This is a genomic window from Mesorhizobium sp. M0040 (assembly GCF_040323505.1).
Taxonomy (GTDB): domain Bacteria; phylum Pseudomonadota; class Alphaproteobacteria; order Rhizobiales; family Rhizobiaceae; genus Mesorhizobium.
In genome coordinates this window covers 1-56,823 of the sequence record NZ_JAMYVA010000014.1, presented here as the reverse complement: position 1 = coordinate 56,823, position 56,823 = coordinate 1, and the positions used below count along the sequence as shown (strand labels likewise).

General features: G+C 63.0%; 52 protein-coding genes, 1 other RNA gene and 1 pseudogene (1 of these 54 only partly in view). 39 read left to right on the top strand and 15 right to left on the bottom strand.

The window, feature by feature from the left end:
• Positions 1-575, top strand: partial view of a hypothetical protein gene (locus NKJ91_RS14930; RefSeq protein ID WP_352456201.1) — the 3' portion only. It extends 40 nt beyond the left edge of the window; only the last 575 of its 615 coding nucleotides appear in the window; its start codon lies off the left edge, out of view; its stop codon occupies positions 573-575.
• A gap of 27 nt (positions 576-602) precedes the next feature.
• Here the strand turns inward: NKJ91_RS14930 and NKJ91_RS14925 are convergent, their stop codons facing one another.
• Positions 603-1,898, bottom strand: a complete 1,296-nt coding sequence (locus tag NKJ91_RS14925) for a GGDEF domain-containing protein (RefSeq protein ID WP_352456200.1) — start codon at positions 1,896-1,898, stop codon at positions 603-605.
• A gap of 344 nt (positions 1,899-2,242) precedes the next feature.
• On the opposite strand from NKJ91_RS14925, the gene ettA reads away from it, so the two are divergent.
• The 4 genes from ettA to NKJ91_RS14905 all read left to right on the top strand — a co-directional run bounded on the left by ettA (position 2,243) and on the right by NKJ91_RS14905 (position 6,401).
• Positions 2,243-3,892, top strand: coding sequence for an energy-dependent translational throttle protein EttA (ettA, locus tag NKJ91_RS14920; protein ID WP_292659428.1), 1,650 nt, complete (start codon positions 2,243-2,245; stop codon positions 3,890-3,892).
• A 45-nt stretch (positions 3,893-3,937) separates the two neighbouring features.
• Positions 3,938-4,708, top strand: coding sequence for a trans-aconitate 2-methyltransferase (tam, locus tag NKJ91_RS14915; RefSeq protein WP_352456199.1), 771 nt, complete (start codon positions 3,938-3,940; stop codon positions 4,706-4,708).
• Positions 4,709-4,822: 114 nt separating this feature from the next.
• On the top strand, positions 4,823-5,158 hold the full coding sequence (locus NKJ91_RS14910; protein WP_352456198.1) for a hypothetical protein: 336 nt from the start codon (positions 4,823-4,825) through the stop codon (positions 5,156-5,158).
• Positions 5,159-5,279: 121 nt separating this feature from the next.
• Positions 5,280-6,401, top strand: a complete 1,122-nt coding sequence (locus NKJ91_RS14905) for a beta-ketoacyl-ACP synthase III (protein ID WP_352456197.1) — start codon at positions 5,280-5,282, stop codon at positions 6,399-6,401.
• An 85-nt stretch (positions 6,402-6,486) separates the two neighbouring features.
• On the opposite strand, the gene NKJ91_RS14900 is transcribed toward NKJ91_RS14905, so the two are convergent.
• Positions 6,487-6,705 (bottom strand): methyltransferase family protein, encoded by a 219-nt coding sequence (locus tag NKJ91_RS14900; RefSeq protein ID WP_352456265.1) that lies wholly within the window; start codon positions 6,703-6,705, stop codon positions 6,487-6,489.
• 57 nt (positions 6,706-6,762) lie between these two features.
• Positions 6,763-7,053 carry a hypothetical protein gene (locus NKJ91_RS14895; RefSeq protein WP_352456196.1) on the bottom strand — a complete coding sequence of 97 codons (291 nt, stop codon included), beginning with the start codon at positions 7,051-7,053 and terminating at the stop codon, positions 6,763-6,765.
• Positions 7,054-7,260: 207 nt separating this feature from the next.
• Here NKJ91_RS14895 and NKJ91_RS14890 point away from each other — a divergent pair, with 207 nt between their 5' ends.
• The gene (locus NKJ91_RS14890) at positions 7,261-7,878 is read left to right on the top strand and encodes an MOSC domain-containing protein (RefSeq protein WP_352456195.1); all 618 of its coding nucleotides are present in this window, start codon (positions 7,261-7,263) and stop codon (positions 7,876-7,878) included.
• A gap of 576 nt (positions 7,879-8,454) precedes the next feature.
• On the opposite strand, the gene NKJ91_RS14885 is transcribed toward NKJ91_RS14890, so the two are convergent.
• Entirely contained in the window at positions 8,455-8,766 is a 312-nt protein-coding gene (locus NKJ91_RS14885) for a DUF2293 domain-containing protein (protein ID WP_352456194.1), read from the bottom strand.
• The gene (gene tsaA / locus NKJ91_RS14880) at positions 8,766-9,284 is read right to left on the bottom strand and encodes a tRNA (N6-threonylcarbamoyladenosine(37)-N6)-methyltransferase TrmO (protein ID WP_352456193.1); all 519 of its coding nucleotides are present in this window, start codon (positions 9,282-9,284) and stop codon (positions 8,766-8,768) included. Before tsaA ends, NKJ91_RS14885 begins: the two co-directional genes overlap by 1 nt.
• Before the next feature lie 142 nt (positions 9,285-9,426).
• Here tsaA and NKJ91_RS14875 point away from each other — a divergent pair, with 142 nt between their 5' ends.
• The 4 genes from NKJ91_RS14875 (at position 9,427) to NKJ91_RS14860 (ending at position 13,086) form a co-directional block, all read left to right on the top strand.
• Complete coding sequence (locus tag NKJ91_RS14875; protein WP_352456192.1) at positions 9,427-10,449, top strand: ArsR/SmtB family transcription factor; 1,023 nt, start codon at positions 9,427-9,429, stop codon at positions 10,447-10,449.
• Positions 10,449-11,366 (top strand): methylenetetrahydrofolate reductase [NAD(P)H], encoded by a 918-nt coding sequence (metF, locus tag NKJ91_RS14870; RefSeq protein WP_023676795.1) that lies wholly within the window; start codon positions 10,449-10,451, stop codon positions 11,364-11,366. The genes NKJ91_RS14875 and metF overlap by 1 nt, the downstream gene beginning before the upstream one ends.
• A 592-nt stretch (positions 11,367-11,958) precedes the next feature.
• Positions 11,959-12,396: an antitoxin Xre/MbcA/ParS toxin-binding domain-containing protein gene (locus NKJ91_RS14865; protein WP_352456191.1), complete on the top strand. Its 438-nt coding sequence runs from the start codon at positions 11,959-11,961 to the stop codon at positions 12,394-12,396.
• 111 nt (positions 12,397-12,507) lie between these two features.
• A complete protein-coding gene (locus tag NKJ91_RS14860) occupies positions 12,508-13,086 on the top strand; it encodes an RES family NAD+ phosphorylase (protein WP_352456190.1) in 579 nt (192 codons plus the stop codon).
• Between the two features lie 111 nt (positions 13,087-13,197).
• On the opposite strand, the gene NKJ91_RS14855 is transcribed toward NKJ91_RS14860, so the two are convergent.
• Positions 13,198-14,115 carry a DMT family transporter gene (locus NKJ91_RS14855; RefSeq protein ID WP_352456189.1) on the bottom strand — a complete coding sequence of 306 codons (918 nt, stop codon included), beginning with the start codon at positions 14,113-14,115 and terminating at the stop codon, positions 13,198-13,200.
• 225 nt (positions 14,116-14,340) lie between these two features.
• On the opposite strand from NKJ91_RS14855, the gene NKJ91_RS14850 reads away from it, so the two are divergent.
• A complete protein-coding gene (locus tag NKJ91_RS14850; protein ID WP_352456188.1) occupies positions 14,341-15,561 on the top strand; it encodes an alanine racemase in 1,221 nt (406 codons plus the stop codon).
• Between the two features lie 118 nt (positions 15,562-15,679).
• Here the strand turns inward: NKJ91_RS14850 and NKJ91_RS14845 are convergent, their stop codons facing one another.
• The gene (locus NKJ91_RS14845) at positions 15,680-16,411 is read right to left on the bottom strand and encodes an SDR family oxidoreductase (RefSeq protein WP_352456187.1); all 732 of its coding nucleotides are present in this window, start codon (positions 16,409-16,411) and stop codon (positions 15,680-15,682) included.
• Positions 16,412-16,534: 123 nt separating this feature from the next.
• Between NKJ91_RS14845 and NKJ91_RS14840 the strand changes: the two genes are divergently transcribed.
• Positions 16,535-17,428: a LysR family transcriptional regulator gene (locus NKJ91_RS14840; protein ID WP_352456186.1), complete on the top strand. Its 894-nt coding sequence runs from the start codon at positions 16,535-16,537 to the stop codon at positions 17,426-17,428.
• A 101-nt stretch (positions 17,429-17,529) separates the two neighbouring features.
• On the opposite strand, the gene NKJ91_RS14835 is transcribed toward NKJ91_RS14840, so the two are convergent.
• Both NKJ91_RS14835 and NKJ91_RS14830 read right to left on the bottom strand, forming a co-directional pair.
• On the bottom strand, positions 17,530-18,702 hold the full coding sequence (locus tag NKJ91_RS14835; RefSeq protein ID WP_352456185.1) for a lytic murein transglycosylase: 1,173 nt from the start codon (positions 18,700-18,702) through the stop codon (positions 17,530-17,532).
• An 80-nt stretch (positions 18,703-18,782) separates the two neighbouring features.
• A complete protein-coding gene (locus NKJ91_RS14830; RefSeq protein WP_502903591.1) occupies positions 18,783-19,580 on the bottom strand; it encodes a glycoside hydrolase family 25 protein in 798 nt (265 codons plus the stop codon).
• Between the two features lie 407 nt (positions 19,581-19,987).
• On the opposite strand from NKJ91_RS14830, the pseudogene NKJ91_RS14825 reads away from it, so the two are divergent.
• Positions 19,988-21,366 (top strand): annotated as a pseudogene (locus NKJ91_RS14825) (serine hydrolase domain-containing protein).
• A 24-nt stretch (positions 21,367-21,390) separates the two neighbouring features.
• Here the strand turns inward: NKJ91_RS14825 and NKJ91_RS14820 are convergent.
• The 5 genes from NKJ91_RS14820 to NKJ91_RS14800 all read right to left on the bottom strand — a co-directional run bounded on the left by NKJ91_RS14820 (position 21,391) and on the right by NKJ91_RS14800 (position 28,005).
• Positions 21,391-21,699, bottom strand: a complete 309-nt coding sequence (locus tag NKJ91_RS14820) for a HigA family addiction module antitoxin (RefSeq protein WP_352453138.1) — start codon at positions 21,697-21,699, stop codon at positions 21,391-21,393.
• Between the two features lie 12 nt (positions 21,700-21,711).
• The gene (locus NKJ91_RS14815; RefSeq protein WP_352456184.1) at positions 21,712-22,008 is read right to left on the bottom strand and encodes a type II toxin-antitoxin system RelE/ParE family toxin; all 297 of its coding nucleotides are present in this window, start codon (positions 22,006-22,008) and stop codon (positions 21,712-21,714) included.
• 135 nt (positions 22,009-22,143) lie between these two features.
• Positions 22,144-22,809, bottom strand: coding sequence for a class I SAM-dependent methyltransferase (locus NKJ91_RS14810; RefSeq protein WP_352456183.1), 666 nt, complete (start codon positions 22,807-22,809; stop codon positions 22,144-22,146).
• Positions 22,806-24,053: a BtaA family protein gene (locus NKJ91_RS14805; protein ID WP_352456182.1), complete on the bottom strand. Its 1,248-nt coding sequence runs from the start codon at positions 24,051-24,053 to the stop codon at positions 22,806-22,808. The genes NKJ91_RS14810 and NKJ91_RS14805 overlap by 4 nt, the downstream gene beginning before the upstream one ends.
• Before the next feature lie 82 nt (positions 24,054-24,135).
• Positions 24,136-28,005 carry a hydantoinase B/oxoprolinase family protein gene (locus NKJ91_RS14800; protein ID WP_352456181.1) on the bottom strand — a complete coding sequence of 1,290 codons (3,870 nt, stop codon included), beginning with the start codon at positions 28,003-28,005 and terminating at the stop codon, positions 24,136-24,138.
• Between the two features lie 182 nt (positions 28,006-28,187).
• Here NKJ91_RS14800 and NKJ91_RS14795 point away from each other — a divergent pair, with 182 nt between their 5' ends.
• The 7 genes from NKJ91_RS14795 to NKJ91_RS14765 all read left to right on the top strand — a co-directional run bounded on the left by NKJ91_RS14795 (position 28,188) and on the right by NKJ91_RS14765 (position 32,193).
• Positions 28,188-28,400, top strand: a complete 213-nt coding sequence (locus NKJ91_RS14795) for a hypothetical protein (protein WP_352453143.1) — start codon at positions 28,188-28,190, stop codon at positions 28,398-28,400.
• 197 nt (positions 28,401-28,597) lie between these two features.
• Positions 28,598-29,317, top strand: coding sequence for a TerB family tellurite resistance protein (locus NKJ91_RS14790; protein WP_352456180.1), 720 nt, complete (start codon positions 28,598-28,600; stop codon positions 29,315-29,317).
• The gene (locus NKJ91_RS14785; protein WP_352456179.1) at positions 29,314-30,081 is read left to right on the top strand and encodes an N-acetylmuramoyl-L-alanine amidase; all 768 of its coding nucleotides are present in this window, start codon (positions 29,314-29,316) and stop codon (positions 30,079-30,081) included. The genes NKJ91_RS14790 and NKJ91_RS14785 overlap by 4 nt, the downstream gene beginning before the upstream one ends.
• 184 nt (positions 30,082-30,265) lie before the next feature.
• A complete protein-coding gene (locus NKJ91_RS14780; RefSeq protein ID WP_352456178.1) occupies positions 30,266-31,009 on the top strand; it encodes a lytic transglycosylase domain-containing protein in 744 nt (247 codons plus the stop codon).
• Between the two features lie 59 nt (positions 31,010-31,068).
• Positions 31,069-31,467: RNase P RNA component class A (gene rnpB, locus NKJ91_RS14775), an RNA gene on the top strand.
• A gap of 151 nt (positions 31,468-31,618) precedes the next feature.
• Positions 31,619-31,903, top strand: coding sequence for a type II toxin-antitoxin system ParD family antitoxin (locus tag NKJ91_RS14770; protein ID WP_352456177.1), 285 nt, complete (start codon positions 31,619-31,621; stop codon positions 31,901-31,903).
• Positions 31,900-32,193, top strand: coding sequence for a type II toxin-antitoxin system RelE/ParE family toxin (locus tag NKJ91_RS14765; protein ID WP_352456175.1), 294 nt, complete (start codon positions 31,900-31,902; stop codon positions 32,191-32,193). Before NKJ91_RS14770 ends, NKJ91_RS14765 begins: the two co-directional genes overlap by 4 nt.
• An 8-nt stretch (positions 32,194-32,201) precedes the next feature.
• Here the strand turns inward: NKJ91_RS14765 and NKJ91_RS14760 are convergent, their stop codons facing one another.
• Positions 32,202-33,317, bottom strand: coding sequence for a cystathionine gamma-lyase (locus NKJ91_RS14760; RefSeq protein WP_352456174.1), 1,116 nt, complete (start codon positions 33,315-33,317; stop codon positions 32,202-32,204).
• Positions 33,318-33,722: 405 nt separating this feature from the next.
• Here NKJ91_RS14760 and mraZ point away from each other — a divergent pair, with 405 nt between their 5' ends.
• The 19 genes from mraZ to recN all read left to right on the top strand — a co-directional run bounded on the left by mraZ (position 33,723) and on the right by recN (position 56,631).
• Positions 33,723-34,181, top strand: a complete 459-nt coding sequence (gene mraZ / locus NKJ91_RS14755) for a division/cell wall cluster transcriptional repressor MraZ (protein ID WP_352456172.1) — start codon at positions 33,723-33,725, stop codon at positions 34,179-34,181.
• Positions 34,178-35,209: a 16S rRNA (cytosine(1402)-N(4))-methyltransferase RsmH gene (gene rsmH, locus NKJ91_RS14750; protein ID WP_352456171.1), complete on the top strand. Its 1,032-nt coding sequence runs from the start codon at positions 34,178-34,180 to the stop codon at positions 35,207-35,209. The genes mraZ and rsmH overlap by 4 nt, the downstream gene beginning before the upstream one ends.
• 4 nt (positions 35,210-35,213) lie before the next feature.
• Positions 35,214-35,591 carry a cell division protein FtsL gene (gene ftsL, locus NKJ91_RS14745; protein ID WP_023676771.1) on the top strand — a complete coding sequence of 126 codons (378 nt, stop codon included), beginning with the start codon at positions 35,214-35,216 and terminating at the stop codon, positions 35,589-35,591.
• A complete protein-coding gene (locus tag NKJ91_RS14740) occupies positions 35,588-37,333 on the top strand; it encodes a peptidoglycan D,D-transpeptidase FtsI family protein (RefSeq protein ID WP_023676770.1) in 1,746 nt (581 codons plus the stop codon). The genes ftsL and NKJ91_RS14740 overlap by 4 nt, the downstream gene beginning before the upstream one ends.
• 54 nt (positions 37,334-37,387) lie before the next feature.
• Positions 37,388-38,842: a UDP-N-acetylmuramoyl-L-alanyl-D-glutamate--2,6-diaminopimelate ligase gene (locus NKJ91_RS14735; protein ID WP_023676769.1), complete on the top strand. Its 1,455-nt coding sequence runs from the start codon at positions 37,388-37,390 to the stop codon at positions 38,840-38,842.
• A complete protein-coding gene (locus tag NKJ91_RS14730; RefSeq protein WP_352456170.1) occupies positions 38,839-40,272 on the top strand; it encodes a UDP-N-acetylmuramoylalanyl-D-glutamyl-2,6-diaminopimelate--D-alanyl-D-alanine ligase in 1,434 nt (477 codons plus the stop codon). The genes NKJ91_RS14735 and NKJ91_RS14730 overlap by 4 nt, the downstream gene beginning before the upstream one ends.
• A 24-nt stretch (positions 40,273-40,296) precedes the next feature.
• Positions 40,297-41,379 carry a phospho-N-acetylmuramoyl-pentapeptide-transferase gene (mraY, locus tag NKJ91_RS14725; protein ID WP_023676767.1) on the top strand — a complete coding sequence of 361 codons (1,083 nt, stop codon included), beginning with the start codon at positions 40,297-40,299 and terminating at the stop codon, positions 41,377-41,379.
• Positions 41,380-41,387: 8 nt separating this feature from the next.
• Entirely contained in the window at positions 41,388-42,788 is a 1,401-nt protein-coding gene (murD, locus tag NKJ91_RS14720; protein ID WP_352456169.1) for a UDP-N-acetylmuramoyl-L-alanine--D-glutamate ligase, read from the top strand.
• Positions 42,788-43,939, top strand: coding sequence for a putative lipid II flippase FtsW (gene ftsW, locus NKJ91_RS14715; protein ID WP_352456168.1), 1,152 nt, complete (start codon positions 42,788-42,790; stop codon positions 43,937-43,939). The genes murD and ftsW overlap by 1 nt, the downstream gene beginning before the upstream one ends.
• Position 43,940: 1 nt before the next feature.
• Positions 43,941-45,065: an undecaprenyldiphospho-muramoylpentapeptide beta-N-acetylglucosaminyltransferase gene (gene murG, locus NKJ91_RS14710; protein WP_352456167.1), complete on the top strand. Its 1,125-nt coding sequence runs from the start codon at positions 43,941-43,943 to the stop codon at positions 45,063-45,065.
• Complete coding sequence (murC, locus tag NKJ91_RS14705) at positions 45,062-46,468, top strand: UDP-N-acetylmuramate--L-alanine ligase (RefSeq protein WP_352456166.1); 1,407 nt, start codon at positions 45,062-45,064, stop codon at positions 46,466-46,468. The genes murG and murC overlap by 4 nt, the downstream gene beginning before the upstream one ends.
• Entirely contained in the window at positions 46,465-47,430 is a 966-nt protein-coding gene (murB, locus tag NKJ91_RS14700) for a UDP-N-acetylmuramate dehydrogenase (RefSeq protein WP_352456165.1), read from the top strand. Before murC ends, murB begins: the two co-directional genes overlap by 4 nt.
• A gap of 314 nt (positions 47,431-47,744) precedes the next feature.
• The gene (locus NKJ91_RS14695; protein WP_352456164.1) at positions 47,745-48,671 is read left to right on the top strand and encodes a D-alanine--D-alanine ligase; all 927 of its coding nucleotides are present in this window, start codon (positions 47,745-47,747) and stop codon (positions 48,669-48,671) included.
• Positions 48,659-49,600 (top strand): cell division protein FtsQ/DivIB, encoded by a 942-nt coding sequence (locus tag NKJ91_RS14690; protein ID WP_352456163.1) that lies wholly within the window; start codon positions 48,659-48,661, stop codon positions 49,598-49,600. Before NKJ91_RS14695 ends, NKJ91_RS14690 begins: the two co-directional genes overlap by 13 nt.
• Positions 49,597-50,904, top strand: a complete 1,308-nt coding sequence (gene ftsA, locus NKJ91_RS14685; protein ID WP_352456162.1) for a cell division protein FtsA — start codon at positions 49,597-49,599, stop codon at positions 50,902-50,904. Before NKJ91_RS14690 ends, ftsA begins: the two co-directional genes overlap by 4 nt.
• Positions 50,905-50,972: 68 nt before the next feature.
• Complete coding sequence (gene ftsZ, locus NKJ91_RS14680) at positions 50,973-52,643, top strand: cell division protein FtsZ (protein ID WP_352456161.1); 1,671 nt, start codon at positions 50,973-50,975, stop codon at positions 52,641-52,643.
• Positions 52,644-52,922: 279 nt separating this feature from the next.
• On the top strand, positions 52,923-53,870 hold the full coding sequence (gene lpxC, locus NKJ91_RS14675) for a UDP-3-O-acyl-N-acetylglucosamine deacetylase (RefSeq protein ID WP_254818982.1): 948 nt from the start codon (positions 52,923-52,925) through the stop codon (positions 53,868-53,870).
• A gap of 204 nt (positions 53,871-54,074) precedes the next feature.
• The gene (locus tag NKJ91_RS14670) at positions 54,075-54,944 is read left to right on the top strand and encodes an outer membrane protein assembly factor BamD (RefSeq protein WP_352456160.1); all 870 of its coding nucleotides are present in this window, start codon (positions 54,075-54,077) and stop codon (positions 54,942-54,944) included.
• Positions 54,945-54,957: 13 nt separating this feature from the next.
• Positions 54,958-56,631: a DNA repair protein RecN gene (gene recN, locus NKJ91_RS14665; RefSeq protein WP_352456159.1), complete on the top strand. Its 1,674-nt coding sequence runs from the start codon at positions 54,958-54,960 to the stop codon at positions 56,629-56,631.
• Positions 56,632-56,823 lie beyond the last annotated feature (192 nt).

The following is a 56,823-nucleotide window of genomic DNA, read 5'->3' as shown; positions in this document are numbered from 1 at the left end:
TCTGGGCCAAGGGCATGACGGCGATCCGCGACGGCCATATGGAGTGGCCGGGCTTTTCCTACACCGAAGTGGAGTGGGTGCGCATGACCACGCTCGCCAAACCCATCGGCGGCAGCACCTACCAATTGTTCACACTGGTCAACGCGGCGATCTTCATCGCCATCGCCGCGCTCGGGATCTTCTGTGTCTTCCTGCCGCTGGCCGCGCTGCTGTTCCCGGTACCGGCCGAAACCAGTGCGATCAAGTTTTCGCTGCTCCTGGCGGCATGCGCCTTCCTGATCATCGGCATCGGCCTGCCGATTTCGCTGCGTCTTTCGACCACGCTGGTGGCGCCGAAGGCAATGCGGGCCGCGCTTGTCGCCGTGCCCGGCGACCAGGCGCTTGCGGCAAAAGTGTCATGGCAGATCAACCGGATCACGCTCGTGCTCTGCGGCCTGCTGGTACCGGGCATTCTTCTGTTCATTGCCTACGACATCGAAGCCGGCCCGATTATTACCGCGTTGAAATGGCTGGCGATCGCGCTGATCGCGGTTTCGGTTGCGATCGGCGGATGGCAGCGGCGCAAACAATCCTGATTGAGCCAATCGCAGGCCTGGGTAGCGTTACGCGCCGGCGCTGCGCTCCGGCCTGGTCCATGTGTTGCGGGCGTCTGCTTCGTTGCCGCCCGGTTCGCCGACAACGCGATCGCGTCCCGTGGATTTGGCCTTGTAGAGACGCTGGTCGGCCAGCGCAAAGAGATCGGCAAGGCAACGGGTCGTCTCGCTGACCGTCGAGATGCCGGCGCTGACGGTAATGTCGAACCGGCTGGTGCTCGCGGACGTCTTGACCGCTTGCCTGACGGTTTCGCCCAGCAGCCTGGCGAGCGGCTGCGGACGCCAGCCGAGGATGGCGAATTCCTCACCGCCGATCCTGAACAATCGATCTTCGGTCCCGACAAGTTCGCCAAGCAAAATCGCCAGGGCTTTCAGCACCTTGTCTCCCTCGGCGTGGCCGAAGCGGTCGTTGATCGATTTGAAGTGGTCGACATCGATGATCAGCAGGCTGAGCGGCCTGGCGGTCCGCAGGCTGGCGGCGACGGCGGCCTCGCCATCGCTGTCGAAGCGCCCCCTGTGCAGGAGGCCGGTGAGGCCGTCGCGACCGACATGCTCGACCAGCGCCTCATAGCGCTCGCGATAGGTCAGCGTATCGAAAATGTCGGAAAGCCCGCGCGGCGCCGGCACCTGCCGCGCCTCGAACCACCTGATATAGGCGACCAGCATGATGCTGTAGACCAGGGCCGCTGCCATCTTGGCGAACCAGCCGCCGAAGAACACCGCGACCGGCGCACCGGTGACGAAATGCAGCGCCGTGAAAAAGCCTGCCTGGTCGAAGGTGAGCACGCAGGCGACGGAGACCAGGATGCGGGTGAAAAGCGCCTTGCGCAGATATTTGCCGAGCTTTTCATAGAGCAGAATGATCAGGATGGCGTCGACGAACAGCAGCGTCGTGCCCCACACCATCAGCCAGCCCATCTCGTCGATGAAGCCGATGTCGGGAAGCTTGCCGTCGGGCAGCGGTGCAATGTCGTGCAGGCGCAGGATCAGCACGAGCCCGATCATCAGGGCATTGCCGAGCAGCAGGCCGTAAATCGGCTGCCGGACCGTTGCCGCATCCTCCTTGATGTAGAGCAGGAGCAGCATGACCAGCTTGCCGGAAAACAGCACGGCCGAACCCGGCGATACCATGCCGAACGGCAGCGCGACGTAGAAGACGCTGGCGAGATAGGTTTCCAGGAAATGCATGACGCCAAGGGCGCAAACAAAGACGCCGAGGCCGATGCGGCCCCTGAACAGGAAAAGCGTGACCATGATGCCGAAATAGAGAACCGCTTCGGCAAAAAGCAGGAAACTGTTCAACACGGCCCGATCTCTCTCCCCGAAATCGCGGCTGCCAGCGATTTCCCATCCAACATTGTTTGACGCGGAATGGTTAACCGGAGCTTTCGCCTGGGCGCCGGCACGAAATGAAGCGGCTAAGCGTTTGTGGGTGCGACCAAATCCGCCTGGAGCGGGTCATCGTTTCACGGAACCGCTGAACCGCTCCATCTTTTTTGTTTTGACGCAATTCCGGACGGAAAACCGTTTCACGCTTTTCCTGGAATTGCTTTAGGGCCAAAACTGTTTGCCGTTCGCGGCCGCATCGCTTACATAGCCCCCAACTTCCATTCAATCCGACATCAGTCGACTTTTCAGGGAAAGCGCGCGTGGCACGCCAGTTCATCTATCACATGGCCGGCCTCAACAAGGCCTACGGCACCAAGAAGGTGCTCGAGAACATTCATCTGTCCTTCTATCCGGACGCCAAGATCGGCATCCTCGGTCCCAACGGCGCCGGCAAGTCGACGATCCTCAAGATCATGGCCGGCATCGACAAGGAGTGGAGCGGCGAGGCCTGGCTGGCCGAGGGTGCTACCGTCGGTTACCTGGCGCAGGAGCCGGCGCTCGATCCGAACAAGAACGTGTTCGAAAACGTCATGGAAGGCGTCGCCGCCAAGACCGCCATCATCGAGCGCTACAACGAATTGATGATGAACTATTCCGACGAGACGGCGGACGAGTCGGCCAAGCTGCAGGACGAGATGGACCGGCTCAACCTCTGGGATCTCGAACAGCAGGTCGAGATGGCGATGGAGGCACTCGGCTGCCCGCCCAAGGAGGCCGATGTCACCAAGCTGTCGGGCGGCGAACGCCGTCGCGTCGCGCTTTGCCAGCTCTTGCTGCGCCAGCCCGACCTTCTGCTGCTCGACGAGCCGACCAACCATCTCGACGCCGAGACGACGGCGTGGCTGGAAAAGCATCTGCGCGCCTATCCGGGCGCGGTGATGATCATCACCCACGATCGTTACTTCCTCGACAATGTCACCGGCTGGATTCTCGAGCTCGATCGCGGCCGCGGTATCCCCTACGAAGGCAACTACACCAAATACCTCGAAGCCAAGGCCAAGCGGCTCAAACAGGAAGGCCGCGAGGACGATGCGCGCCAGCGGGCGATCGGCCGCGAGCGCGAGTGGATCCAGTCCAGCCCGAAAGCCCGGCAGACCAAGTCGAAAGCCCGTATCCAGGCCTTCCAGGATCTGCTGGATGCAGCCGACAAGCGGCGTCCGAGCGACACCCAGATCGTCATTCCGCATGGCGAGCGGCTCGGCAATGTGGTGATCGAGGTCGAGGGCCTGTCGAAGGGCTTTGGCGACACGCTTTTGATCGACGATCTCGAATTCAAGCTGCCGCCGGGCGGCATCGTCGGCGTCATCGGCCCGAACGGCGCCGGCAAGACGACGCTGTTCCGCATGATCACCGGCCAGGAAAAGCCCGATGCCGGCACCATCCGCGTCGGCGAGACGGTCAAGCTCGGTTATGTCGACCAGAGCCGCGACGCGCTCGACCCGACCAAGACGGTCTGGGAAGAGATCTCGGGCGGCGCCGAAGTGGTCAAGCTCGGCAAGTTCGAAGCCAACACCCGCGCCTATTGCGCGTCGTTCAATTTCCGCGGCGGCGACCAGCAGCAGAAGGTCGGCAACCTGTCCGGCGGCCAGCGCAACCGCGTGCATCTGGCCAAGATGCTGAAGACCGGCGGCAATGTGCTGCTGCTCGACGAACCGACCAACGATCTCGATACCGAAACGCTGGCTGCACTTGAAGACGCGCTCGAGAGCTTCGCCGGCTGCGCCGTCATCATCTCGCACGATCGCATGTTCCTCGATCGCCTGGCGACGCACATCCTCGCCTTCGAGGGCGACAGCCACGTCGAATGGTTCGAAGGCAATTTCGAGGATTACGAGCAGGACAAGATCCGCCGCCTTGGCCCGGACGCGGTCAACCCGCACAGGATGACGTATAAGCGGCTGACGCGGTAAGACATTTACAGGGCGGCGAATTCTCAAATGATCTGAGGAACCAAGATGGCCGACTGGTCCGCCGCCCTCTACCTGAAATTCGAGGACGAGCGCACGCGGCCGGCGCGCGATCTCGTTGCGCAGGTGCCGGTGCCAGAACCGCGCCGGGTGGTCGACATCGGCTGCGGGCCGGGCAATTCGACCGAATTGCTGGTCGAGCGCTGGCCGCGGGCGCAGATCAGCGGCTTCGATACCTCCCTCGACATGATCGAGAAGGCGAAGGCGCGCCTGCCCGGCGTCACCCTTGCGCTGGCGGATGCGGCGGCGTGGCAGCCGAACGAACCGGTCGACGTGATCTTTGCCAATGCGGTGTTTCAGTGGCTGCCGGAGCACCCGGCAGTCTTCCAGCGGCTGATGGGATTTTTGGCGCCCGGCGGCGCGCTTGCCGTGCAGATGCCGGACAATATGGCCGAGCCTTCGCACCGGCTGATGCGGGAGACCGCGGCCGAGATGCCGTTTGCCGAAAAGCTCGAGCGCGCGGCCCGCGCGCCGCTGCCGCCGGTCGCGTTCTACTACGACCTTTTGTCGCCATTCTCGGATCGGCTCGATATCTGGCACACGATCTACAACCATCCGCTGGCCGATGCCGAGGCGATCGTCGAATGGGTGAAGTCGACGGGGCTGAAGCCGTTCCTCGATCCGCTCGACGAGAACGAGCGGCAGCTTTTCCTGAAGCGCTACACGGCCAGGATCAGCGAAGCCTATCCGAAAACGGCAAGCGGCAAGGTATTGCTGCGCTTTCCCCGTCTCTTCATCGTGGCGCGGCGTTCTGCTTAGAAACTCTTAGCTACACCCAAAAACAGCCAGCAGCGGATGCTTGACCGGCTTTCGCCGTCATGCGCATCTCGCTGGGGCAGGGATAAGGCCCTTCATGGGCCATGGGGGTGGATGATGACACTGAAAAAGATGGGTTTCGGCGGCAGCGTTTGTGCGGCCGCTGTGCTTGCCTTGTCTATATCGGCGGAGGCCAAGCGAGCACGCTGCTTCACCAGCGACGACGGCTATTTCTCGTGCAACTACCGGGCGCTGGACGATGCCGGCAGCTTTCGCATCTCGGCGCCGGGTTATCCGACCTACGTCCTGGAAATCGACGGACCGGGTTTTGCCTATGGCTATGTCAATCTCGGCCGCCGCAACGTGCCGCTGCCCGGGCAATTCGTGCGCAGCCGCGATGACGGTGCCTGCTGGAACAACCCGCAGACCAATACCAAGCTCTGCGCCTGGTAAAGACCCGTCCCAGGGACTTGATTTAAGCCGGCATAAACTGGCTAGGTGCAAAAGAGGTTGCGCCGAGCTTTTTGCGGCGTCGACATGAAGCCGCAACGCCTGCGCACGGGACGAACTGGAAATGCATCGCGTCATCATCAGCGGCATCGGCGTTGAAATTCCCGAAGCTTCGATCACCAATGAGGAACTCGTCGCCAGCTTCAACAGCTGGGTGGACATGGAGAACGTCCGGCGCGAGGTCTCGGGCGAGCCGCTGCTGCAGAAATCGGACAGTGCCTTCATCGTCCATGCCTCGGGCGTCCAGACCCGCCATGTCATCGAACGGGAAGGCATCCTAGACCCGACCCGCATGGCGCCGCGCTTCCCGGCGCGGCCCGACGATGCGCTGTCGCTGGAGGCCGAGTTCGGCATCGCCTCGGCCGGCAAGGCGCTCGATCATGCCGGGCTGAAGCCGGGGGATATCGACCTGGTGATCTGCTCGGCCTCGCACCATCAGCGGCCCTATCCGGCGATCGCCATCGAAATGCAGCAGGCGCTGGGCACGAAAGGCGCCGGCTTCGATATGGGGCTTGGCTGCTCTTCGGCAGCGGCGGCGTTGCACATCGCGGTCAATCTGGTGCGGGCAGGGGCGCATAAACGCGTGCTGGTGACGACGCCGGAGATCATCACCGGGCATCTCAATTTTCGCGACCGGCAGACGCATTTCATCTTCGGCGACGCTTCCGTGTCGATGATCGTCGAAGGGCTTGCGCAGGGCGAGAAGCGGCCGGGGCGCTTCGAGGTGCTCGACACGCGCGCCTGGACGCAGATGTCGAACAGCATCCGCACCAATCTCGGTTATTATACCCGCGCTGCCCAGGACGATCCGTACATGATCGATCTGGAAGGCAATCTGATCAAGCAGATCGGCAACAAGGTGTTCAAGGAAGTCACCGTCGCCGGCCACAAGTTCATCGTCGAATTCCTGGCCGAGCACGGGCTGACGCCGCAAGCGATCCGGCGCTTCTGGCTGCATCAGGCCAATGCGCGGATGAACGCCATGATCCTGAAACTGTCGTTCGGCCATGACGTCGACCACGACCGCGCGCCGATGGTGCTGGAGCGCCTCGGCAACACCGCCGCCGCCGGCGCCATCATCGCCCTGTCGGAGAACCATGCCGACATGAAGGCCGGCGACTACGGCCTGCTCTGCGCCTTCGGCGCCGGCTACTCGATCGGCGGCGCGCTATTGCGCATGCTTTAGATTTTTGTTTTACGCATGTCGTTGTCCCCAAAACCGCTGCACACCCTCGGTTCAAGCCCGAGGGCATGCTTTTGGGCGACATGCATCAGCTCGGCGCGAACGGCACCAGCATCGGAACGCGCCTGGCATAGTCGTCGTAAGCGCTACCCAGTTCGCCGCGCAGAAAACGCTCCTCCAGCCTTGCCTTCATGACGATGCCGACGGTGATGAGGATGGCGCCGGCAACGCCCCAGACCGTGCCTTTCGCCGCCATGGTGGCGAGGATCGCCAGAAGCAGCCCGGTATAGATCGGGTGGCGGACCAGCCGGTAAGGGCCGGTGTCGACGACGCGATGCGCGGCCTTGGCGGTGACCGTGGCCGATCACAGGCGGCCAAGATGCAGCCGCGCCCACCAGGCAAATGCCAGGCCGGCGGCAATCAGCGCCACGCAGATCCACGCTTCGGCAAGGTTTGGCAGCCAGAGTCTCAGCCGGCCGGCATAACCGTGCGCCGGGATGAGGAGAAGGATCGTGCCGAGCACCATGACTGCGCGGGATGGAAGCTCCACCCCGAAGCCGGCGCGTTTTTCGGCCCGGTCGGCCCAGAAGGCGGCCGCGGCCCATGAAACTACCCAGAGCAGCCACAGCAGCGCGATTGCCGATGCGGGATGCATGATAAACCTCCGCAGCCTTGACCTGATCGATATTATCAACCGATACAGCGCGGCAGCAATGCGGCACGCTTTTGCATGAGGCTGATTCAACCAGAACGCTGGTGGTGCCGACCCGTATCAGCCGTCTTGATTGGAGCATCAACGCTTTCGACTGGACCCTATGAATCGACTTCGGCTAACTGCATCCGGTAGCTAGGAATGAAACCAATGCCGGATATGTTTCCCGCAACCGAAACTCCGGTCGAGATCGTCCCGTCGCGAAAACTCGCCGCCAGGGTGGCGGCGCTCTGTCTCGCATCATTCGATCGTTTTGAGACACGAGCGGTGGATACGCTGCAACTCGGTTTCGACGGCATCGACGGCGATTTCCATGCCGGCACGACGCGGCGCTCCGGCGGGCGGGAACCCTGGTATCCGCGCGGCACCGAGATGCGCAACGAACGGCAATTGTCGATCGTGGCGGCGGACGAGCTGGCGATCGTCGCCGAACGGATGGGCATCGCCGAGATCAAGCCGGAATGGATCGGCGCCAATCTCCTGATCGAAGGCCTGCCGCGCCTCTCGATGCTGCCGTCCGGCACGTTGCTGTTCTTCAAAGGCGGCGCGACCGTCAAGGTCGATGCGCAGAACGGGCCTTGCCGCTTCGCCGGGCGATCGGTCGCCGAGAATGCCGGGATGGCCGACCATGAGGCCGGCGCGCTGCTGTTCCCGAAGTCGGCGAAGCGCTTGCGTGGGCTCGTCGCCTGGGTCGAGAAGCCCGGCACGATCGCGGCCGGCGAGGAGATTTCGGTGCGCGTGCCGGAGCAGTGGATTTACCGGGCCTAGTTGTTTTCCAGGCAAGGCGGCATTGCCAGTCAAAGCCGCGTTCCTTCGCGCCCCCCTCTGTCCTGCCGGACATCTCCCCCACACGGGGGGAGATTGGCCGTCATCTCGGCTTTCGCCAATCTGCAACGTTGCTGACCGAGCGAGGCGCCGAAGCTGCCAATCTCCCCCCTCGTGGGGGAGATGTCCGGCAGGACAGAGGGGGCGCGAAGGAACGCGACCTCTAGTCACGGCGTATTTTGTTCTTGCTTTGTGCCGGCAGCTATGCTACTAATTTGGGTATAGTGCTGATTCGCACCGAGGACCCGCCCACCGAGGCGGGTTTTTATTTCAGGCTTTGAAAGTTCCGATGTTGCCGACCTGAGGTCGGCGGGACAGCGCCCAGGACAGCGCCCCCCTCTGTCCTGCCGGACATCTCCCCCTCAAGTGGGGAGATTGGCAGCTTCGGGGACCGCGCCTTTCCTGCATCCTTCGAAAATTGGCGAAAGCGACGATGACGGCCAATCTCCCCTTGAGGGGGAGATGTCCGGCAGGACCGAGGGGGGCGCCGCAGAACTCGACGCGTGTGCCTGCCATTCTCTACGCCTCATCCTCATCGTCGAGCAGACGGGTGGCGCGCCAGCGGGTGAGCACATTGTTGGTCTGCTCGATGACGAAGAAGCGCGCGGAATCGCGGTCATATCCTTCGGCCAGCAGCTTTTCGTAGTCGGTGTGGGCGTGGCGAATATGCGCTATCGTCGCCAGCCAAACGGCAATGCTCGGTGGCAAGGTCTTCATGTGCACGGCGCCGGCATCGGCACGGATCTTTTCCATGTCGGCATAGGGCGCCAGCGGCAGCAGCGCTGTTAGCGCCTTGGCGATGGCGCGGCGGCGGCCGGTCGGCGCGCTCATCACTCCACCGGCCCTGGCTCGTCCCGCCCGGACATGGTCGCCTCGGCGAAGGCATCGGTCGAGGCGAAATAGGGCTTGATGTCGATGACCGGCGTGCCGTCGAGCACGTCGATGGCGTCAAGCTCGACGCGGCCGGTGTCGATGTCGACGGCAACCAGCTTGGCGACATGCAGCCCAATTGGGTTCGGCCGGGCAGGGGAGCGCAGCGAAAAGACGCCTTTCGGCTCTGTGGCATGGCGGGGTTTCTGGACAATCAGTTGCCGCGGCGCATGGTGCAGCCAGGACAGGATGATCACATGGCTGGCGCGTTCCAGCCCAAGCAGGCCGTCCCGATAGAGCGGATCGATCGTGAGAACCGCCGGCTGTCCCGTCTCCCGCGCTGCCTTCATGTTCTTGGGGCAGGTCTCCCGCGTGACCCAAGGCGAAGCGATGCGGCCGATGAAGACGACATGGCCATCCGGCGGCATCGTTGCCGGGTCGGTTTCCAGAAGCTTTTCGCCGCTGCGCGTTTCGAACATGGGTCTCGCCTCGATCATGCTTGCGGCCTTGCGCGGTCCGCCACGCATGCGTCATTTTCTTGTCCGGAAGCGACATAGCGCTTGCAAGCCCATCAAAACCGACATAAACATATGTTTATATCTTTTCAAAGAGAATGCTCGCATGCATGTCGCTCTCGACACGATGGTAGATACATTGAAGGCGGCTGCCGAATCCAGCCGGCTGCGCATATTGGCGCTGCTGTCGCGCGGCGATCTGACCGTGTCCGATCTCACCGAAATCCTCGGCCAGTCGCAGCCGCGCGTCTCGCGCCACTTGAAATTGCTGCTGGAGGCAGGGCTGATCGGCCGCTACCAGGAGGGCTCGTGGGCGTTCTTCCGGCTATCGGATTCCGACTCCTCGCGCGATTTCGTGCTCAGGCTGGTCTCCGGCATCCGCGGCGCCGATCCGCAGGTCGAGCGTGATCTCGAACGGCTGGCCGCGGTCAAGCGCAAGCGGCAGGACCGGGCTGCCGAATATTTCTCGGTAAACGCCGCAAGCTGGGACCATATCCGGTCGCTGCACGTGCCGGATCGCGCGGTCGAAGCAGCCCTCATCAAGCTCGTCGGCAAGCGGCCGTTCCAGTCGATGCTCGATCTCGGCACCGGCACCGGGCGGTTGCTCGAGATCTTTTCGCCGCTCTATCGGCGCGGTATCGGCATCGACATGTCGCGCGAAATGCTGACGGTGGCGCGCGCCAATCTCGACAAGGCCGGCGTTTCGAATGCGCAGGTGCGCCAGGGCGACATTTTCGCGCCGCCGGTCGAACGCGACGCCTTCGATCTCGTTACCATCCATCAGGTGCTGCACTATCTCGACGATCCCGCCCGCGCCATCCGCGAGGCGGCGCGTCTGCTGCGCCCGGCCGGCCGCCTGGTGATCGTCGATTTCGCGCCGCACGCGCTGGAGTTCTTGCGCGAGGAGCACGCGCATATGCGTCTCGGCTTTTCCGACCGGCAAATTGGCGACTGGTTTTCCGAGGCCGGCCTCGACCTCGAGGACAGCCAGGAATTCGAGCCGCGCGGCGGCAACGAGGCCAAGCTCACCGTCAAACTCTGGCTCGGCCGCGATCGGCGCATGCTGATTGCCGAGCCTTCCAACGACAGACAACCGGCCAATGCGTATCCGATAGGGGAAACCGCCTGATGAACCAGTTCCGCTTCTCCCGCCGCCCCGACATCGGCGACAAGGTCAGGGTTTCGTTCGAGTTCTTTCCGCCGAAAAACGATGAGATGGAAGCAAGGCTGTGGGACACGGTCACCCGGCTTGAGCCGCTCAAGCCGAAATTCGTTTCGGTCACCTATGGCGCCGGTGGTTCGACCCGCGAGCGGACGGCCCGCACGGTCAAGCGCATCCTCAATGAAACGACGTTGACGCCGGCGGCGCACATGACTTGCGTCGATGCGGCGCGTCACGAGGTCGATGCGGTGATCCGGGAGTTCGCCGATATGGGCGTCAAGCGTTTCGTCGCCCTGCGCGGCGATCCGGCCGAGGGCGTCGGCGCGGCTTACCGGCCGCATCCGGAAGGCTATGCCAATGGCGCCGAACTGGTCGATGCGCTGAAGGGCGCCGGCGATTTCGACATATCGGTCTCGGCCTATCCGGAAAAACATCCGGAAAGCCCGGATTTCGCCACCGACTTCGACATGCTGAAGCGCAAGGCCGACAACGGAGCGACGCGGGCGATCACCCAGTTCTTCTTCGACAACGATCTCTATGAGCGCTATGTCGAGCGGGCACGGCGGGCCGGCATCTACATACCGATCGTGCCGGGCATATTGCCGGTGCACAATTTCACCCAGGTCGCCAACTTTTCGGCGCGGTGCGGCGCCTTGGTGCCGGCATGGCTGGCCGAGCGTTTCGATGGGCTGCAGAACGATCCGCAAACGCATGCGCTGGTGGCATCTGCCGTGGCCGCCGAGCAGGTGCTGGACCTTGTCGAGCGCGGCGTCGGCGATTTCCACTTCTACACGATGAACCGGGCCGATCTGGTCTTCGCCATCTGCCACATGATCGGCATCAGGTCGCACGAAGTCGAGGCGGCGGGATCCGCCGCGGCGTAAGGCGGCAAGCTCCTTTTTGAAATGTCAAAGATCGGGGGAATGCAAAAGGCCGGGCAAAATGCCCGGCCTTTTCAATGGTTTGGAATATTCGGTGCTGGTCTTCCCCCGCTCAGCGGCCTTATGGAAGGACGCCCATAATGAGGGCGCCGATGAATGCAAACGCAGCACAAATCATCAATGCGTTGATCGGCCTCGTCAGTCCCATGTCATAGCCTCCTCTTAAAGAGCTATGGCGAGAGTCTAGGGTCATTTGTGCCACAGGCAAGCAGAAACTTTGCTGCAATGCGACGAGATTGTGGAATTTGCGACCTGCCGTTTGCCGTTAGGCATTGAAACTCTTTGTCAAAAGCCGGCTCGGGACCTGTGAATAATTTGTGGCAAAGCCGGGGCAGTAACGAGAATGGCAGCGCTACCGCGCCAGAAATCGGAAATCGATTTTCGGACCGACTGAAGATTCGAAGCGTCCTTTGCACGTCCAGCCGGATGCTGAACACTCCATGAAGCGAAGGGCAACCAGCAGCGCGTTGGATAGCCACGACTTGAAAATGCTGCCAATTGGCAGTATATTGCCTGCCAAGTGATGGAGGTCGGAATGAGTGTCGTTTATGCGGTTCGCGATCCTGCAAATCAGGCTTTGCCGGCAAATCTGGCGGATGCCTCGGCACGGGCGCGGATCACGCCAGCTGCTGTTGCCGGCATCGTCAGGCTCGCAGACATCTGGCATCTGACCAGCACCGAGATCTGTACCTTGATCGGCGACGTGTCGGAGAGAACCTGGTTCCGCATGAAGAAAGGCGAGTGGGAGGGCGTTCTCTCCCAGGATTCGCTGACACGCATCAGCGCCCTGATCGGCATCTTCAAGGGACTGCGGCTTCTGTTCTCCGAAGCGCTTGCCGATGAATGGGTGCGGTTGCCGAACAAAGGGCCTCTTTATGGTGGCCGGCGCCCCCTGGACGTGATGATCGAGGGCGGCATTCCGAAGCTGCTGCAGGTTCGCCAACATATCGACGCTTTGCGCGGCGGACTTTGAATGCAGATCCCACCGCGCGCTGACATTTCCCAGCGCGACACGATCCGGCTGATTTCGACAGGCAGGCTCAAGGAACCGGTCCTGATGCCATTGGCCAGGAATCATGGAGATTTGGAGGACCTTGCGGAGCTCGAAGGAGCCACCAGCGGCCGCCTTCAGGCGCAGCAGGGGGGATTGCCCGACCTCGATCCGCGCGAACTGGTTTTCGGGAGGCCGGGCTACACCTTCATCAATGCGGCGTTCGCTTACACCCGTCCGGGCGGCAATCGTTTCAACGATGATGCCAGGGGCGTCTGGTACTGTGGGTTCGATGCGGAAACCGCGCTCGGCGAGGTCTCGTTTCATCTGACGCGCGAGCTTGCCGCGATCGAACGGTTCGAAAACGTCACCGACTACGCGGAGCTCGTTGCCGACTTCATAGGCTCGTTTCACGATCTGCGCGGTGCTGAGTTCAGCAAGGACCCGGTGCTCGATCCGGATACCGCCTTAGCCTATCCTGCCGGTCAGGCGCTGGCGAAGCAACTTCGCAAGCAAGACGCCGCGACCGGTTTTGTGTATCCTTCCGTGAGACATGTCGGCGGGACCTGCCTTGCCGCCTTCCTTCCCGATCTCGTTCAGAATCTCCGGCAAGGCGGTATCTGGCGTCTGGAATGGCAGGGTTCATCTGTTCCCGCGATCACGCCCATATAGCGCCATCTCTAAAGCGCGTCGCGTTCGACCGGCCTCGTGCGACGCGCTTTAGGTTCTTGTTCTATGCATGTCGTTATCGCAAAACCGCTGCACACCTTTGCGCGACATGCATTAGCGCCGCCCGAACAGGCGACCATCGATGGTGACGAGGCCGAGGGCGATCAGCGCCATGCCGCCGAGTTCGAACAGTTCGAGCCGCTCGCCCAGGAACAGGAAACCGAGCAGGACGGCACTGGCCGGCACGATGAGCGTGACCAGCGAGGCGTTGGTGGCGCCGGCCGAGGCGACGAGATTGAAATAGAGGATGTAGGCGAAGGCCGTCGACAGCAGCGCCAGTGCCAGCACCGCCGCCCAGACCGGCGGCGAGGCCGAAAACAGATTGGCGGCATCATAGGTGAACAGAACGACCGGGATCATGATGATGGTCGAGCAGGTCAATTGTCCGGCGGCAATGACCGGTGACGGCACGCCCTTGAGGCGGCGGGCAATCATCAGTGCAGCCGCATAGGATAGCGACGCTCCGATGAGCGCGAATTTCGCCCAGACCGGACCGCCGAGCCCGGCGACGAGGCCGGGGCCGATCATCACCGCCGTTCCCGCGATACCAAGGGCGATGCCGGCAAGCTTGTTCCACGACAGCTTTTCGTCGCTGGTCAGGGCGTTGGCGAGGATCAGCGTCCAGAACGGCGTCGTCGAATTGAGCACCGAGGCGACACCGGCGCCAAGCTCGGTCTGGCCGGCAAAGATCAGCGAGAAAGGAATGACATTGTTGGCGAGCGCCAGCAGGAAGAACAGGCCGGCATGCGGCAAGGCGAGGCGAAACGACGGGCCGCGGACCGCAAGATAGAGCTGCAACGCGATCGCAGCGATGGTGACGCGGAACAGCACCAGCACCAGCGGCGGAAGTTCCGCCACCGCAATGCGGGCAAAGAAGAACGAACCGCCCCAGACGGCGCCGAGCAGCAGAAGCTGCGCCCAGTCCTTGAGCACCATCGGACCGCGCATCGTGGTGGTGGCAGCTATCGCCATTGGTCGTCCTCCCAGACGAGATGCCTTGCTCTTCAGGCGTCTGTTCACGCCATACCCGATCCGGCCGCAAGGGCCACCCGAAACCTGAGCGATGGCCTAGCTCGCTCATAACCGGCCTGCAGCACCGGCGTAGCGCCGCGAAGCCAGGGCGGCGAGACATAGAATTGTTTTCATTAGCCGCTAGCTTGGATTAATTGTGCGCAGCCTCAGTCAAGGGATTCGTCCATGCAGCGATTCGAAAATGCCCGCGAGGCAGCGCTGGCGCTTCGCCCGGACGATCCGATCTATTGCTTCCGCCCGCAGGTGCTGAAGGCGGACGCCAAACAGTTCATGGGCATGTTTCCCGGCAAGACCGCCTATGCGGTCAAGACCAATGGCGAGCGGATCGTGCTCAACGCCCTGGTCGAGGCCGGCGTCGGTGCCTTCGATGTGGCCTCGCCCGGCGAATTCGCCGCCGTGCGCGCCGTCTCGCCGGACGCCGAGATGCTCTACATGCACCCGGTGAAGGCGCAGTCGGACATCAGGCTGGCGCTGGAAAAATACGCCATCCGCGTCATTTCGCTCGACCATGAGGACGAGGTCACCAAGCTGACCAGGGTGGTGCGGGCGCTCGACATCGATCCGGGCGCCATCACCGTGTTCGTGCGCATCCAGACGAAAGGCTCGGCGGCCTACGAACTGTCGAAGAAGTTCGGCGCCGGACCGGCCAATGCGGTCGAACTGGCCGAACGGCTGAACCGGACGGGCTACAAGGTCGGGCTGTGCTTTCACGTCGGCAGCCAGATCGAGGATCCCGACACCTATGAGCGGGCGCTGGCCTCCGCCGACTGGGTGCGCAACCGCGTCGGTTTCGACATTGCCGGGCTCGATGTCGGCGGCGGCTTTCCCGCCGAATACGGTCATGATCCGAACAGCCGCAAGCCGGAAATGCCGTCGCTCGGCCAGATCATGTCGCGGCTGTCGGGCGACCTCCAGGAGTATCAGTTCGACCAGATGCCGCTGGTGGCCGAGCCGGGCCGGGTGATCGTGGCGCGCTGCCTGTCGCTGATCGTGCGCGTGCTGCTGCGCAAGGGCAAAAGGCTCTACATCAATGACGGCATCTGGGCGTCGCTGTCGGATTCATGGACCGGCAAGATCACGCTGCCGGCACGCTTCATCCCCGATCCGGCGATCCGCTCGCGCAATGGCGAGGACAAGACCATCGTGCCATTCAAGGTCTGTGGCGCGACCTGCGATTCCGTCGACATATTGTCGCGGCCGTTCTGGCTGCCCGAAACCGTCGATACCGGCGACTGGATCGAGATCGGCCATATCGGCGCCTATTCGCTGTCGCTCCGAACACGGTTCAACGGCTTCTATCCCGATACTTTCGTCGAGGTGGCAACGCCATTCGACGAAGGCGATGCGCCGCAGGGGTTTGCCAGCCTGGAGACGATGGCGGATTAGTGAATGAGTGAAATAGTGAATAGTGAATAGAAGTAGTTCTTGCGTTCCCCCGCTCCCGTGAATCGTCACCATTCACCATTCACCATTCACCATTCACCATTCACCATTCACCATTCAGTCAGGCCACGCCACCGCCAGCCTGGATGTTCTCGCCGGTTAGCCAGCGAGCTTCGTCGGAAGCCAGGAAAACCGCGACATCGGCGACGTCGCGCGGTGCTCCGATCCGGCCGAAGGGCGACATGCCGGCGGCCACGGCGCGGTCCCGTTCGGGAAGCAGGTCGGTGTCGGTGAAGCCTGGTGAAAGCGCATTCACGGTAACGGAGCGCGGGCCGAGTTCGCGCGCGAGGACGCGGACGAACTGCTCGACGGCTCCCTTGCTGCCGAGGTAGAGCGCCGTGTGCGTGAAGAACATCCTGGTTCCGCCGGTGGAGACGGCAATGATGCGGCCACCGTCGCGAACGCGGCGCGCCGCTTCCTGAAGCGTGAAGAAGGTGCCCTTGGCATTGGCGCCGAACACGTGATCGAAGTCCGCTTCGGTGGCCTCGACGAGCGGCTTTATGACAGCGACGCCGACATTGGCGACGACGATGTCAATCGGCCCCATCTGTCTTTCGGTTTCGTCGAACAGCTTGCGAATGTCGGGGATGCTGGAGACGTCCGCCTGGATGGCGACGGCTTTTCCGCCAATCCCTTCAATGGCGGCAACCACTTCCCTGGCGGCCTTCTCGTTGCCGACATAGTTGACGACCACGGCAGCACCCTTGGCCGCGAGCCCCTCGGCGATGGCGCGCCCGATGCCGCGCGAGCTGCCGGTCACAAGTGCGGTTTTGCCTTCGAGTGGACGATGCATGGCTGTTCCTTCCGTCTGATTACGGCCGCCTCGATCGAGCGGCGTTCCAGGGAAAGCTATGGGCATGGTATTGCTCAGAGAATAGCCTATTATCTTACTGACTTGTTAAGCCTGGGGTACATAATGCGCGGAACCGAGTTTTCCGAACTCACGGCATTTGCAGCAATCATCGAAGAGGGCAGCTTCGTCCGCGCCGCGGCCAAGCTCAGGATTTCGCCTCCAGCACTCAGTCAGACGATACGTGGGCTGGAAGAGCGTCTCGGTGTCCGCCTGCTCAACCGCACCACGCGCAGCATGTCGCCGACGGCTGAGGGCGAGAAGCTGTTTGCCCGCATCGCACCGGCGTTCAGCGAACTGGAAGGGGCCGTCGCCGACGCGCATGCATCACGCGGCCGGCCGGCCGGCTCGCTGCGCATCAATGTTCCGCGCATCGCCGCCACGCGTTTCATCGCGCCGATCCTCGGCGATTTCCGCCGCGCCTATCCCGATATCGCCCTCACCATCATTGTCGACGACATGCTCACCGACATCGTCGAGGGCCGCTTCGATGCCGGAATCAGATTGGGTGAGCGGCTGCACAAGGACATGGTGGCGGTAAAACTCAGCGAGGAACTCGAGATGGCCGCAGTGGCCGCGCCGAGCTACCTGGAACATCGCCCGATACCCCGCCATCCCGCGGACCTGCATCAGCATCAGTGCATCAATTTCCAGTGGCCGAGCGGCGGCAATCTCTACCGCTGGGAGTTCGCCCGAGGCCAGCGTGCTTTGGAAGTGGCCGTCAGCGGCGGCCTGACGGTCAACGATACGGAACTGATGATCGGGGCGGTTCTGGATGGGGTCGGGGTGGCGTACATGCTGGAATATCAGGTCCGGCCGTGGATCGAAGCGGGAAAGCTCATCCGTTTTCTCGAAGCTTGGTCGCCGAGATTTCCGGGTTTTTATCTCTATCACGCGAGTTCCCGCCAGGTTCCGGCGCCGCTGCGAGCGTTCATCGATTTCCTGCTTGCGAGGCGGTGATGTGAATAGTGAATAGTGAATAGTGAATAGTGGTAGCTCTGGTGCTCAATGCGGCTCCGGTGCCATTCTTTTCACCATTCACCATTCACCATTCACCACCTTCACAGCCTGGCCAGCAGCTCCGGCGTCGGCCAGCCGTCGACCGGCAGGCCCAGCCGCTTCTGCTCCCTGCGGATCGCTTCGCGGGTGTTGGTGCCCAGTATGCCGTCGACGGTGCCGACGTCATAGCCTTTCGCCTCGAGCTTGGTCTGCAGCGCCTTCATCTGGTCGCCGTTGAGGCCGGGTTCGGGGTTGCGCGGATCGAATCGCGGCGCGCCCCCCAGCCGGGCGGCAAGATTTGCCGCGGTCAGGGCATAGGTGAAGGACTGGTTCCACTCGAGATAGACGTCGAAATTGTCGTAGGTCAGGAAGGCTGGCCCCTTGCGACCCATGGGCAGCGCCAGGCCGGCCTTCAGGCCGTTGTCGAGAAGCGGCGTACCGTCGGGCCTGGTAACGCCCCACTGCGCCCACTGCGTCAACGGCAGCTTGTTGGTGCGCCCCGTCTGCTCCCACGGCAAATCGTCGGCCACACGGACTTCCTCGATCCAGGGCTGATCGCGCTTCCAGCCGCGCGACTGGATCTTGCTGGCCGTGCTCATGATCACATCGGGCGCGCTGCCGCGCAGGTCGACCAGGCCGTCGCCGTCGCCGTCGACGCCGTGGCCGAGATAGTCGGAAGGCAACATCTGCGTCTGGCCGATCTCGCCGGCCCAGGCACCGGTGACGTCGGCCGGCACCACGCCGCGATCGATCAACATCAGCAGCGGGACGATCTGCGGCCGGAACAGCTGCGGGCGGCGGCAGTCATGCGAGAGGCTCACCAGCGCGTTCAGCGTATGAAAATCGCCCTGCACGGCGCCAAAATCGGTCTCCAGGGCCCAGAAAGCGGCGATGACCGGCGCCTGCACGCCGTATTCGCGATCGGCGCGGACAAAGACCTCGGCATATTTTTGCAGATTGGCCGCACCTTGCTTCAGCCGATGGGACGAGATCATACGGTTCGAGAATTCGATGAAGGTCTGGGTGAAGACGCCCTGGGCACGGTCGCGTGCCAGCGCCTTTTCATCGAGGGTGGCGTTTTCCAGCGCAGAAAGGCCGGCAGCGCCGACGCCGGCCACCCTGGCTTCCGCCGCCACGCCCTGCTTCCATGCCTCGAAATCGCCGCCGCATTGCTGTGCCGCGGCCGGCACGGCGCTCAGGAGCAGCGCCGCGAGAAATCCAAAGCGCGATCGCATCGCCATCCTTCCGAGAAGATTACCAGCGGTTGCGGGCATCCGTCATTGGCTGTGTCGAAAAGCAGGCGGCAGGCCTGGTGTCAACGGGTGTTCTGCCGCAACCACTTCTTCCACGCGGCTTCGGAGCCGTTGAAGACGCTGATGTCGGCGTTTCCGGTCATGCCCGGCACGACGCCCGTTCCGGTATACTGCCAGAAGGTGAAGGGATGGCTGCCGTATTTCTGGCGCGGGTGCCCGGCGACGGAGCGCAGCCAGTAGGGGTAATTGCGGAAGCCCGATAAACCGTTATCTTCGAAGAAATCGACAGACGTGTAGATGATCGGCTTCTTGCCGTAGTATTTTTCGACGATTTCGAGGAACGTGCTCATCTCGCTGCGTACCGTGGCGGGATCGGGCCGCAGCTTGCAGGTCGGCGATTTCGGGTTCCATTCCATGTCGAGAACCGGCGGCATCGCCGAACCGTCTTTGGGCACGTTCTGGATGAACCAGCGCGCCTGGGTAGCGGCCGGCGTGCAAAAGTAGAAGAAATGATAGGCGGCACGGGGGACGCCCGAGGCCTTCGTGCGGCTCCAATGCTCGTTGAAAGCTTCATCGAAACGGTCTCCGCCTTCGGTTGCCTTGATAAAGGCGAAGGAGATGCCGCTGGCCCTGGCCGCCGGCCAGTCGATCGAGGTCTGGTATTTGGAGACGTCGGTGCCGTGGACGGCATAGCTCCACGGTGCGCCGCTGTCCCATTCATGCGGGTCGGAATCGGCAAAACGCGGCGCGCGTACCGCAACCATCGAGGCGCTGGACGACGACAGCGATGGCGTCAGATCCTCGACCGTCGAGCAGGCACCAAGCAGCGTCAGCGTGATGAGAACCGCGAAACGGCGCATCGCTACTTCCCGAGCCGGTTTCAGCCGGCCGCTGATGGGTCTTTCCGCGGGTGCCCCCTCGACCGGGCGCAGCGCGTTTGAAATCGACTTACGCGACGCGCCTGGATCTTCGTTTCATGCATTCCCAAACCATTACGCAGTTTTGGGACGCATGCATTCAAGCCCCGCCGGACGGTCACCCCACAGGATCGCCCGGTCTGTCCTAAGCGCGTCGCTTCGACGCGCTTAGCTCTTTCGTCTATGCATGTCGTTGTCCCAAAACCGCTGCGCACTTCTGGGCGACATGCACCTGTGATCGCCGATCATGGTTGATATTCGGTTGACGGCGCTCGACAAGAGCCGCGATTTTGCCGAAACAATGGCGGCAAATCGATGACATAGATCGAGCGCGCCCGGGGGAACTCAAAATGCAGATCCTTTTGAAGTTCGTCAAATGGCTGCTCGGCTTGGCTGTGCTGGCCGCCGCGGTACTCGCCGGCTGGCTGTATTTTGCGCCGCCGGAACTGATCCGCGTCGGTTCCGGCTATGCGGCCAAGATCGTCTGTTCGAACGTCTTCATCGCCGGGCGAGACGCCGACGATGTGCTTGCCGTCGATGTGCAGGCGCCGGGTCATCCGCTGCTGAAGCTGATGAGAGTGTCGGTCGACAAGGAGAAGGGAACGGTTTCGGCCGGCCTTTTCGGTGTGCTCGGCAAAAGTGTCGCGGTTGCGCGCGACGGGCTCGGCTGCGCCTCGGTTCCCGACGGCGATATTGCCGCCGCCAAGGCTGTCGCCGGAGCTGCACCGACGCCGGCGCCGCTGCCCGATCTGATCTGGCCGGAGGGCGACAAGGCCGATGCCTCGCAGGATCCCGAGGTCGCGAAAGTCCTCGACGATCCAGCAATGACCGGCGTCGGCATGCGGGCGGTCGTGGTGGTCAAGAACGGCCGCATCGTCGCTGAGCGTTATGGCGACGGCTTTTCCGAAAGACGCCGCTATTGGGCTGGTCAATGACCAAGACCGTAAATGCGGCGATCGTCGGCACGCTGGTGAAGGAGGGCAAGCTGGCGATGACCAACCAGGGTCTGTTCGGTCCCTGGAAGGGAGATGGCCGCGCCGTGATCAGCCTCGCCGACATGATGGCGATGTCGAGTGGGCTGGAATTCAACGAGGATTATGGCGACGTCGCCGACGTAACGCGCATGCTCTATCTCGAACCGGACATGGCGGGCTTTGCCGGATCCAAGCCGCTGACCGACGAGATCGGCAAGGTGTTTTCCTATTCGAGCGGCACGGCGATGATGCTGTCCAGGCTGTGGCAGGACGCAATCGGCGACAAGGACAAGGCACTGGCGTGGCCGAGGACCGCGCTGTTCGATCCGCTCGGCATGCAGAGCGCTGTGCTTGAGGCCGACGAGCACGGCACCTTCGTCGGCTCGTCCTATCTCTATGCCACGGCACGCGACTGGGCGCGCTTCGGCCAGTTCCTGCTGCAGGGCGGCGTCTGGAACGGCCAGGAGATCCTGTCCGCCGGCTTCGTCGACTGGATGCGGGAACCGGCAACTGCCTCGAAGGTCTACGGCAAGGGGCAATTATGGATAGAAGGACCGGGCGACGAAGAAAACCCCGGCGCCGGCACTGCCGCCGGCCTGCCCAAGGACACCTATTGGATGGAGGGGCATGATGGGCAAACGGTTGCCATCATCCCCTCGGAGCAGCTGGTTGTGGTGCGGCTCGGGCTGACGCCGGCCAGGCTCGGCTATCGGCCGCAGGCGATGGTAGCGGCGCTGACGAAGGCGCTACACTGAGGAATGCGGCGGTCGCAGTCTTGTCTATGCGGCTGTCGCCAAAGGCTTGGCGCGATCAACACGCGCCCGCTCGTCGGGTGAATTCATAACCGTCCAAAGATCGTTACGGCGCTGGACGTTCAACCAGAAATCCGGGCTGTTGCCAAACACCCGCGCCAGAATGAGCGCGGTAGCCGCCGTCACGTTGCGGCGGCCGTTGCACAATTCGTTCACATGCTTGCGCTGGACGCTCATAGCTTCGGCCAAAGCCGCCTGTGTCAGGCCGAGTGGTTGCATGAATTCTTCCGTAAGAATTTCGCCAACCGTTGCTGGCTTGCGTGCGGTCATCAACATGTCTCACCTCACTTATATATAACTGTGGTCGTCGAGATAGATGTCGGACGCCTCGCCCCGGCCCCCGTCCCAGCGGAAGACCAGCCGCCATTGTTTGTTGACACGGATCGAATGGAAGCCTTCGAGATTGCCGCGCAACTTCTCGAAATGGTTGCTGGGCGGCACACGCAAATCCTGATCGATCGCCGCGTCGTCAATCATCTGGAGCTTGCGGAACAAGCGGCTTTCGAGATCGGACGGAATATTGCGGGAATGGGTGTCGTCCACGAAGAAAGCCCGCAGCCATCCATCTCTAAATCCGATGATCATCCCATGCTTCCGGCGAGGAGATGATGTACCACTCCTTGGGTCACATGGCAATGTGTGATTTAGCCAATTAACTGATTTCAGCCACGGCCCCCATTTAGGATTGGAGCCCCAAAACCTTCCACGCCAAAATTGATATTAGATGGCGATCTTGATCACGGCGAGCCAGCTGTAGCCGCGATAAAGTGTTCTGAATCGAAGGCTTGCACCAACTCTTGCAGATTCCGAATCCAGAATCGCGCGCAACGATTGACGCGGCTCGACGTGGAATTTTTTCAGCCAGCCGCGCAACAGCTTGCGGAACCAGCTGGGCAAGGCTTCCTGCTGGCCAAAATCGACGACATGCAGCGAGCCACCCGGTGACAGAGCAGCAAGCGCCGCGGATACCGTCTTTTCCCAGCCGGGGATCATCGACAGCGAATATGAGACAAAGACGCGGTCGAAACTTTCGACGCCGAACAGCGCTTTCGCGTCGAAATTCGTGGCATCGCCGCGCGCCAGCGTGACGCGGCCGGAGAGGCCTTCGCGCGCGAGGGCGGCAGTGGCCGTCTCCAGCATCTCGGCCGAAATATCGAGGCCGAAGAAGCGCGCGCCGGGATAGCGGCGGGCGGCGAGGATGATGTTGCGGCCGGTGCCGCAGCCGAGCTCGAGCACGGTGCCGCCGGCCGGCACATCCAGTCCGGCGATAAGCCGGTCGCGGCCGAGCAGATAGTATTTGCGGGTCAGGTCGTAAATATGACGCTGCCAGCGGTAGACGCCGTCCATCAGCTCGGCATCGCTGGCCGGCAAGTCGGTCGTGCTCATGCGGACCGCTTCACATAGAGATGGAAGCCGCCATAGATGGCCGAGCGGTCGCGCGCCGAAAACTCGCGCGAGGCGTCGTTCTCGTAGCGCCACTGATCGAGCAGCGAATTCGAGACGCGGCCGGGCAGCAGGCTGGGTTCCGCTGCCGTGCGGAAGATGACGCGGGCGCCGGTGGAGGCGGTTCGGGTGATCTCGGCCCACAACCCGTTGAGCTGGTGGTCGGTCATCCAGTCCTGTGCATCGAGCAGCACGAAGCGATCCACCGAGCCGGCATCCTTGCGGGCAAGGAACTCGATCAGATTGGCGTGGTGGATGGCAACGCGATCGACATTGTTGCGGATCGTCTTGTAGTTGCGCTTTTCGAGATAGGCGGGCAGGGCGGCCTCGCCCGGATTAGGGTAGCGGCGGGCGAAAGCCTGCCAGGCGAAATAATTGGTCTTCAGCGGAAAATCGCAGGCGAGCTTTTCCAGTCGTGCCTTCAGCACGCTGGCCATGGTGCCGTCACCCGAGGTGATCAGCGAATCGTACTGGGCCGGCGGAATGCCGAGGCCGAACAGCGAAGCCTTTCGCGATGTCGCCCATTTCAGCAGCGGTTTTTCGAAGACCGGCGCCAGCTCTTCGTCGAAGAAGCGGCGCTGATCGGCGATGCTCTTAGCGTCCATGATGCCGGCTGGGTCGACGCCGAAGAATTTTGCGGTGCGATGGCCGATCGCAATGAACAGGCCAAGCAGGCCGGTCTGGTAGAAATTGCGGTCGAAGACGGCGATGCGGCGACGGCCGCGCCAGTTGCGGCGCTCCCAATAATGGCGGCTGACCGGGTCGAGATGCGGTGCGATGAAGCGATCGTAGGCCTGTGAATTGTGCCCGGTCTCAGCCGCGCCGAAGAAACGGAACAGGTCGCCCTGCGACGGCAGGTGACGGACGGCTTCGAGCTTCATGCGGTTCAGCGCGATATGGGCAGCGTTGAGGTCGACGGCATCGATCCTTTCCGGCGAGCGGGTGAGATAGGCAAGGATGTTACAGCCGCCGGAGGCAATGGTGACGATGCGGTGGCCCGTCCCGAGCTGCATCGCGTCCATGTCGATTTCGGGGTCTTCCCAGATCTGCGGATAGACGAGGCCGGAGAACAGGAAGGCAAACAGGCGCTCGGAGATGCCGGCTTTCGACAGCGGGCGGTTCTGGTAGACGGCCTTGCCGACTTCCTTGCCGCGGCGAAAAACCAGGTCCCCAGAAATGTCCGTCATGGCAAGGCGATTCCCCGTTTGCTTTGCCGCAAGCGGGTAGCGCAGGGTGATGACAGGCCAGTGACAGCCTGTTGACGCGAGTTCAGGCCTTGCCAAATCCACCTGGGGTCGGCGTCGTCACGATGACCGCCTCGCCAGCGTCGAGGATGGTCTGATCGCAGGCTTTCAGCGTCTCGATCGCGCCGGTCTTGCGGCGGACCTTGGTCGAACCGGCCTCGCCATCGCCGCCTCCGTCCAGTCCCCGCGGCGGGCGGCTGCGATGCGAGGACAGGATCGCGCCTTCCATCTTTTCGAGGAAGCGGATGGTGCGCCTGGTGCCGTCGCCGGCGCTCCATTTGCCTTTGCCGCCGGAGCCTTCGCGGATATGGAAATCCTCGAGCAATACCGGGAAACGCAGTTCCAGCACTTCCGGATCGGTCAGGCGCGAATTGGTCATATGGGTGTGGACGCCGGAGGTGCCGGCAAAACCGCGGCCGTCGTTCATCCGGCCGGCCGGCGAGCCCGAGCAGATCGTCTCGTAATATTGGTACTGCTTGTTGCCGAAGGTGAGATTGTTCATCGTGCCTTGCGCATTGGCCATCGCGCCCATGGCGCCGAACAGCGCGTTGGTGACGTGTTGCGAGGTCTCGACATTACCGGCGACGACCGCCGCGGGATAGGCGGGTTTCAGCATCGAGCCGTCGGGAATGATGATGTTGATCGGCCGCAGACATCCGGCATTCATCGGGATGTTGTCTTCGACCATGACGCGGAAGGCATAAAGCACCGCGGCACGGGCGACCGGCTCTGGCGCATTGAAATTGTTCTTCATCACCGGCGACGTTCCGGTGAAGTCGACGGTCGCTTCGCGCTTCCGCCGGTCGATAGTGATCTTCACTTTGATCTTTTGCCCGGTGTCGGTCGGATATTCGTATTCGGAACTGTCGGGCAGCCGCTCCAGAACGCGGCGCACGCTTTCGGCGGCATTGTCCTGGACATGGCCCATATAGGCTTCGACCACATCGAGGCCGAAATGCGCGACCATCTTGCGCAGCTCGGCGACGCCCTTTTCGTTCGCGGCGATCTGCGCCTTGAGGTCGGAGATGTTCTGGTGCGGATTGCGCGCCGGGTAGGGGTGGTTGGTGAGTAGCGTCTCCAGGTCCTTCTCGCGGAACCGGCCGCGATCGACGATGCGGAAATTATCGAACAGCACGCCTTCCTCGTCGACGGTTGTGGCAAGCGGCGTCATCGAGCCGGGCGCGGTGCCGCCGATGTCGGCATGATGGCCACGCGAGGCGACGTAGAAGAGGATCTCCTCCCCCCTCGAGGGGGAGGTGGTGGCGAAGCCGCCGGAGGGGGTCGTTGCGGCAGTGCTCGACGCACTTGTGGTGCCTTCTGCGAGGACCCCACCCGGCCGCTTCGCGGCCACCCTCCCCTCAAGGGGGAGGGAAAACACCGGTGTCACCACTGTGATATCAGGCAGATGGGTGCCGCCATTGTAAGGCGCATTCAGCGCAAAGACGTCGCCGGGGTGAATGTCGCCGGAATTGAGCCGGATGATGGTCTCCACCGAGCGGTCCATCGAGCCGAGATGCACCGGCATATGCGGTGCGTTGGCGACCAGCGCGCCATTCCGGTCGAAGACGGCGCAGGAGAAATCGAGCCGTTCCTTGATGTTGACCGAGTAGGCGGTGTTTTGCAGTGTCACGCCCATCTGCTCGGCGATCGACATGAACAGGTTGTTGAAGACCTCCAGCATCACCGGATCGGCTTCGGTGCCGAGTGCGGCCTGTCGGCGCTTCTTCTCGACGCGCCGCATCAATACGTGGTCCTTGGCGGTGATCTCGGCCTGCCAGCCCGGCTCGACGATAATGGTCTGGTTCGGCTCGATGATCAAAGCAGGGCCGGCGATCTTGTTACCAGGCTTCAGCGTTTCGCGAGGGAAGATGCCGGCGTCGCGCCAGACGCCGTCGACAAAGATTTTCCGGTTCCCGGAAGGACTTGCGGCCATGTCTTCAACAACTGAATCGCTTTCGTCGCGGCCGGTGCCGCCGGTATCGGTACCCTCGACGCCAACCGATTCGACGATCATCGGCTTGTCGTCGTAGACGAAACCGAACTGCGCCTTGTGCGCCAGTTCGAAGTCCGCCTTGGCCTGCGCAATCGAGCCGTGCCCGAAGTTCACAGGCAGCGCGGTATCGGTGCCGTCGTAGCGGATCTGCAGCACCGGTCTCGAGGCGACCGCGTCTTCGCTGATGCCTTGCGCGGCGAGTTCGTCGATGACGGCTTTGCGCAGCGTCGCGATGAGTTCATCGATCGCTGGCCCGGAATTGTCCGCCAGCGGCTTCAGCAGCGCCTGCTGGCGTGACGCAAATACAGAGGATAGGCCGATGCCGTATGCCGAGAGCAGGCCTGAGAAGGGATGGATCAGCACCGCCTCCATGCCGAGCGCATCGGCGACCAGGCAAGCGTGCTGGCCGCCGGCACCGCCGAAGCAGTTCAGGAGGTATTCGGTGACATCGTAGCCGCGCTGCACCGAAATCTTCTTGATGGCGTTGGCCATGTTTTCGACGGCGATGGTGATGAACCCTTCGGCGACGGTTTCCGGCGAGCGGCCGTCGCCGATCTCGGCGGCAAGTGCGGTGAATTTTTCGCGAACCGTCTGGACGTCGAGCGGTTCGTCCTGGCCCGGTCCAAAAATAGCCGGGAAGAACTCGGGCTGCAGCTTGCCCAGCATAACATTGGCGTCAGTGACGGCCAATGGGCCGCCGCGCCTATAGGCGGCCGGGCCGGGATTGGCGCCGGCCGAATCCGGCCCGGCGCGAAAGCGGCCGGCCTCGTAATGCAGGATCGAGCCGCCGCCTGCAGCGACGGTGTGGATGCGCATCATCGGCGCGCGGATGCGCACGCCGGCGACCTCGGTGTCGAAGGCGCGCTCGTAGTCACCATCGTAATGGGCGACATCGGTGGAGGTGCCGCCCATGTCGAAGCCTATGACTTTGCCGAAACCGGCGAGTTTTGCCGTCTCGACCATGCCGACGACACCGCCGGCCGGGCCGGACAACAGCGCATCCTTGCCCTGGAACATGTCGGCGGCGGTGAGGCCGCCCGACGACATCATGAACATGAGGCGAGGGCTTTCCCTCCCCCTTGAGGGGAGGGTGGCGGCGAAGCCGCCGGGTGGGGTCGGCTCGACTGGGTTCGACACTCTGGCGGTGCCTTCTGAGATGACCCCCTCTGGCTGCTGCGCAGCCACCTCCCACTCGAGCGGGGAGAGGGCACCCAGTTCCTCCGCCACCTTCTGCACATACCTAGCCAGGATCGGCGACAGATAGGCGTCGACCACCGTGGTGTCGCCACGGCCGACCAGCTTGATCAGCGGCGAGACCTCGTGACTGACCGAGACCTGGGAGAATCCGAGCTTTCGACAGACTTTGGCGACCGCCTTTTCGTGCTCGGGATGTTTCCAGGCATGCATGAAGACGATCGCGACCGCATCGATGCCATCCGCCTTGGCTTGCTCAATAGCCGGGCGTACCGAAGCAATGTCGAGCAGGCGCTCGACACTGCCGTCGGCGCGAACCCTTTCGTCGATTTCGACGACATGCTCATAGAGCTGTTCGGGAAGGATAATCTGCTTGGCAAAGATATCGGGCCTGGCCTGATAGGCAATCCTCAGGGCATCGCGGAAGCCTTTGGTGATGAGCAGCAGCACACGGTCGCCCTTGCGCTCGAGAAGCGCATTGGTGGCAACCGTTGTGCCCATCTTGACATCGCCGATCAGAGCGGAGGGGATTGGAGCGCCGGGTTGGACGCCGAGCAGCTCGCGAATGCCATGGATGGCAGCATCGGCATAGGCTTCGGGATTCTCGGACAGCAGCTTGCGCGGGTGCAGTGCGCCTTCCGGGTCACGGCCGATGACGTCGGTGAAGGTACCGCCGCGGTCGATCCAGAAATCCCATTTTGCAGTCACTGCGGCGGCTCCCTGGATTTTTCCCTGTTCGATCTGTTAGCTCGCGAGGCCCTGACCGGCAATCGTCAAGTGATTGGAATATGTTACAGGCAGAAATGCAACGTTACGAAACTCATGCGCAGCTTACGCATTGTGTCCTCGACCGCCGCCGGTAACGGAGGCGTGATTAGAGGAGAGATATCATGAAGAAACTCATTCTTGCGTCGGTGTCGGCGCTTGCGTTGCTTGGCCTTGCCGCCTGCAGCAACAGCGGCACCGACAACACCACGACGCAGAGCACCAACCCGCCGGCATCCGACCAGACGATGAAGCCGGCTGCTCCTGACGCCAACAAGCCTGCCGAGCCGGCTCCGGCTCCGGCTCCGGCGCCTGCGCCGGCTGCTCCGGCTCAGTAGTCAATGTGACAACCAAGGAAAGGCTGGCCTCACAGGCCGGCCTTTCTGCTGCTTACGATACCAGCGCCTGGCGGCCGAGTGCGACGACGTGAGCGCTGGCGCCAGCCGCCTCAGGCATTGCGCCAAATCGATTGGGCCAGCCCCTGCGGCACTGTCTTGGCTTGATAGCGATGGGTGGTTGGCCCTATGAAGCCCCCATGTCGATTTGGGACCGCCTTGGCGACTTCGTCACACGCGTTTCATCTTCAGCGTCGTCAGGCGTCGCCGAAGTGGTCGAGGCCGTGCGCACGGTTTTCTCCGGCGATGCCGATCTGCGCCGGCGCGTCGCCTTCTCGGTGGCGATGATCGCCCTGTCGGCCAAGATGGCCAAGGCAGACGGCATCGTCACGCAAGACGAGGTGCGCGCCTTCCAGGAAATATTCGAGGTGCCGAAGGAACAGAGGCGCAATGTGGCGCGGCTCTACGATTTGGCCAAACGCGACATTGCCGGTTTCGAGACCTATGCCGAGCGGATGGCGCAGCTTTGCGGTTCGGGCCATTCGAACTGCCTGATGCTCGAGGACATACTCGACGGGCTGTTCCACATCGCCAAGGCCGACGGGCTGGTGCATGAGCGCGAGGGCCAATTCCTGCATCGCATCGCCGAGATATTCCGCATCAATGAGGCGCATTACCAGAGCATCCTGGCCCGGCATGTCGATCTGGGTGCCGCCGATCCCTATGTTGTGCTCGGCATCGAGCGTGGGAAGCCGTTCGAGGAGGTCCGCAGGCGTTACCGCAAGCTGGTCTCCGACAATCATCCGGACCGGCTGATCGCACGCGGCCTGCCGCAGGAATTCATCAAGATCGCGACGACCAGGCTGGCGGCGATCAACGCGGCCTATGAAATGATCGAGCGAGGCCTGCGGCACGCATGAGCGGCTTTCCGCCCGATGAGCCGAGCGCCGAGGTCAGGGTATCGCCGAATTTCGGACCACGGCGCGGGACGCTCGGACCCGATATGATCGTGCTGCACTACACCGGCATGGCTACCGGCGCCGGTGCCGAGGCATGGTTGTGCGATCCGGCAAGCGAGGTCTCGTCGCACTACCTGGTCCATGAGGACGGCCGAATTGTTCAGATGGTAAGGGAAAGCGACCGCGCCTGGCATGCCGGCAAGAGCTCGTGGTTCGGACAGAGTGACATCAACTCCTGTTCGATCGGCATCGAGATCGTCAATCCGGGGCATACGCTCGGCTATCGCAACTTTCCAAAACCGCAGATCGACGCGGTGATCGGCCTGTGCGCTGGGATCATCGAGCGCCATTCCATTCCGGCGCAGCGGGTGCTTGCCCATTCCGACGTGGCACCGGGGCGAAAGGTCGATCCAGGCGAGAAATTTCCATGGAAGGCCTTGTTTGCTGCCGGTATCGGCCATGTTGTGCCGGCAGCACCGATCCGGCGCGGCGCCGTGCTGAAGCCAGGCGATACCGGCGCCGAGGTAGAGGCGCTGCAGTCGATGCTGGCGCTCTATGGTTATGGCGTCGAGATCACCGGCACTTTCGACCGGCAGACCGAAATCGTGGTCGAGGCATTTCAGCGGCATTTCCGGCTGCGCCTGGTCGATGGCATGGCTGACGGATCGACGATCCGCACGCTGGAAAGGCTGCTCGCTTACGTAAGGATAGCCTCTCTCAAATAATCTTTTGCCAGCTTAAAAGTTACAATCTGTTACTCAAAGTGACTTGCGTCGCCTTCTTTGGCGCCAATTCCGTCGTCAAAGGCGATCCGTACAGATTGTCGGACGTCTATCCCCCACATGTTCCGATGTTGATTGAGGGTATCTGCGCGAAGTTCTTTGTGCAGATCAAACAGAACAGGATCACATGCAGAAATTGACCGTTTTAACGGCAGCCATTGCTGCCGGCGTAATGACTTTTGCCTTCAGTGCGGCGAACAGCGCACCGCTGAGCCAGCGGGCCGATCAGGGCTTCAGTGCCGCAGCCGGCAAAACCGCCATGCCGAAGGGTGGTGCAAAAGTAGAGAAGACCGCCACCGCAAAAGTGGAAAAAGCGGCCGCGGTAAGGACGAAAAAGCCAGTCTCCGCGAAAAGGCCAACCGCTGCGAGAAAGACAATCGCCAAACAGCATGTGAAGCGTAACCGCAAACGCATCGACCGCATGGCAACGGCGTCAGTCGCTCCGAAGAGCAGGCCAGCGCCTCAGGCGGTGGTTGTCGGCGGCAGCGGACAGTATTCGGCGATCATTGCGCGTTATGCCGCCAGCTATGGCGTCCCGGTGTCGCTCGCCAATGCCGTCATCAAGATCGAGAGCAACTACCAGCCGAACCAGGTCGGCAGCGCCGGCGAGATCGGCCTGATGCAGATCAAACCGGCGACGGCGCGGATGATGGGTTATAGCGGTTCGGCTCAGGGTCTCTACGATCCCGATACCAACATCAAATACGGCATGAAGTACCTTGCCATGGCGCGGGATCTCGGCGGCGGCACGACCTGCGGCACGATCCTGAAATACAATGCCGGCCACGCCGCCACACGGATGAACCCGGTGTCCGCAGCCTATTGCGGCAAGGTCAAGGTGCAGCTGGCAGCACTTGGAGCGCCCGCCTGACAAGCGACAACTTGCTTTTTCGTTTGCGTTTTCGGGCCTGAACCCCTTTATACGCCTTGCCAGCTGGCCGGGCGGCCGCACCTGCGAAGCCGAAAGGCTGCGGGTGAGGAAAGTCCGGGCTCCATGGAGACACGGTGCCGGTTAATGGCCGGCGGGGGCGACCCCAGGGAAAGTGCCACAGAAAGCAAACCGCCACGATCTAATCGTGGCAAGGGTGAAAGGGTGGGGTAAGAGCCCACCGCGCGACTGGCAACAGGAGCGGCACGGTAAACCCCACCGGGAGCAAGACCGAATAGGGGCGGTGCGAGGGGAAACCCTCGAGGGCTGTTTCCGGCTCACCGTCCGGGTAGGTTGCGTGAGGCGCATGGCAACATGCGCCCAAGATGAATGGCCGCCACGTTCTCGCCCCGTAAGGGGCGAGGGCCATACAGAACCCGGCTTACAGGCCAGCTGGCAGTTTTCCCTATAAAGGAAATCTCCTGATATCAGCAGGTTGCGTCTTCGGGCGCAGCAGTTGATTCAGTTTTCGACCCGCAATCGAGCGCGACATTCCTTGAAAATGGTGCGATTAAATCGTACCATTTGGATGACGGTATTCAGGAGCGCGTCATGGGACAGGTCGATAAACGCAGCATCACGCTGTCGCCGGAACTGGCCGCGGCAGTCGACGACGTGGTCGCCGCCGGCGAATATGCCTCGGCGAGCGAGGTGATCCGCGACGCGCTGAGGCAATGGAAGGACCGGCGCGACCTGCTCGGCTACACGGTCGAGGAATTGCGCAAGCTGGTGCAGGAGGGGATCGACAGCGGTCCGGGGCTGGACGGGCCGCCAATCATGGAACGGCTGCGCGCCAAATATCTGAAAATGGCCGGAACCAAAGGCCTTGAGGAGTGAAATACCGCCTGCTTCCTCAGGCATTGATCGACCTCGAAGCCATCGGCGACTACATTGCCGAACAGAATCCAAATGCGGCGGTTCGGCTCGTGGATCTCTTGCAAAGGCGGTGGGATTTGCTGACCCTGCACCCCTTCTCAGGTGCGCCGCGCGAAGACATCGCAACCGGAATCCGTCACCTGATCGTCGGCGAATACCTCACCTTGTATCGTGTCCGCGAAGAGGCGATCGAAATCATTCGCGTGCTGCACGGCCGGCGCAAGATTGATGCCGACGATCTGAATTCGTGATTGCCGATTCAGCCACCGATTGCGTCCAGCGACGCCTCGATCGCCTGCCAAAGCTCTTCCACCGGCTCGCAGCCGATCGACAGGCGAACGAAGCCGGGCGGAACGGCATCTCCCCTTTTTGATCGCCGTTCGGCCGAAGTGTGCACGCCGCCGAACGACGTCGCTGCCTGCATCAAGGCGCAATTGTTGATGAAATCCTCGGCCTTGTCCTCCGAGGCGAGCACGAACGAGATGAGAAAGCCGAAGCGCTCCATCTGGGCGCGGGCAAGATTGTGCGATGGATCGCTCTCCAGTCCCGGAAAGCGCAAGCCGCTGATCGCGCGATGGTTTTTCAGCCGTCGCGCTATCATTTCGGCGGAAGCGCACATGCGGTCGAAGCGCACGTCCAGCGTTTCGAGGCCGCGATGCACCAGCCATGCCTCGAACGGCCCGGGGATAGCGCCCGACGTCTCGCGCCAGTCGGTCACCCTCGATATAATGTCCGCGTCGCGGCTGGCGATATGGCCGAACAGCACATCGGAATGGCCGTTTGGTGCCTTGGTGTCGGCGGCAATGACGATATCTGCACCGAGATCGAGCGGGCGCTGGCCGAAAGGCGTCATCGTCGTGTTGTCGACCACAAGCACCGCACCCGCTCTATGCACGGCCTCGGCGACGGCTGCGATGTCGCATATGTCCAGTCCTGGGTTGGCGGGCGTTTCGACGAAGGCAAGCCGATACCTATCGAAGCCGCCGTCGAGGAAGCTCGATGTTGGCCGGACATCATAAGCGACGCCGAAGGACTTCAGGAAGCGCTCTGCCAGCGCTCTCGTCGTGTGATAGCCGTCGGACGGCAGCAGGATACGGTCGCCAGCTTTGAGCAGGCCGAAAAATACCGCCGAGATGGCAGCCATCCCCGAGGGGAAGGCGACGCATGGGGCGTCTTCCAGATGCGCCAGCATGTGCTCGACCGCATCCCAGGTCGGATTGCTGAAGCGGCCATATTGATCGTAGCCGGTGGCGTCGCCGGGCGCATGAAAGATGGCGGCCATGGTCAGGGGCAAGGGGATCGGGTCGCCCTTGGCAAGCCTGCCGCGATACAGATGGGGAAGTGCCGCGGCGCGCGACTTGGCTGTTTCGGACATGGTTTCAACCTCGTTACTGACCGGAAAAGGAGATGCCGAGGCTATGCGCGGCAGCGATCCGCAGCAAGCCGGCTCCGGTTGGGCCACACGGCTCTAAACGCTTCGTTAGGCTTAATAGACGATAAAGACGGGAGTGCCGTCAAAGCTGCTCTCCCCAGTCGTGGCAGGCGCGTTTTGAAGACTGTTCCCGTTGACGCCCATAACACCCCATGATATCCCATTCCGATACTCAAGCCTTCGTTCCGTGTCAGGGTGAAGCGTACGCCAATCGGGCAGCCGCGGCGGCAGCGCGTTTGCCTGCGTTCGCCCGTCACAACGAAGCGGGTTTTGGACGTCGACCGGGCCGGGGCGGCGCGGACAGGAAGATGCAGAGGGGTGCGGCGGCGCAAGCGGCCGTAACGCGTAATGGACCGGTTTCTGTCGAACGCGGTGAACAGGATCGATGCGAAGGGACGGGTGTCCGTGCCGGCGCATTTCCGTGCCGTTGTGCAGAAACGCGGCTATTCGGAACTTTATGCGCTACGCTGCCTGGATCGCCCGGCGATGGATGTCGGTGGGCTCGACCTGCTCGATCGCTACGAGCAGCGTATCGCCCAGGAAGACCCGTTCCTGCAGACGGCGGACGACATGTCGTTCTTCTGCCATGGCGATGGAACGTTTCTGAAGCTCGACCAGGACGGCCGTATCACGATGAGCGATTTCATTCGCGAGCATACCGGCATTTCAGCGGAAGTGGCCTTCGTTGGCCGCGGCAATTTCTTTCAGATCTGGGAGCCGGGACGGCTCAGCGCCTATGGGACGGAAGCACGCGCCCGGCTTTTGCAGCTTCGACAGGGGACGAAGCCCGAGGAGCGGCCGGAATGATGGCGGGCGACGGCGATGAAGTTCATGCCGTTGGCGGACCAGCCCGTCACATTCCGGTCCTCCTTGCCGAAGTTCTGGAGGCGCTGGCGCCGACAAAGGGCGAGGTGATCGTCGACGGCACGTTCGGTGCCGGCGGCTACACCAAGGCCATTCTGGCAAGCGGAGCCTCGGTCGTCGCCATCGACCGCGATCCGGATGCGATCGCGGCGGGGCGGGCCCTTGAACAGCAGTCCGGCGGCAAGCTCAGGCTTGTCCAGGCACCGTTCTCGACGCTCGACGAGCAGGTTGAAAGTGCCGATGGCGTCGTGCTCGACATCGGCATCTCCTCCATGCAGATCGACCAGCCGGAGCGCGGCTTTTCATTCCGGGCCGATGGACCGCTCGACATGCGCATGGCGCAGGCGGGCCTGAGCGCCGCCGACGTCGTCAACACCTTCAAGGTGGGCGATCTTGCCCGCATCTTCGGTTTTCTCGGCGAGGAACGCCATGCCGGGCGCATCGCCCGCATGATCGAGAGCCGTCGCGAAAAACGCCCCTTCGAGCGCACGCTCGACCTTGCCGATGCCATCGAGACGCATATCGGTCGCGCGCCGAAAAACAAGATGCATCCGGCCACCCGCGTTTTCCAGGCGCTGCGCATCTTCGTCAATGACGAACTCGGAGAACTGGCCAAGGCACTGTTTGCCGCCGAGCGCGCGCTGAAACCGGGCGGGCGGCTTGTCGTGGTGACCTTCCATTCCCTCGAGGACCGCATCGTCAAGCGCTTCATCGCCGACAGAGCCGATTCAGCGACCGGATCGCGGCACCTGCCCGAGGCGCAGGCGCGCACCGCCACCTTCACCAAGAAGGGCGGCGGCGTGACGCCTGGCGATGCCGAGATATCGGCAAATCCGCGGGCGCGCTCGGCAAGGCTGCGCACTGCAATCCGTACAGAGGCGCCGGCGCGTGCCGGCGATTTTTCGATTTTCGGCCTGCCAAAACTGCCTGGCCCAAAGCTTCCCGGCGCCGATCGACCGGGAGAGAGGTGAGCACGTGTTTCGTACCAGCGACATAGTCCTGATCGCCGTCATGGTTTCGGCGGCTGCCCTGACCTACAAGACCAAGCGCGAGGCCGAGGAGCAACTGGCGGCAGTGCACAAGATCCAGGCGCAGATCCGTTATGAGGAGGACACGATCGACCTGCTCAAGGCGGACTGGAGCCTGCTTACCCAGCCGTCGCGCCTGCAGAAGCTCACCGAAATCTACAAATCGCAACTCGGACTCGAGCCGGTCAATGCGCGCCAGATCGTCGGGCTGGACGATCTGCCGGCGAAACCCGTCAACATCGAGGACCTTTCATCGCAGCGGCTGGGCGGCATGGCCGATATCGGCGGCAAGGATCCCGTGGTGACCGGAGGCATCGTCCAATGATCACCGGATTTCCAATCGCCGCCAGATTTCCAAAGATTGGCAGGCTGCTGAAGCGCGGTTCGAAGCCCGGCGCGGGCGGATCGATCGTGGTAGAAGGTGGCCGCAAGGCGACCGGTGGCAAGGGCAGGACCCGCATCGTCATGACGATGGCGGTGTTCTTCGGCATCTATTCTACCATTGCCGGGCGGCTGGTCTATCTTGGTTTCCAGAATCCCGACCTGTCGGGCGGGCCGCAGAGCCGGGTGACGGCATCGCGACCCGACATCGTCGACCGTAACGGCGAAGTGCTGGCGACCGACATCAAGACCGCGTCGCTGTTTGCCGAACCGCGCCGCATCGTCGATGCCGACGAGGCGATCGAAAAGCTGTCGACGGTGCTTCCCGAGATCGACTACGAGCAGACATATAACAAGCTGAAGAGCGGCGCCGGCTTCGTCTGGCTGCAGCGGCAACTGACGCCGAAGCAGCAGGCCGACATCATGCAACTCGGCATCCCCGGATTCGGCTTTCGCACCGAAAAGCGCCGGTTCTATCCGGCCGGCGAAACCTCGTCCTACATTGTCGGCCTCACCAACATCGACAATCAGGGCATCTCCGGCATAGAGAAATACATCGACGAACAAGGCTTGAGCGACCTTCAGGCGTCGGGTCTGGCGGTGGCCAAGGATTTGAAGCCGGTGCAGCTCTCGATCGACCTGCGCGTCCAGCATATCGTGCGCGACGAGGTCGCCACCGGCATGGAAAAGTACCACGCCATCGCGGCGGGCGCCGTTGTGCTCAACGTCAAGACCGGCGAGGTGCTGGCGATGGCGTCGGTTCCGGATTTCGATCCGAACAACCCCTATAACGCGCAGGACAAGGACCGGCTCAACCGTATGTCGGCCGGCCTCTATGAAATGGGGTCGACCTTCAAGAGCTTCACCACCGCCATGGCGCTCGATTCCGGCAAGATAACGCTGCAAAGCCGTTTCGACGCGTCGCGCCCGATCAGGATCGGCCATCAAACCATCCATGATTTCCATGGCAAGGGCCGGGTATTGTCGGTGCCGGAAGTGTTCATCTACTCCTCCAATATCGGCTCTGCCAAGGAAGCCGAAGCGGTTGGCATCGACGGACACCGCGAATTCCTGCATCGCCTGGGAATCCTCGAGAAGATGCAGACCGAACTGCCGGAAGTCGCTCGGCCGACCGAGCCCAAGGTCTGGAAGCAGGTCAATTCGATCACCATCGCCTTCGGCCACGGTGTGTCGACGACGCCGCTGCAGACAGCGGTCGGCTGCGCCGCGCTGATGAATGGCGGCTATCTGATGGATCCGACCTTCCTGCCGCGCACGCAGGAGCAGGCGATGGCGGTGGCCAAGAAAGTGGTCAGCGACAAGACGGTCGAGGGCATGCGCTATCTCTATGCACTCAATGCCGAAAAGGGATCCGGCCGCAATGCACGGGTGCCAGGATACCGGGTGGGCGGCAAGACGGGAACGGCGGAGAAGGTTGTCAACGGCCGTTACTCGAAGGAAAAGAATTTCAACGCCTTCGTTGCGGCTTTCCCGATGGACGATCCGCAATACATAGTGCTTACGATCGCCGACGAACCGAAGCCGGAAAAGCCCGGCATGGGTGCTACGGCCGCCTCGAACGCGGGCATCATGGCTGCAAACATCATCCGACGTGCGGCTTCCATGCTTGGCGTGAAGCCAGATTTCAGCCATGAAAATGGTGCAACGCTGGTTTCCTATCAGTGATTCTTGGGGCGCGCCGGCAACTGCGCGCTATTTTGTTGCGATGAACGGGGTTCGATGAAGCTGAAAAATCTAGCCGGTATCCTGCCTGTCGAGGGGACAGCTTCCTTCGACATGGAGGTTACAGGGATTTCGTCGGATTCCCGCCAGGTAACACGGGGCGTCGTCTTTTTCGCGCTCACCGGCTCCAAGGCGGATGGCGCAGCCTACGCCGCCGATGCCGCGAGCCGAGGCGCTGCAGCGATCGTGGTCGGCAAGGGCAGTGCCGTCGCCGGGCTGCCAGTCCCGGTTCTTGTCGTAGACGATCCGCGCCTTGCGCTGGCGCTGAGTGCTGCACGTTTTTTCGGCATGCAACCGCAAACCATGGTCGCGGTGACCGGAACCAGCGGCAAGACCTCGGTCGCCGCATTCACCCGGCAGATATGGGAGCAGGCGGGTTTCGCCGCCGCCTCGATCGGCACGACCGGCGTGGTGGCGCCGGGCCGCAACGAATATGGCTCGCTGACCACGCCGGATCCGGTGGCACTGCACAGGCTGCTCAAGGAGCTGGCGGAGGCCGGCGTCACCCACGCCTCGATGGAAGCGTCCAGCCATGGCCTCGACCAGCGCCGGCTCGACGGCGTCAAGCTTGCGGCCGGCGGCTTCACCAATCTCGGCCGCGACCATATGGACTATCATCCGACGGTCGAGGACTATCATCGCGCCAAATTGCGTCTGTTCGACGCGCTGCTGCCGAAGGGCGCGCCGGCGGTCATCTTTGCCGACGACCCGTGGTCGGAGCCGACGATCAAGGCGGCGCGGGCAGGGGGACTGAATGTGCTGACCGTCGGCCGCCACGGCGATTTCCTGCGGCTGAAGCGGGTCGAGCACGAGCGCCACCGCCAGCGCGCCGAAGTCGAAGCGGACGGCGTTCTCCATGAAGTCGACTTGCCGCTGGCCGGCGACTTCCAGATTGCAAATGCGCTGGTGTCGGCCGGCCTCGCCATTTCGACTGGAACATCTGTTGCCAAGGCGTTGATGGCGCTGGAGAAATTGAAGGGCGCGCCGGGACGGCTCGACCTTGTCGGGACGGCCGCTAACGGCGCACCGGTCTATGTCGACTACGCGCACAAGCCGGATGCGCTGGAAAACGTGCTGGCTTCGGTGCGCCCCTTTACCACCGGCCGCGTCATCGTCGTATTCGGCTGCGGCGGCGACCGCGACCGGGGCAAACGGCCGATCATGGGCGAAATCGCCACAAGGCTGGCCGACATCGTCATCGTCACCGACGACAATCCCCGCTCGGAAGTCCCCGAGACGATCCGCGCCGCAATCCTCGCGGCGGCACCTGGCGCGATCGAGATCGGCGACCGGCGCAAGGCCATTCACGAGGCGGTCGGGATGCTTCACGCTGGCGACACGCTGATCGTGGCCGGCAAGGGCCATGAGGAAGGCCAGACCATCGGCACCGAGACGCTGCATTTTTCCGATCATGAGGAAGTTCGCTCGGCGCTGCGGGAGCAAGCGGCGTGAGCTATCTGTGGACCTCCGAGGCGCTGGTTGCCGCCATGGATGGCCGGCCGCTCGGTCCGATGCCTGAAGGCATCGCCGGCATTTCCATCGACAGCCGCAGCCTGCAGCCGGGAGACGCTTTCTTCGCCATCAAGGGCGAGGCCATGGACGGCCATGATTTCGTCACCGCCGCCATCAAGGCGGGCGCCGGCGTGCTGGTCGTCGCCGAGGGCAAGCTGCCGTCGCTGGGGCGGCTGACGGCACCGATGATCGTCGTGGAGGACGTGCTTGTCGCTCTGGAAAAGCTCGGCGTTGCGGCGCGCGCACGCTCGAAGGCCAGGGTGATTGCCGTGACCGGGTCGGCGGGCAAGACCACCACCAAGGAAGCGCTACGCCACGCTCTCTCCGCGGTCGGTACGGTGCATGCATCGGCCCAGTCGTTCAACAATCACTGGGGCGTGCCGCTGACGCTGGCGCGCATGCCGCAGGATTGCGACTATGCTGTCTTCGAGATCGGCATGAACCATCCCGACGAGATCCGGCCTCTGGTCAAGATGGTCCGGCCGCATGTCGCCATCGTCACGCTGATCGCGGCGGCTCACCTCGGCTTCTTCCGCAACCTGGACGAGATCGCCAAGGCCAAGGCAGAGGTTTTCGAGGGACTGGAGCCCGGTGGCGCCGCCCTTCTCAACCGCGACGATGCGCGCTGGAAGCTGCTGGAGAAGATGGCCAAAGAGGCCGGCGTCGAGCATGTCTACGGGTTCGGCGAGAATGCCCGGGCGACCTTCAAACTGATCAAATGCGAGCTCAATGCCGATCACTCGGTCATCACCGCCAAGATTGGCGGGCACGAGATTGTCGCCAGGATCGGCGCGCCGGGCCGCCATATGGTGCAGAACGTGCTCGCGGTGCTTGGTGCCGCGCATCTGGTCGGCGCCGACGTCACCAGAGTTGCGCAGGCGCTGGCCGATCTTTCGCCCGAACGCGGACGCGGCAAGCGCTATGTGTTGCGTCACCCCAACGGGCCGATCACGCTGATCGACGAGAGCTACAACGCCAATCCGGCGTCGATGAGCGCTGCAATGGCACTGCTCAATACGACGCCGGTGTCGGGCGAGGGCAGGCGCATTGCCGTGCTTGGTGATATGCTCGAGCTCGGCAGCCATTCGGCGAAATTGCATGCCGCGCTTGCCGGTCTGATCGTCGGCACCGACACGCGCACGGTCTTTCTCGGCGGCCCGGAGATGCGGGCGCTGGCCGACGTTTTGCCCGGCGAGATCAGGACGGAGTACCGCGCCGGTGCGGAAGATCTGAAACCGGTTCTTCTAGCGGCATTGAAGCCCGGCGACGTGGTCATGATCAAATCGTCGAAGGGCATAGGCTTTTCAAAGCTGGTCGAGGCGTTGCTCGGCAAGTTTCCGGCGGAAGCCACAACCAGCAGACAGACCTAGGATCGGTCCGGGGGACGCAAGCGCATGCTAACACTGCTCGTCGAATTTGCGGACAAGATCTCGGTCTTCAACGTCTTCCGCTACATAACCTTCCGCACCGGCGGAGCGCTGATCACAGCGGCACTGATCGTGTTCATTTTCGGACCGACCATCATCAATTCGCTGCGGCTGCGGCAAGGCAAAGGCCAGCCGATCCGTGCCGACGGGCCGCAGACGCATTTCAAGAAGGCGGGAACGCCGACAATGGGCGGACTGATGATCCTGTCCGGCATCGTCGGTTCGTCGCTGCTGTGGGCGAACCTGTCGAGCATCTACGTCTGGGTGGTCCTGCTGGTGACGCTGGGATTCGGCTCGATCGGCTTTTACGACGATTATCTCAAAGTAACCAAGCAATCGCATCTCGGCTTTTCCGGCAAGGCGCGGCTGGGGCTCGAATTCGTCATCGCCGGCATCGCCGCCTGGGTGATCATGCATAACGGCCAGGCGCCGTTCTCGTCATCGTTGACATTCCCTTTCGCCAAGGAGTTTCTCGTCAATCTCGGCTGGTTCTTCATCCCGTTCTCGTGCTTCGTCATCGTCGGCGCCGGCAATGCGGTGAACCTGACCGACGGTCTCGACGGGCTGGCGATCGTGCCGATCATGATCGCCGCCGCATCCTTCGGCGTCATCGCCTATCTCTCCGGCAACGCGGTGTTCGCCGAATATCTGCAGATCCATTTCGTGCCCGGCACCGGTGAACTTGCGGTGGTCCTTGGAGCGGTGATCGGCGCCGGTCTCGGTTTCCTCTGGTTCAATGCGCCGCCGGCGGCGATCTTCATGGGCGACACCGGCTCGCTGGCGCTGGGTGGGCTGATCGGCACGGTCGCGGTGGCGACCAAGCACGAGATCGTGCTGGTCATCGTCGGCGGCCTGTTCGTCGTCGAGATATTCTCGGTCATCATCCAGGTCGGCTACTTCAAGATGACCGGCAAGCGCGTCTTCCTGATGGCGCCGATCCACCATCATTTCGAAAAGCTCGGCTGGACCGAAAGCCAGGTGGTGATCCGCTTCTGGATCATCGCCGTCATCCTGGCGCTGGTCGGCCTGTCGACCCTGAAGCTCAGATAGGAGGCCGCTTGATCCCCGCCTCATCCTTTTCAGGCAAGCGCGTTTCGCTCTTCGGGCTCGGTGGCTCGGGGATTGCCACGGCGCGCGCGCTGATCGAGGGCGGCGCGGATGTGCTGGCCTGGGACGACAATCCCGACAGCGTCGCCAAGGCCGGCGCGGTCGGCATCACGACAGCGAACCTGCGCGGTGCGGACTGGGCGAGGTTTTCCGCCTTCGTGCTGTCGCCCGGCGTGCCGCTGACGCATCCCAAGCCGCACTGGACCGTCGAGTTGGCGCGGGGCTCAGGCGTGGAGATCATCGGCGACATCGAGCTTTTCTGCCGCGAGCGGATGCTGCTGACACCGGCAGCACCTTTCATTGCCATTACCGGCACCAACGGCAAGTCGACGACCACGGCACTGACGGCGCACATCCTAAAATCGGCTGGGCGCGACACGCAGATGGGCGGCAATATCGGCCGCGCGGTGATGACGCTCGATCCGCCGCAGCCTGAACGGCACTATGTGGTTGAGTGCTCTTCCTACCAGATCGATCTTGCCCCTTCGATCAATCCGACGGCCGGTGTGCTGCTCAACCTGACGCCGGACCATCTCGACCGCCATGGCACGATGCAACACTACGCCTCGATCAAGGAGCGGCTGGTGGCCGGCAGCGAGACGGCAATCATCGGTGTCGACGATTCCTGGTGCGCCCAGATCGCCGATCGGCTGGAGCGGGCCGGCCGGCAGGTCATCCGCATCTCCAAGCGCCTGCCGCTGACCGACGGTTATTTCGCTGACGGCACCAACTTAATGGAAGCCGTGCACGGCCGCTACGGCCGTGTCGCCTTCCTCGAAGGCATCGGCTCGTTGCGCGGCCAGCACAATGCGCAGAACGCGCTGGCCGCCGCCGCCGCCTGCCTCAAGGTCGGGCTCGAGCTCGGCGAGATCCAATCCGGACTGGAGAGTTTCCCTGGGCTGGCGCACCGCATGGAGCAGGTTGGCCGCAAAGGGCATGTGCTGTTCGTCAACGATTCCAAGGCGACCAATGCCGATGCCGCTGCACCGGCGCTGTCGAGCTTTGCGCGTATCTACTGGATTGCCGGCGGCCTGCCGAAAGAGGGCGGCATCGAGCCGTTACGCGGCTTCTTCCCGCGCATCGCCAAGGCCTATCTGATCGGCGAAGCCGCACCGGCCTTTTCGGCGACGCTGGGCGAAGCGGTGCCCTACGAGATATCAGGCACGTTGGCGGCGGCAGTCGAACACGCCGCCCGCGATGCGGCCAGGGATAGTAGCGGCGAGGCAGTGGTGCTGCTGTCGCCGGCCTGCGCCAGTTTCGACCAGTTCAAGAATTTCGAAGTCCGCGGCGAGGCGTTCAGGCAAGCCGCAACCGCCATTGATGGCGTGAAGCCCATCGGAGGGACACGATAATGCAAAGCCGTCTCGACAAAAGCCCTGTGGCGACCTGGTGGTGGACGATCGATCGTTGGTTCCTGGCGGCGTTCCTGTCGCTGATGGGGCTCGGCATCGTTTTGTCCTTCGCCGCAAGCCCGGCGGTGGCCGAGCGCATCGGGCTAGACAGTTTCCACTTCGCGACACGCCAGATTATCTTCACCATTCCGGCGCTTGGGGTAATGCTGGCCGTCTCGTTCCTTGAATCCAGGCAGATCCGGCGCATGGCGCTGGTCATGTTGTGCATCATGCTGTTTCTGATGGTGGCGGTGCTCTATATCGGCGTCGAGGTGAAGGGCGCGCGGCGCTGGGTGTCGCTAGCCGGCCTGTCGATCCAGCCGTCCGAGTTCCTGAAACCGGCCTTCGTCATCATCTGCGCCTGGTTGTTCGCCGAGCACAAGCGCCAGCCCGACATTCCGGGCAATTTGTTCGCCATGTTGCTGCTTGCACTGGTCATCTCGCTGCTGGTGGCGCAGCCTGACCTCGGGCAGACCATGCTGGTGCTCGGCACCTGGGGGGTGATGTTCTTCATGGCCGGATTGCCGTGGCTGTGGATCGTCGCGCTGGGTGCTGCAGGCGTCGGCGGCGTGTTCGCCGCCTATGCAGTGTTCCCGCACGTTGCCGGCCGTATCGACCGCTTCATGACCGGCGAGGGCGACACGTTCCAGGTCGACATGGGCCGCGAGGCGCTGATCAATGGCGGCTGGTTCGGCGTCGGGCCGGGCGAGGGTACCGTCAAGCGGGTCATCCCCGACAGCCACGCCGACTTCGTCTTCTCTGTCGCCGGCGAGGAATTCGGGCTGATCATGTGTTTCTTCATCATGTCCATCTTCGGCTTCATCGTGCTGCGCGGTCTCAACACGGCGCTCAGGGAGCAGGACGATTTCACCCGCTACGCGGTTGGCGGCCTGGTCACGGTCTTCGGCCTGCAGTCGGTCATCAACATGGCCGTCAATCTGCAGCTGATGCCGGCCAAGGGCATGACGCTGCCGTTCATCTCCTACGGCGGCTCTTCGCAGATCGCGATCGCCATCTCGATGGGCATGGTGCTGGCGCTGACGCGCAAGCGCCCGGAAAAGCGCAAGCAGCTGGGCTTCATGCCGTCGCCGCGTGCGATGCCGGCGGAGTGAGATGGCGAAGGGGGTCATCCTTCTGGCGGCAGGCGGAACCGGCGGACATCTGTTCCCGGCCGAGGCGTTGGCACATGAGCTCAAGACGCGCGGCTGGGCGGTACATCTGGCCACCGACGACCGCGCCGAGCGCTATGCCGGCAGGTTCCCCGGCGACGGCGTCCACGCTATCGCCTCCGCTACCTTCGGGTCGAGAAATCCGCTGACTGTCGCGCGGACCTTCTGGACCCTGTGGCGTGGATTCCGCCAGTCGTCCGCCCTGATCGCCCGGCTGAGGCCGAATGCGGTGGTGGGCTTCGGCGGCTATCCGACGCTGCCGCCGCTGTTCGCGGCGACGCGACGCGGTGCGCCAACGCTGATCCATGAGCAGAACGCGGTAATGGGCCGCGCCAACAAGGCGCTCGCGCCGCGGGTGACGGCGATTGCGGGGGGCTTCCTCAAGGCCTCCGGTCCCTTCTCGGCCAAGATCGTGGAGACGGGCAATCCGGTCCGGCAGGCGGTGCTCGACGTGGCCGGCAGGCCCTATGCCGTGCCCGAGCCCGGCGGGCCGCTGCGGCTGCTCGTCTTCGGCGGCAGCCAGGGCGCGCGCTATTTTTCCGACACTGTGCCTGAGGCGGTGGCGGCGATGCCCAGCGCAATGCGCTCGCGGCTGAGCATCGTGCAGCAGGCGCGCGGCGAGGACGAGGCGCGGGTGAGAGAGCACTACCGCGCTCTCGGCATCGAGGCCGAGGTCGCGTCGTTCTTCTCCGATCTGCCGGCGCGCATGGCCGCCGCGCATCTCGTCGTCTCACGCTCGGGCGCGTCGACGGTGCTCGAGCTTTCGGTGATCGGCCGGCCGGCCATCCTCGTGCCTCTTCCGCATGCCCTCGACGACGATCAGGGCCACAATGCACAGATCCTCGTCAATGCGGGGGGCGCGGTGATGCGGCGCCAGCCCGGCCTCGACGCGGCGGCGCTCGCAGGCGAGATCGTGGAGTTGCTGGGCGACGGCGACAGGCTCGCCGCCATGGCCTCGGCGGCCCGCTCGGTGCGCAGACCCGACGCGGCGCGGTTGCTCGCCGATCTGACAGAGGCTATTGCGTCCAGGAAATCCGTTTCGGAATTCAGGAAGGAGACGCACGCATGAAGATGCCACAGACGATCGGCCTCGTGCATTTCATCGGCATTGGCGGCATCGGCATGAGCGGCATCGCCGAGGTGCTGCACAATCTCGGCTACAAGGTGCAGGGATCCGATCAGGCTGACAGCGCCAATGTGCAGCGGCTGCGCGACAAGGGCATCGAATGCTTCGTCGGCCATCAGGCCGAAAACCTCGGCGAGGCCGAAGTGGTCGTCGTCTCCACCGCAATCAAGAAATCCAACCCGGAGCTGAAGGCGGCGAGAGAGAAGTTGCTGCCGATCGTGCGGCGCGCCGAAATGCTGGCCGAGCTGATGCGCTTCCGGCAGGCGGTCGCGATCGGCGGCACGCATGGCAAGACGACGACGACTTCGATGGTGGCGACGCTACTCGAAGCCGGCGGGCTCGACCCGACGGTAATCAATGGCGGCATCATCAATGCCTATGGCACCAATGCCCGCATGGGAGACGGCGAATGGATGGTGGTCGAGGCCGACGAGAGCGACGGCACCTTCCTCAAGCTGCCGGCCGAGATTGCCGTCGTCACCAATATCGACCCCGAGCACCTCGACCATTACGGCTCCTTCGACAAAGTGCGCGAAGCGTTTCGTCAGTTCGTCGAGAATGTGCCGTTCTACGGCTTTGGTGTGATGTGCACCGACCATCCCGAGGTGCAGGCGCTGGTCGCCCGCATCGAGGACCGGCGCGTCATCACCTATGGCGAAAATGCGCAGGCCGACGTGCGCTTCACCAATCACCGCATGGACGGCCCGACCTCGGAATTCGACGTGGTGATCCGCGACCGCAAGACGCACGGCCAGATAACGATATCAGGCCTGCGGCTGCCCATGCCCGGGCGCCACAATGTCTCCAATGCGACGGCGGCGATTGCCGTCGCGCATGAGCTCGGCCTTTCGGCTGAGGCAATCAAGAAGGGCCTGTCGTCTTTCGCGGGCGTCAAGCGGCGCTTCACCCATACCGGTTCGTGGAACGGTGTCGATGTGTTCGACGATTACGGTCATCATCCGGTCGAGATCACGGCGGTACTGAAGGCTGCGCGCAGCGCTACCAAGGGTCGCATCATCGCCGTTACCCAACCGCATCGCTTCACCCGGCTGCGCGATCTGTTCGACGAGTTTTCCGTCTGCTTCAACGACGCCGATACGGTAATGGTGGCGCCCGTCTATGCGGCCGGTGAGGAACCGATCGACGGCGTCACGTCCGACGCACTGGTGTCGCGCATCCGCTCCGGCGGCCATCGCGACGCACGCTACATCGAAGGTCCAGCGGCGATTGCGCCGATCGTGCGCGAGGTGGCGAAGCCGGGCGATTTCGTCGTCTTCCTCGGCGCCGGCAACATCACCCAATGGGCCTATGCGCTGCCCAAGGAACTCGGCGGGACCATCTCATGATGCGCGGCCAGGCGTTGATCGAGAAGCTTGGCGACCGGCTTGCCGGACTGCGCGGCCGCATCACGCCCAATGCCGAGATGGACAAGATCACCTGGTTTCGAGCCGGCGGGCTCGCGGACGCATTGTTCCAGCCGGCCGACGAGGACGATCTTGCCTCGTTCCTGAAGGCGGTGCCGGAGGAAATTCCGCTGACCATCGTCGGCGTCGGCTCGAACCTGCTTGTCCGTGACGGCGGCATTGCGGGCTTTGTCATCCGGCTTTCGGCCAAAGGCTTTGGCGAGACCGAAGTGATTGCGCCGACCACGATCAAGGCGGGCGCCGCGACACCCGACAAGCGCCTTGCGGCCGTTGCCTACGAGGCAGGCATCGGTGGCTTTCATTTCTACCACGGCATTCCCGGCGCCATTGGCGGAGCGCTGAGGATGAACGCCGGCGCCAATGGCGTCGAGACGCGCGAGCGCGTGGTCGAGGTGCGGGCACTCGACCGCAAGGGCAATGTTCATACGCTGAGCAATGCCGATATGGGCTATGCCTATCGCCATTCAGCGGCGCCGTCCGGGCTGATCTTCACGTCGGCGCTGCTCGAAGGCATTCCTGAGGACAAGGCGGCGATCAAGGCCGCGATGGATGCTGTCCAGAACCATCGCGAGACCGTGCAGCCGATCCGCGAAAAGACCGGTGGCTCTACCTTCAAGAATCCTGAGGGCACCTCGGCCTGGAAGGAGATCGACAAGGCCGGCTGCCGCGGCCTGATGGTTGGTGGGGCGCAGATGTCGCCGATGCATTGCAACTTCATGATCAACACCGGAACCGCCACGGGCTACGAGCTTGAATATCTCGGTGAGACGGTGCGTGCGCGCGTGCTCGAAAGATCAGGTATCCGGCTGCAGTGGGAGATCAAGCGCATCGGTAATTTTCGGCCGGGCCATGCCGTCCAGGAATTTCTCGGGCAGTTGCTTTAGGCAAGCTGACCGCCGTTGCCTTTCGGAGTCATGAATTCACATTTTGCTGCCGTTTTTGCGGAAAGTGAATCCATCGGAATCGTAAGCACTTGCCAGCGAATCAACTCTCTGATTCTCTGCCCTGAAGCGTTTCCTGATTTGAGTCGTTTCGACGCGTTACTCGCGTTTCCGTCTGGGGGGGCAACCTGCCGGGAGACTCGGACTCAATGTTGCGGAAACACGGGAGCAAAGCTGCTCGGCGTATTTGAGTGCGCGCGATGCTTTTCGGGCCATGCATGATGGTGCAGGCCTGCTGTGAGAGGAAATGACGGGGAATGACAAGCAAGCACGTGGCCGTCCTTCTGGGGGGATTCTCGTCCGAGCGGCCCGTATCCCTGTCGTCGGGCAAAGCCTGCGCCGATACGCTGGAGGGGGAGGGCTACCAGGTCACCCGCATCGACGTCTCGCGTGACATCGGCTCGGTGCTCGCCGAGCTCAAGCCTGACGTCGTCTTCAATGCGCTGCACGGCCCCTTCGGCGAGGACGGCACCATCCAGGGCATCCTCGAGTACCTCGCCATTCCGTACACCCATTCCGGCGTGCTTGCCTCGGCGCTTGCGATGAACAAGGAACAGGCCAAGAAGGTCGCGAAGGCGGCCGGCGTTCCGGTGGCGGAATCGAAGGTGGCCAATCGCTTCGCCATCCAGAACAGGCACCCGATGAAGCCGCCCTATGTAGTCAAGCCGGTCAACGAAGGATCGAGCTTCGGTGTCGTCATCGTCCATGAAGGCCAGTCGCATCCGCCGCAGATCATCGGCTCGTCCGAGTGGAGATATGGCGACGCGGTGATGGTCGAGCGTTATGTGCACGGGCGGGAATTGACGTGCGCGGTGATGGGCGATGTGGCGCTCGGTGTCTGCGAGATCATCCCGACCGGCCATTCCTTCTACGACTATGATTCAAAATACGTCGCGGGCGGATCAAAACACGAATGCCCGGCAAAACTTTCACCGAATATTTACCAAAAAATACAGACACTGGCGCTCAAGGCTCACCAAGCTATCGGCTGTCGGGGCGTTTCCCGGTCGGACTTCCGTTATGACGATCGTCACTCCGAAAACGGCGAAATTGTCTGGCTCGAGGTCAACACCCAGCCGGGTATGACGCCGACGTCTTTGGTGCCGGAAATCGCCGCGCAAGCGGGACACTCGTTCGGCGATTTGTTGAGTTGGATGGTGGAGGACGCTTCGTGTCTGCGTTGAAGTGGGGACAGGGCAAGGGGAAGGGCGCGGCCGGGCCGGCGCTGTTCGGCATGCCGTTGTCATTCGACCATTTCGTGCTGCCGCGCCTGCTCCGCCGGCCGGTGCGCGTGCTGGCGCGCCTCGGCGAAGGCGACTTCGAAGCGCCGCCCTATTGCGCTGCCATGCTGTCGGCGGCACTGCTTGTTTCGAGCAGTGCCTATGGCGCCTATCTCGGCGGATATTCCGACGCCATCGTCCAGAGTGTCACCGCCCGCACCGGCTTTGCCGTCGACCAGGTCAAGGTCGTCGGCAACCGCGAAACGTCCGAGATCGATATTCTCGACAGGCTGGAACTCGACGGCTGGACCTCGCTGATCGGCTTCGATGCCGAAGCCGCGCGCGAACGCATCACCACGCTACCCTGGGTCGAAGCCGCGGCAGTGCGCAAGGTCTACCCGCATACGCTGGAAGTGCGCGTCGAGGAGCGCGAGCCGTTCGCGCTGTGGCAGCAAGGCAGCGCGCTTTCGGTCATCGAGAAATCCGGCACCGTCATTGCGCCGTTCTCCGGCGGCAAGCAGATATTGCTGCCGCTGATCATCGGCACCGGCGCGCCGGCCAAAGCGCCGGATTTCCTGGCCAAGATCAAGAATTATCCGGAGCTCGCCGCGCGGATCAAGGGCTATATCCGCATCGGCGAACGGCGCTGGGATCTCAAGCTTGAAAACGGCATCACGATCAAGCTACCCGAAGACGGTGAGGATCAGGCGATTGCCGACCTGGTCAGGATGGATCACGAGAACGGGCTTTTGACGCGCGACATCGCCGCCGTCGACATGCGCCTTTCCGATCGTCTGGTCGTCCAGTTGACGCCGGAAGCGGCGACACAGCGCCAAGCCGCGCTCGACGAAAAGCCCAAGATGCTGAAGCGCAAGCCGGAGACGAAGATATGAGCTGGCTTGGCGGCAATAGCGATGCCTCGTCGCGCCGGTCCGGCATCCTGACGGTGCTGGATGTCGGCTCCAGCAAGGTCTGCTGCGTGGTGGCCAAACTCAAGCCGCGCGACGATGGCAAGCTGCTGCGCGGACGCTCGCATCGCGTCCAGGTGATCGGCATCGGCCACCAGAAATCGCAAGGCGTGAAATCGGGCGTCGTCATCGATCTCGACCGTGCCGAGCACGCCATCCGTCTTGCCGTCGACGCCGCCGAACGCATGGCGGGACTGACGGTCGATTCGCTGATCGTCAACATGACTGCCGGCCGGCTGAAGAGCGAGGCTTTTTCGGCCACCATCAATCTCGGCGGCCATGAGGCCGACGAGGCCGACGTCAAGCGCGTGCTTGCCGCCGGCGCCAAGCAGGCGTTGCGGGCCGAGCGCGAGGTGATCCATTCGCTTCCCGTAGCCTTTTCGCTGGATGCCGAGCGCGGTGTGCGCGATCCGCGCGGCATGGTTGGCGACCAGCTTGGCGTCGACATGCACGTGCTGACAGGCGACGCAGCGCCCTTGCGCAATCTGGAGCTCTGCATCAACCGCTCGCATCTGTCGGTTGAACGCATGGTGGCGACGCCCTATGCCAGTGGGCTTGCTGCGCTGGTCGACGACGAGCTCGAAATGGGCGCGGCCTGCATCGACATGGGCGGCGGCACGACGACGATCTCGGTGTTTTCGGAAGGCAAGTTCGTCCATGGCGATGCCATCGCGATCGGCGGCAACCACGTCACGCTGGATATGGCCAAGGGCCTGTCGACCTCGCTCGATGCCGCCGAAAGGCTGAAAGTGATGCATGGCTCGGCGCTGCCTGGCAGTGCCGACGACCGCGACCTGGTTTCCATCCATCCGATCGGCGAGGACGGCGAGGTGCCGTTGCAGATCCCGCGCTCGGTGATGACGCGCATCATCCGCGCCCGCATCGACGAGACGCTGGAATTGTTGCGCGACCGGCTGAACAAATCCGGCTACGGCAACGCCGTCGGCAAGCGTGTGGTGCTGACCGGCGGTGCCAGCCAGCTTGCCGGCCTGCCAGAAGCAGCACGCCGCATTCTCGGCCGCAATGTGCGCATCGGACGCCCGCTTGGCGTGGCAGGCTTGCCCGAGGCGGCCAAGGGGCCGGCTTTCTCGACCCCGGTCGGACTTCTGATCTATCCACAGATGGCGAGCTTCGAGAGCCGGCCGGCGAAGGGAATTTCCGGTCTTCGGATGACCGGAACAGGCGGAAAACTGCATCGAATGAGTCAGTGGTTGAGAGACAGTTTTTAATTTTGACGGGGACAGCCCCATAGGCGGCCGCGGCGGCGAAGCGGCGGGAAAGGCAAAGGACGAAGACAATGACCATCAATCTGCAGAAGCCGGACATCACCGAGCTCAAGCCGCGCATCACCGTGTTCGGTGTCGGCGGCGGCGGCGGCAATGCCGTCAACAACATGATCACCGCCGGCTTGCGCGGCGTCGAGTTCGTGGTGGCCAACACCGACGCGCAGGCACTGACGATGTCGAAGGCCGAGCGGCTGATCCAGCTCGGCGCGCATGTCACCGAGGGTCTCGGCGCCGGATCGCAGCCTGAAGTCGGGCGCGCGGCGGCGGAGGAATGCATCGACGAGATCATCGATCATCTCTCCAACACGCATATGTGCTTCGTCACTGCCGGCATGGGCGGCGGCACCGGCACCGGGGCAGCTCCCGTCGTTGCCCGCGCTGCCCGCGAAAAGGGTATCCTCACCGTCGGCGTCGTCACCAAGCCATTCCACTTCGAAGGCCAGCGCCGCATGAAGACGGCCGACATGGGTATCGAGGAACTGCAGAAATGCGTCGATACCCTGATCGTTATTCCCAACCAGAACCTGTTCCGGCTGGCCAATGACAAGACCACCTTCGCCGATGCCTTCGCCATGGCCGACCAGGTGCTCTATTCGGGCGTTGCCTGCATTACCGACCTGATGGTCAAGGAAGGCCTGATCAATCTCGACTTCGCCGACGTCCGCTCGGTCATGCGCGAAATGGGCAAGGCGATGATGGGAACCGGCGAGGCTTCGGGCGAGGGCCGCGCAATGGCCGCGGCTGAAGCCGCCATCGCCAACCCGCTGCTCGACGAGACCTCGATGAAGGGCGCCAAGGGCCTGCTGATCTCGATCACCGGCGGCCGCGACCTGACCCTGTTCGAAGTCGATGAGGCCGCAACCCGCATTCGCGAAGAGGTCGACCAGGATGCCAACATCATTCTAGGCGCCACTTTCGACGAGGAACTCGAAGGCGTTATCCGCGTGTCGGTGGTCGCCACCGGCATCGACAAATCGGCGGCCGAAATCGCTGCCGCGCCGATCGCCATCCGCACGGCTCCGCCGAAGCCGGTCAGCCGCCCGGCGCCCCAGGTCACGGAAATGCGCCCGGCGCCTGTCCAGCAACCGATCTATGAACCACGTGCTGCCGACCCGGTCGCCGAGGCCATTCAGCTCGCCGAGGCGAATGCGGCAGCGATGGCGCAGGCCCGCCCGGCACCGGTCGCCCATGCGGAAGACTTCCGTCCGCAGAGCAAGATTTTCCAGGCGCCTCCCGCTCAGCCGCAGCCAATGATGCAGCCAGCGGTTCAGCAAGCGATGCAGCCCGCTCCGCATCGTGAAATGCCGCAGCCGGTTGCCGCGGCACCCCAGCGCATGCCGCGGGTCGAGGATTTCCCGCCGCAGGTGAAGGCCGAAGTGGAAGCCAAGGCCCGCCCCGCCGACCAAGAGAACAGCGGCCCGATGGGCTTGCTCAAGCGCCTGACCAACGGCTTGACCCGCCGCGAAGAGGAGCCTGCAAGACTGCAGCCGGCGCAGCCTCGCGAACCGAAACTGCGCCAGGCGCCGGCGGAAGTGCGCCGCCTAGCCAGCCAGGATCCGCAGCTTTACGCACCGCGCCGCGGCCAGCTGGACGAGCAGGGCCGCCTGACGCCGCAGAGCCGGGCTGTCCAGGAAGACGATCAGTTGGAGATTCCCGCCTTCCTGCGCCGACAGGCCAATTGATCTGTTAACGGTTCGTAACAGTTGTTAACAGGCGAGCAGGAAACTGTTCGCCTGTTAATATTAAAAGCAATTTTAAAACAAGGACTTATGGGGCAATCCCGCGCTGGAGCGCGGTTACAACGAGTAAGAAACCGTGATTTGGAGTCTCCCTGCGGGACCATTATCTTCGCCACCGACCAAAGTCGGTTTGCTGGGAGTCTCGGGGAAGTGGCCCTGCCTGCCGATCAATCAAGAGCCGCGCCCTCAGGGCAGATGAAGCGGACCTAGGCAGCATGGGCTATGGGGATTGTTTTGCACGACTATCAGACGACACTTAAATCGCGTGCGACGCTGACCGGCATCGGCGTTCACAGTGGCAATCCGGTCACCGTCCATTTCCTGCCGGCGGACGCCGATACGGGTGTCGTCTTCCAGCTTTCGAATGCAAGCGGAAGCCACGAATTTCGCGCGCTCGTCTCCGAGGTCGGCGCCACCGATCTCTGCACCATGCTTGGCGATCCGCAAGGCGAGCACATTGCCACGGTCGAGCATCTGATGGCGACGCTTTTCGGGCTTGGAATCGACAATCTCGTCATCGAAATCGACGGCCATGAGGTGCCTATCCTCGACGGCAGCGCAGTGATGTTCGTCGAGGCCATTGACCAGGCAGGCATCGAAACGCTGCCGGTCAAGCGTCGCTACATCAGGGTGGTCAAGCCGGTTCGCATCGAGAACGGCGCCTGCTGGGCGGAGTTCAGGCCCTATGACGGCACGCGCTTCGAGATCGAGATCGATTTCGAAAGCCCGGCGATCGGGCGCCAGCTTTTTGCATCCGACATGAACGCCGACATTTTCCGCCGCGACGTCGCGCGGGCCCGCACTTTCGGTTTCATGAAGGACGTCGAGCGGCTGTGGGCGGCCGGCTATGCGCTCGGCTCGTCTTTGGAAAACTCCCTGGTGATCGGCGACGACAACCGCGTGATCAACATGGGAGGCCTGCGCTATCCCAACGAGTTCGCGCGCCACAAGACGATGGATGCGATGGGCGACCTGGCGCTCGCCGGTGCCCGGTTCATCGGCTGCTTCCGCTCCTATCGTGGCGGCCACAGGCTGAACGCAGCTGCGCTGCGCCGTCTCTTGTCCGACCGTTCGGCTTTCGAGATCGTTGAGACGACGCGCCGCGAGCGCGGGCGTACCGCCGAGATGAGCGCCGTCAACGCACCCCTCTATGCGCCCTGGATGATCTGATTCTTAAGATCTTGCGGCTCCCGTTGCGGTCAAGCGGTGTTGCATGGATGCATCACTGGCCGGCCAAATCGCACAGCTTTCCAGGTGGCGCCAAACCGCCACAAAAATGTGCGATTGGCCGGGGATAGCGTTGCCGGGCAAGGCGGTTATGGTTTATGGCTGCTGCCGTCGACTGAAATGACGCCGAAAGGGCGGAATCCAATCATGTTTTTCAAGCGAGTTGGTCAATCGAAGGCGCCGCGGCGGGCTGTTTTCCTGGCGCTTTCGGTGGTCGTTCCATCGCTGTTTCTGTCGGCCTGCATGTCGTCCGAGAAGGACGTCGATCTGTCGACCTATGTCGATCAGACCGAGCCGGCCGACGTGCTCTATAATCAGGGTCTCGCCAATCTGAATGCCGGGCGCCTGCAGGAAGCAAGCCGCAAATTCGATGCGGTCGACCGCCAGCATCCGTATTCGGAATTCGCCCGCAAATCGATGGTGATGGGCGCCTTTGCCGACTACCGTCAAGGCAATTACGACGAGGCGATCGGTTCGGCCAAGCGCTACCTGACCCTTTATCCGTCGACCGACGATGCAGCCTATGCCCAGTACATTATCGGGCTGAGCTACTACCGTCAGATCAAGGACGTCACCCAGGACCAGAAGGAAGCGCGTCTTACCGTGCAGACGATGCAGGACCTCGTGACGCGCTGGCCCACGTCCGAATATGCCGACGACGCCAAGGAGAAGATCCGCTTCGCCAACGATCAGCTCGCCGGCAAAGAGATGCAGATCGGCCGCTATTATCTCGAGCGCCGCGAATACATCGCGGCCGTCAAACGGTTCCGCAACGTGGTGGAGAACTATTCCAACACACGCCATGTCGAAGAGGCGCTGGCGCGTCTTACCGAGAGCTACTATGCGATGGGGTTGACGTCGGAAGCGCAGACCGCTGCGGCCGTGCTCGGCACCAACTATCCCGACAGCCAGTGGTACAAGGACTCCTACAAGCTCCTGCAGAGTGGTGGGCTCGAGCCGCGCGAGAATGCCGGATCGTGGATCTCCAAGGCCGGGAAGCTGATCACCGGCGCCTGAGCGGCGCGTCACCATGCTCTCCAGACTGTCGATCCGCGATATCGTTCTGATCGAGAAGCTGGACATCGACTTCTCGTCCGGCCTTTCGGTCCTTACCGGCGAAACCGGCGCCGGAAAATCTATCCTGCTCGACGCTTTGTCACTGGCGCTTGGCGCCCGCGGCGACGCTTCGCTGGTGCGGCATGGCGCGGCACAAGGCCAGATCATCGCCGTGTTCGACGTGCCGCGCAACCACGCGGCTCGCATGCTGCTTGCCGAGAATGCCATCGAGGACGACGGCGACATCATCCTGCGCCGCGTCCAGACGGCTGACGGCCGCACGCGCGTTTTCGTCAACGACCAGCCGTCCAGCGTGACGCTGATGCGCGACATCGGCCGTGCGCTGGTCGAGATCCACGGCCAGCATGACGAGCGCGCTTTGGTCGATCCCGGCGCCCATCGCGAGTTGCTCGACAGTTTCGGTGGCCATCTCGGCGCTGCTCGGGCAACCGGCGAGGCGTGGCGGCATTGGCGTACCTGCGAGCAGGAATTTTCACGGCACCGGGCCAAAGTCGAGGCAGCTTCCCGTGAGGCCGATTATCTGCGTGCAGCGGTCGCCGAATTGACCAGGCTCGATCCGCAACCTGGCGAAGAGACGGAGCTGGCCGAACTGCGCGCCGCGATGATGCGAGCGGAAAAGATCGCCTCGGAAATCCACGATGCTCAGGATGTGCTCTCGGGTCCGTCCTCGCCCTTGCCGCAACTGGCCAGCCTGCTCAGGCGGCTGCAGCGCAAGGTCACCGAAGCGCCCGGGCTGCTCGAGGATGTCGTCAAGTCGCTCGACGAGGCGATGCTGTCGCTCGACGCGGCGCAGTCGGGCGTCGAAGCCGCACTGCGCGCCACCGAATATGATCCGCAGCGGCTGGAGAAAGCCGAGGAGCGGCTGTTTTCGCTGCGTGCCGCCTCGCGCAAGCACAGCGTCGCCGTCGACGACCTGGCACAATTGCGTGACACCATGGCTGCCGACCTTGCCGATCTCGACGCCGGCGAAGAGCGCTTGCATGCGCTGGAGAAACAGGCTGCGGCGGCGCGCCAGGCCTATGACATTACGGCGGCCCAGCTGTCGTCGCTTCGCCATGCGGCGGCCGTCGGGCTGACCAAGGCGGTGATGACCGAACTGCCGGCGCTGAAGCTCGAACGGGCCGAGTTCATCGTCGAGATCGCAAGCGATGCCGAGAGCCGCATGGAAGAAGGCATCGACCAGGTCGAGTTCTGGGTGCGCACCAACCCCGGCACCAGGCCCGGCCCGATGATGAAAGTCGCTTCCGGCGGCGAGCTTTCGCGCTTCCTGCTGGCGTTGAAGGTAGCACTCGCTGACCGGGGCTCGGCGCCGACCTTGGTCTTTGATGAAATCGACACCGGCGTCGGCGGCGCGGTTGCCGACGCCATCGGCCAGCGGCTGGCGCGGCTGGCAAAACGCGTGCAGGTGCTGTCGGTCACGCATGCACCGCAAGTGGCGGCGCGCGCGGCGACGCATTTCCTGATCTCCAAATCGGGCGGCGCCGACCGGGTCTCGACCGGCATCGCCGAGATGGACCGGGCGGCGCGGCAGGAAGAGATCGCACGCATGCTCGCCGGCGCCACCATCACCGACGAGGCGCGCGCGGCGGCCGAGCGGCTGCTACGGGAGAACACCGCGGCAGCGTAGAGCGGTTCATCGTTTCACGGAAACGCCGAACTGCTCTACTTCTTTGTTTTGCGCGATTCCGGACGGAAAACCGTTTCACACTTTTTCCTGGAATTGCTTGTCTTATGACTTTCGCTGCCGAATGGGTCAGAAAGGAACGCTGAGAGAGGGTAGCCGCCCCCCCTCAGCGGCGAGGGTCGGATCGGTGGAATT

Excerpts from the sequence above, each read along its gene's own strand:
- tam (WP_352456199.1), top strand. The coding sequence starts at position 3,938 with ATGGCCGACTGGTCCGCCGCCCTCTACCTGAAATTCGAGGACGAGCGC.
- NKJ91_RS14910 (WP_352456198.1), top strand. The coding sequence starts at position 4,823 with ATGACACTGAAAAAGATGGGTTTCGGCGGCAGCGTTTGTGCGGCCGCT.
- NKJ91_RS14905 (WP_352456197.1), top strand. The coding sequence starts at position 5,280 with ATGCATCGCGTCATCATCAGCGGCATCGGCGTTGAAATTCCCGAAGCT.
- NKJ91_RS14895 (WP_352456196.1), bottom strand. The coding sequence starts at position 7,053 with ATGCATCCCGCATCGGCAATCGCGCTGCTGTGGCTGCTCTGGGTAGTT.
- NKJ91_RS14890 (WP_352456195.1), top strand. The coding sequence starts at position 7,261 with ATGCCGGATATGTTTCCCGCAACCGAAACTCCGGTCGAGATCGTCCCG.
- NKJ91_RS14885 (WP_352456194.1), bottom strand. The coding sequence starts at position 8,766 with ATGAGCGCGCCGACCGGCCGCCGCCGCGCCATCGCCAAGGCGCTAACA.
- tsaA (WP_352456193.1), bottom strand. The coding sequence starts at position 9,284 with ATGTTCGAAACGCGCAGCGGCGAAAAGCTTCTGGAAACCGACCCGGCA.
- NKJ91_RS14875 (WP_352456192.1), top strand. The coding sequence starts at position 9,427 with ATGCATGTCGCTCTCGACACGATGGTAGATACATTGAAGGCGGCTGCC.
- metF (WP_023676795.1), top strand. The coding sequence starts at position 10,449 with ATGAACCAGTTCCGCTTCTCCCGCCGCCCCGACATCGGCGACAAGGTC.
- NKJ91_RS14865 (WP_352456191.1), top strand. The coding sequence starts at position 11,959 with ATGAGTGTCGTTTATGCGGTTCGCGATCCTGCAAATCAGGCTTTGCCG.
- NKJ91_RS14855 (WP_352456189.1), bottom strand. The coding sequence starts at position 14,115 with ATGGCGATAGCTGCCACCACCACGATGCGCGGTCCGATGGTGCTCAAG.
- NKJ91_RS14850 (WP_352456188.1), top strand. The coding sequence starts at position 14,341 with ATGCAGCGATTCGAAAATGCCCGCGAGGCAGCGCTGGCGCTTCGCCCG.
- NKJ91_RS14845 (WP_352456187.1), bottom strand. The coding sequence starts at position 16,411 with ATGCATCGTCCACTCGAAGGCAAAACCGCACTTGTGACCGGCAGCTCG.
- NKJ91_RS14840 (WP_352456186.1), top strand. The coding sequence starts at position 16,535 with ATGCGCGGAACCGAGTTTTCCGAACTCACGGCATTTGCAGCAATCATC.
- NKJ91_RS14835 (WP_352456185.1), bottom strand. The coding sequence starts at position 18,702 with ATGCGATCGCGCTTTGGATTTCTCGCGGCGCTGCTCCTGAGCGCCGTG.
- NKJ91_RS14830 (WP_502903591.1), bottom strand. The coding sequence starts at position 19,580 with ATGCGCCGTTTCGCGGTTCTCATCACGCTGACGCTGCTTGGTGCCTGC.
- NKJ91_RS14820 (WP_352453138.1), bottom strand. The coding sequence starts at position 21,699 with ATGTTGATGACCGCACGCAAGCCAGCAACGGTTGGCGAAATTCTTACG.
- NKJ91_RS14815 (WP_352456184.1), bottom strand. The coding sequence starts at position 22,008 with ATGATCATCGGATTTAGAGATGGATGGCTGCGGGCTTTCTTCGTGGAC.
- NKJ91_RS14810 (WP_352456183.1), bottom strand. The coding sequence starts at position 22,809 with ATGAGCACGACCGACTTGCCGGCCAGCGATGCCGAGCTGATGGACGGC.
- NKJ91_RS14805 (WP_352456182.1), bottom strand. The coding sequence starts at position 24,053 with ATGACGGACATTTCTGGGGACCTGGTTTTTCGCCGCGGCAAGGAAGTC.
- NKJ91_RS14795 (WP_352453143.1), top strand. The coding sequence starts at position 28,188 with ATGAAGAAACTCATTCTTGCGTCGGTGTCGGCGCTTGCGTTGCTTGGC.
- NKJ91_RS14790 (WP_352456180.1), top strand. The coding sequence starts at position 28,598 with ATGTCGATTTGGGACCGCCTTGGCGACTTCGTCACACGCGTTTCATCT.
- NKJ91_RS14785 (WP_352456179.1), top strand. The coding sequence starts at position 29,314 with ATGAGCGGCTTTCCGCCCGATGAGCCGAGCGCCGAGGTCAGGGTATCG.
- NKJ91_RS14780 (WP_352456178.1), top strand. The coding sequence starts at position 30,266 with ATGCAGAAATTGACCGTTTTAACGGCAGCCATTGCTGCCGGCGTAATG.
- NKJ91_RS14770 (WP_352456177.1), top strand. The coding sequence starts at position 31,619 with ATGGGACAGGTCGATAAACGCAGCATCACGCTGTCGCCGGAACTGGCC.
- NKJ91_RS14760 (WP_352456174.1), bottom strand. The coding sequence starts at position 33,317 with ATGTCCGAAACAGCCAAGTCGCGCGCCGCGGCACTTCCCCATCTGTAT.
- mraZ (WP_352456172.1), top strand. The coding sequence starts at position 33,723 with ATGGACCGGTTTCTGTCGAACGCGGTGAACAGGATCGATGCGAAGGGA.
- rsmH (WP_352456171.1), top strand. The coding sequence starts at position 34,178 with ATGATGGCGGGCGACGGCGATGAAGTTCATGCCGTTGGCGGACCAGCC.
- NKJ91_RS14740 (WP_023676770.1), top strand. The coding sequence starts at position 35,588 with ATGATCACCGGATTTCCAATCGCCGCCAGATTTCCAAAGATTGGCAGG.
- NKJ91_RS14735 (WP_023676769.1), top strand. The coding sequence starts at position 37,388 with ATGAAGCTGAAAAATCTAGCCGGTATCCTGCCTGTCGAGGGGACAGCT.
- mraY (WP_023676767.1), top strand. The coding sequence starts at position 40,297 with ATGCTAACACTGCTCGTCGAATTTGCGGACAAGATCTCGGTCTTCAAC.
- ftsW (WP_352456168.1), top strand. The coding sequence starts at position 42,788 with ATGCAAAGCCGTCTCGACAAAAGCCCTGTGGCGACCTGGTGGTGGACG.
- murG (WP_352456167.1), top strand. The coding sequence starts at position 43,941 with ATGGCGAAGGGGGTCATCCTTCTGGCGGCAGGCGGAACCGGCGGACAT.
- murC (WP_352456166.1), top strand. The coding sequence starts at position 45,062 with ATGAAGATGCCACAGACGATCGGCCTCGTGCATTTCATCGGCATTGGC.
- murB (WP_352456165.1), top strand. The coding sequence starts at position 46,465 with ATGATGCGCGGCCAGGCGTTGATCGAGAAGCTTGGCGACCGGCTTGCC.
- NKJ91_RS14695 (WP_352456164.1), top strand. The coding sequence starts at position 47,745 with ATGACAAGCAAGCACGTGGCCGTCCTTCTGGGGGGATTCTCGTCCGAG.
- ftsA (WP_352456162.1), top strand. The coding sequence starts at position 49,597 with ATGAGCTGGCTTGGCGGCAATAGCGATGCCTCGTCGCGCCGGTCCGGC.
- ftsZ (WP_352456161.1), top strand. The coding sequence starts at position 50,973 with ATGACCATCAATCTGCAGAAGCCGGACATCACCGAGCTCAAGCCGCGC.
- lpxC (WP_254818982.1), top strand. The coding sequence starts at position 52,923 with ATGGGGATTGTTTTGCACGACTATCAGACGACACTTAAATCGCGTGCG.
- NKJ91_RS14670 (WP_352456160.1), top strand. The coding sequence starts at position 54,075 with ATGTTTTTCAAGCGAGTTGGTCAATCGAAGGCGCCGCGGCGGGCTGTT.
- recN (WP_352456159.1), top strand. The coding sequence starts at position 54,958 with ATGCTCTCCAGACTGTCGATCCGCGATATCGTTCTGATCGAGAAGCTG.